Origin of the sequence: Marinobacterium ramblicola, from assembly GCF_019084545.1 — a bacterium.
In the GTDB taxonomy this organism is placed as follows: Bacteria; Pseudomonadota; Gammaproteobacteria; order Pseudomonadales; family Balneatricaceae; genus Marinobacterium_D; species Marinobacterium_D ramblicola.
In genome coordinates, this window is the sequence record NZ_JAHREP010000032.1 from 1 (window position 1) to 47,525 (window position 47,525).

The following is a 47,525-nucleotide window of genomic DNA, read 5'->3' on the forward strand; positions in this document are numbered from 1 at the left end:
TAAAGAGATGAAGTCGACCACGTGGCCATGGACGATCCGGTCATAGAGATTACCCAGCGCGCCGCCGAGCAGCAGCGCCAGACCCGCGCCCAACCACCAGGGGCTGACCGGGGTGCGTCGCATCCAGATCAGCAACAGCGCACTGACCCCGCAGGCGATCAGGATAAACAGCCAGCGCTGCCAGCCGCCGGCACCGGACAGAAAGCTGAATGCAGCACCCTTGTTATAGAGCAGCGTCAGGTCAAAGACCGGCAGAACAGGCACAGGCCTGGCGTACTCGAGCATCGTATCGGCCAGGTACTTACTGCCCAGGTCAAGCAGAATGACGAGCAGGGTGATCCAGAGCCAGCGCAGGGCGCTGGCTTTTGCAGGGATATGAGTCATCAGGCGTACTGGCGCTGCTCTCCGTTGCCGCTGACGTTCTCGATACAGCGACCACAGAGTTCGGGCTCTTCCGGATGCTGACCGACATCCTCACGGTGATGCCAGCAGCGCGCGCACTTGGCCTGTTCCGAGGCTTTCACCGCCACTTTCAGTCCGTCGACATCGGTTGCACGCGCATCGCCGGCTTCGCTCAGCGGCTTCAGTTGCGCCACGGAGGTGATCAGCACGAAGCGCAGCTCGTCGCCGAGACGGGCCAGATCAGACTCAAGCTTGTCATCGACATACAGGGTCACCTCGGCCGCCAATGAGGCCTTAACCAGCTTCTCGCTGCGGGCATCTTCCAGGCACTTGTTGACCGCATCCTTGACCGCCATCACCCGCTGCCAGAACGCCGGACCGAAGGCATCGCCATCGGCAAACGCCGCCAGCCCTTCGTACCAGCTGGTCAGCAGCACGCTGTCGCGGCGCTCGCCCGGCAGCACCTCGTAGATCTCCTCGGCGGTGAAGCTCAGGATCGGCGCGATCCAGCGGGTCAGCGCCTCGGCGATATGGAACAGCGCGCTCTGGCAGGAGCGGCGCGCCAGACTGTCCGGCTTGGTGGTGTACTGGCGATCCTTGATGATGTCGAGGTAGAAACCGCCCAGCTCACGCACGCAAAAGTTGTGCACCTGCTGGTAAACGTCGAGGAAGCGGTAGCTGTCGTAGGCATCGATCACCTTCTTCTGCAGTGCCGCCGTCGCGCCCACGGCCCAGCGATCCAGCGCCAGCATCTCCGACGGCGCCACCATATCGGTGGCCGGATCGAAGCCGTTCAGGTTGGCCAGCAGGAAGCGCGCGGTGTTGCGGATACGGCGGTAGGAGTCCGCGGTACGCTGCAGGATCTGCTGGGACACCGCCATCTCGCCGGCGTAGTCGGTGGACGCCACCCACAGGCGCAGGATGTCGGCACCCAGGGTATCGGTCACCTCCTGCGGTGCGATGACGTTGCCGAGCGACTTGGACATCTTGTAGCCCTTCTCGTCGACGGTAAAACCGTGGGTCAGCACCTGCTTGTAGGGCGCGCAGTCGTTGATCGCGATGGAGGTCTTCAGTGAGGACTGGAACCAGCCGCGATGCTGGTCCGAGCCCTCCAGGTAGATGTCCGCCGGGAAGCGCAGGCCGTCACGCTGTTCGAGTACGGAGTAGTGGGTCACGCCGGAGTCGAACCAGACATCCAGGGTATCGGTGACCTTGTCGTAGTCGGCCGCCTCGTCGCCGAGCAGCTCCGCCGCGTCGAGTTCGAACCAGGCGTCGATACCGCCCTGCTCGATCTTCTGCGCCACCTGTTCGATCAGCTCCCGGGTACGCGGGTGCAGTTCACCGCTCTGCTTATGGGTGAACAGGGTGATCGGCACACCCCAGGTGCGCTGCCGGGAGACACACCAGTCCGGGCTCTGTTCGACCATCGCCTCGATCCGGTTCTGGCCCCACTCCGGGAACCACTGCACCCCCTTGATCGCCGTCAGCGCGTGCGCCTTGAGTTTCTTCTCCTCCATGGAGATGAACCACTGCGGCGTGGCGCGATAGATCAACGGGGTTTTGGTGCGCCAGCAGTGCGGATAACTGTGTTCAAAGCGTTTCTTGTGTACCAGCTTGCCTTCGCGCCCCAGCGCGTCGCAGATCGGCTCATCCGCCTTGTAGACGTGCACGCCGGCAAATTCACCGGCGTCATCGGTGTAGGTACCGTTGGACTGCACCAGATTCAGGGTACCCAGGCCATACTGCTGGCCGACGACGAAATCCTCCATACCGTGATCCGGCGCGGTATGCACCGCACCGGTACCGGCATCGGTGGTGACGTGATCACCGAGGATCACCGGTACCTGACGGTCGTAGAACGGGTGCTGCAACTGCAGCAGTTCCAGCGCGCTGCCGTTGCAGGTCGCCAGCACCTGGTACTGCTGTACGCCCCAACGCGCCATGATGGCGTCGACCATCTCGGCGGCCAGCACCAGACGCTCAGGCCCCTGGTTGATCTGGGTTTCGACCAGGGCATAGTCGAGGTTGCCATTCAGGGATACCGCCTGGTTGGCCGGGATGGTCCAGGGCGTGGTGGTCCAGATCACCACGGAGACGGGCCCTTGACCCGCTTCGGTACCGAACAGTTTCAGCACCTTGTCCTGATCCACGGCAGTAAAGCGCACATCGATCGCGGTCGAGGTCTTCTCCTGATACTCCACCTCGGCCTCAGCCAGCGCAGACTGACCGACAACACTCCAGTACACCGGTTTGTAGCCTTTGACCAGGTGGCCGTTGTCGATGATCTTGCCGAGGGCGCGGACAATATTGGCCTCGGTTTCAAAGTTCATCGTCAGGTAGGGGTTGTCCCAGTCGCCGATCACGCCAAGGCGGATAAAGTCCGCCTTCTGCCCCTCCACCTGCTCATGGGCATACTCGCGGCATTTCTGACGGAATTCACGGTAGGGCACTTTCTCACCCGCCTTGCCGATCATCGTTTCGACCTTGTGCTCGATCGGCAGACCGTGGCAGTCCCAACCCGGCACGTAGGGTGCATCGAAGCCGCTCAGCGTCTTCGATTTGACGATCATATCCTTGATCACCTTGTTCACCGCATGACCGATATGGATGTTGCCGTTGGCGTAGGGGGGGCCATCGTGCAGGATGAACTGCGGACGCCCCTTACCCTCTTCGCGCAGCTTGGCGTAGAGATCGATCTGTGCCCAGCGCTCCAGGCGTGCAGGTTCGCGGGCGGGCAGATTGCCACGCATCGGGAAGGCCGTTTCCGGCAGGTTCAGTGTCGGTTTGTAATCGGTCATGTTGGATTGTTCCCAGCTTCAACTTTGCGTCGATGCCAAGGCCAGCCAGTCGCGAGCTGCCTCGATATCCGCGTTAATCTGTACCTTGAGCGCGTCCAGTCCGTCGAAGCGACGCTCCGCGCGCAGAAAATGTAAAAACTCCACCTGCATCAATTCGCCATACAGGTCGCCCTGAAAATCCAGCAGGTGCACTTCGAGTACCGGCTGACGGCCATGAATGGTCGGCCTGATCCCGACATTACAGACACCCGGATAGCGCTGGCCCTTGATCAGGCCGTGCACGACATACACGCCACGCAAAGGGCAGGCGAAGCGGTGCATACGCACATTGGCGGTCGGCGCGCCGAGCTGCCGCCCCAGTTTCTGGCCATGCATCACGCGTCCTACGACCCGGTATGGACGCCCCAGGAGTCGGCCGGCAAGGTCAAATTCATGTGCTTGCAGAGCCGCCCGAACCCTTGAGCTGCTGACCCGTTCGCCGTCGACCTCCAGCGTAGCGGTCTCCTCCACCGAGAAGCCGATGCGCTCGCCGGCGCTCTTGAGCAGCTCAAAATCTCCCCGCCTGTCGCAACCGAAACGGAAATCGTCACCGACAACCAGATGACGGATATCCAGCTTCTGCACCAGCAGCTGCTCGATAAACTGGTCCGCCGACATACTGCGCAGTCGAGTATTGAACATCAGGCAGAGCACGCGCTCGACACCCTTGAACTCGAGAAAGCGAACCTTTTCGCCGAAGCGCGTCAACCGCGGCGGCGCCTGATCCGGCGAGAAGAACTCACGCGGCTGAGGCTCAAAGATGATCACCACGCTGGGCAGGCCGAGCTCTGCCGCTTTTGCCTGCAGCTGCTCAAGCACACGCTGATGCCCAAGGTGCACGCCATCGAAGTTGCCGATGGTCGCGACACAGCCTCGATGGCGCTCACGCAGATTGTGTAAACCGCGGATCAATTCCATACGCGATCTGATCTTTTACCCCTAGAACCCGAGACCCATAGGTCGAGAAAAGCCACCGCGAATGCCGTGCCTGTCAAATGCGAACGCAGGAGTATAGCGCACATCGCCAGTATTGATTAAGTCCTGCACACCGGCAAACCCTGCTAACCGCGCAGATGACGCAACCTGAGTCCGCAGGCCACCAATACCAGCAGATAGATACCCAGTCCACCGGCAACCAGCACGGACATCCACTGCACACGCTGCCACAACCCCGCTGCCAGCCACTGCTCGGTGGGGGTATTCAGCCAGATCAGTAGCACACAGAGCGCGCCGCTTGCCGCTACCAGGCGCATCACGAAGATACGCCAACCAGGCTGCCAGGAGAACACGCCAGCCTGGAGCAGGCCGCGCAACAGCAGCACGGCGTTCATATACGCCGAAAGCGTGGTCGCCAGTGCCAGACCGGCATGGGCCAAGGGCCAGATCAGGATCAGGTTGAGCACCATATTGGCCGCCATCGCCTGCATCGCGATCTTGACCGGGGTTTTGGTATCCTGGCGTGAGAAAAAGCCGGTCGCCACCACCTTGATCAGCATGAACGCCACCAAGCCCAGGCCATAGGCGCGCAGGCTGCGCGCCGACATCTCGATATCCAGAGCACTCATCTCGCCATAGTGGAACAGCGTCACCAGCAGCGGCTCGGCCAGCACCACCAGCGCCAGTGCCGCCGGAACCCCGATCAGCAACACCATGCGCACGCCCCAATCCAGCGTCTGGCGAAAATGCTCGGACGACTGTTCGGCATGGCGACGGGACAGGCTGGGCAGGATCACGGTCGCAATAGCGATGCCGAACACCCCTAACGGCAGCTCGGAAAGTCGGTCGGAGTAGTACAGCCAGGAGACACTGCCGGTCTGCAGAAAGGAGGCCAGCACCGTATCCAGCAGCAGGTTGATCTGCGCCACCGACACGCCGAACAGCGCGGGCAGCATCAACCGCAAGATCCGCTGTACGCCTTCGTCCCTCCAGCCTCGCTGAGGTATCGGCAGCAGCTGCAACCTGGCCAAAAACGGCAACTGGAACAGCAACTGCAGAGCACCGGCCATAAACACACCCCAGGCCAGCGCCAGGATCGGTGGATCGAACAACGGACTGAGCAGCACCGCCGAACCGATCAGGGTCAGATTCAGCAGCACCGGGGTAAACGCCGGGATAGCGAAGCGGCCGTATGCATTGAGGATTGCACCGCAGAACGCGGTCAGCGAGATCAGCATCAGATAGGGGAAGGTGATCCGCAGCATCTGCGCCGCCAGCTCGAACTTATCCCCGCCAGCCAAGTAAAAGCCCGGGGCAAATAACGCCGCCAGCAACGGCGCGCCAATCACCCCGAGCAACGTGACCAACATCAGCACGGAACCCAGTGAACCCGCAACCCTGTGCACCAACTGCTGGACCGCGGCCAGGTCGCGCTGGCTGCGGTATTCGGACAGGACCGGAACAAATGCCTGAGAGAAGGCACCCTCGGCAAACAGGCGGCGCAGAAAGTTGGGTATCTTGAAGGCGACAAAAAAAGCGTCAGCACTTCCGCTGGCACCAAAATAGCCCGCGATCACAACATCGCGCACCAAGCCCAGTACGCGCGAGAGCATCGTCATCAGGCCGACGACACTGCTTGATCGGAGCAATCCGACTGAACGGGTTTTCTGTTCGGGCACTGGAGCTTCCATAGCCTGGTTAAGTCACCGAGGTTAATCGTTGATAATAAGCAGCGCAGATCATACAGCGGCCAGCGCCAGTGGCGAAGCGCCCATTAAAAAACAGACACGGGCTTGACACCCGGCGCCGTACCATGAATAATCTCGCGTCTAATTTTTCGACGCTCATACGTCGTATTCTGAATCACTACTAAGTTTTGAGGAGCCAGATCGTGGCGAATTCCGCAGGATCTCGTAAACGCGCTCGCCAGGCCGAAAAGCGTCGCCAGCACAACGCTAGCCTGCGCTCCATGGTGCGCACTTATTTCAAAAAAGTTCTGAAAGCCATCGCCAGCGGCGACCAGGCTGCCGCCCAGGACGCTTACAAGGTTGCCCAGCCGCTGCTGGACAGCTCTGTCAACAAGGGCATCTTCAAGAAGAACAAGATCGCTCGCACCAAGAGCCGTCTGAATGCACGGATCAAGGCGATGGCCGCGTAAGCAGCCCGCTGATCAACGCTCCAAAAAAACCGGCCGAAGCCGGTTTTTTTGTGCCTATAATTCACCCAACCAAGAAGCCCTGCACAACCCACACATTGCCGCTCGTGCGTATCCCTGCGCCCGCGGCATACCGTGCATCCTGCACATAAAAAGCCGGCAGCGAAGCCGGCTTGATCGAACAATATATCAGCACCTCAGGCCAGCACCAGATTGTCGCGGTGCACCAGCTCCGGCTCACCCATAAACCCCAGGCGCTCGACGATCTCACTACTGGCGAAGCCGATGATACGACGCGCATCCTCGACGCCATAATTGACCAGGCCACGCGCAACGATCGCGCCAGCCTCATCCAGCATCAACACCATCTCACCGCGCGAGAACTCACCGGATACCGACTTGACCCCCGCCGGCAGCAAGCTCTTACCACCCGAGACCAACGCCCTGACCGCACCGGCATCCAGCACCAGGGTACCCCTGGCCTGCAGATGACCAGCGATCCACTGCTTGCGCGCCGCCACCGGCTCTTTCTCCGGCACCAGCAACGTGCCCAGCTCTTCGCCGGCAAACAGACGCAACAGTACATCGGGCTCACGCCCACTGGCGATTACCGTCTGCGCACCGGAGCGCGCCGCCAGACGCGCCGCACGCACCTTGGTCGCCATTCCGCCGCGCCCCAGCTTGCCACCGCCGCCCGCCATGGCGATAAGACGATCATCTTCCGCACGCGCCTGATGCACAAAAGGCGCATCCGGCGTCGAGCGCGGATCCGCTTCATACAACCCCGACTGATCGGTCAACAGGATCAACGCATCCGCCTCGATCGCATTGGCGACCAACGCCCCGAGGGTATCGTTGTCGCCGAAGCGAATCTCACTGGTCACCACGGTGTCGTTCTCGTTGATCACCGGAATCACGCCCAGATCGATCAACGTACTCAATGCCGAGCGCGCATTCAGGTAACGCTTGCGATTGGACAGATCATCATGGGTCAGCAGTACCTGAGCGGTGTGCAAACCGTGGCGCGCAAAGCTGGATTCGTACGCCTGAACCAACCCCATCTGCCCCACTGCAGCCGCCGCCTGTTGACGATGCACCTCTTTCGGTCGCTCGCGCCAACCCAGGCGCTTCATCCCCTCGGCAATCGAGCCGGACGAGACCAGCACCACCTCCACGCCACGGGCGCGCAACTGCGCCACCTGATCGACCCAATGCCCGATCGCCGCGAGATCCAGCCCGCGACCATCATTGGTCAGCAACGCACTCCCGATCTTAACAACCCAGCGCCCACCGCGCGCCAAACCTTCGCGACCCGCCACCACCGTCTATCCTCTTTACATCCGCTGCCGTTAGCGCACCCACTCGACGTCGACATCGTAGTCGTCGTCATCAAAATCGTCATCATCCAAGCCGTCGGCGGCCGCCTGACGCCTTGCACGCGCCTCGGCCTTAAGCCGCTCGAGATTCTCGCGCGCCTCAGCATCGATAATCGCACGCGTTTCGCGCTCCTGCTCCAACAGCGAAGGATCTTCCGCCACGGCCGCTGCGCGGGCATCCAGAAAATCCTGAAGATCGCGCACCAGGCCCTGCAGCCCCTGCTTGTTCAGCGCCGACACCCGATAGACCGGCCCAGACCAGCCCAGCGCATCAACCACCGCCTGACAGGCAGCATCCTGCTCTTCGGCCGCCACCATATCCAGTTTGTTCAGCACCAGCCAGCGCGGCTGCTCGGCCAGTGTCGGACTGAACTTGGTCAGTTCAGCCACCGCGGTAACCGCCGCCTCTGCCGGCGTAACCTCATCCCAGGGCGCCATATCCACCAGATGCAGCAGCACGCGATTGCGCGCCAGATGCTTGAGGAAGCGAATCCCCAGACCGGCACCCTCGGCCGCCCCCTCGATAATGCCAGGGATATCAGCGACCACAAAGCTGCGATGCGCCTCGGTGCGCACTACGCCCAGGTTCGGCACCAGAGTGGTAAAGGGATAATCCGCCACCTTGGGCTTGGCCGCCGAGATGGAGCGGATCAGGGTCGACTTGCCCGCATTGGGCAGCCCCAACAAACCAACATCGGCGAGCACCTTCAGCTCGAGACGGACGTTACGCAGCTCGCCCGGCGTGCCATTGGTGGTCTGCCGCGGCGCCCGGTTTACACTGCTCTTGTAGCGGGTATTACCCAGGCCATGAAAACCACCCTGGGCGATTTTTTCGATCTGACCAACCTTCGTCAGATCCGCCAGCACCTCGTCGGTATCGATATCCACCACCGTGGTACCTACCGGCAGCTTCAACACCAGATCCTCACCCTTGGCGCCAGTACAGTTACCGCCGCGACCACCTTCACCATTGCGTGCGTTGTAGCGACGGGTGTAGCGATAGTCGATCAGCGTGTTCAACCCCTCATCCGCCTCGACGAATACGGAGCCGCCATCACCACCATCACCGCCATCCGGCCCCCCTTTCGGGATAAACTTCTCGCGCCGAAAGCTCATGCACCCGTTGCCGCCCTTGCCGGCCTCAACCGTAATGATCGCCTCATCGACAAATTTCATCTGCTTCCTCCCGAAAGATCAGGTACCGCCCCCGCAATCAAAGGGACACCGTAGCGGTTTAGCCCGCTCAATAACACCACTCCCGCACTTCCATGCGCCCGCAGCCCAGCGTACATCCTGCACATAAAAAAAGCCCCGCCTTGGCGGAGCTTTTTTTCTACTTCAGCGTGCCGCTCAGGCAGAAACCACGCTGACGTACTTGCGATTGTTCGGGCCTTTTACTTCGAACTTCACAACACCGTCCGCCTTGGCGTACAGGGTGAAATCCTTGCCCAGACCTACGTTCTCACCAGCGTGGAACTTGGTACCACGCTGACGGATCAGGATGTTGCCCGCGATGACGCTCTGACCACCGAAACGCTTTACACCCAGACGCTTCGCCTGTGAATCGCGACCGTTGCGCGTAGAACCACCAGCCTTCTTATGAGCCATTGTTCAATCTCCTGTCTGATTAGCCACTGATACCAGTGATTTTAACCTCAGTGAACCACTGACGGTGGCCCTGACGCTTCATGTGGTGCTTACGACGACGGAACTTGATAATGCTCACTTTGTCGCCACGGCCATGAGATACGACTTCAGCCGCAACCTTGGCACCATCAACAACCGGCGCACCGACTTTGACGTCGTCGCCATTGCCAACCAGCAGTACACGATCGAACTCGACGTTGGCACCCGGCTCTACCGCCAGCTTTTCCAGCTTCAGAGTCTGGCCTTCCTGAACGCGGTACTGCTTACCACCGCTCACAATAACTGCAAACATGTTTTTCTCCAGTGTAAGGCCTGCCCGGCTACTGAAATGGGTAACACCTACTTCTAAGGGTTTCAGGCACGACGGTCTCGCGACCGGCGGCACCCTATGATAGGGAGCTAAAGATGGACAGGCTCAGGGCGCGAAATTCTACACAAACCCAGCCACCGACTCAAGTACTTTAGCCTATGTATTGTCCAGCAGCAGCGCCCTTTTCTTGACACCCCGAGGCCTTGTCCCTAGCATGCGGCGAACCATTCTGTCGACCGACATCGTAACGCCATGCAGCCACACCAGCTCAACCCGCTGATTGAACCGCAGTTCGACGCGGTCACCGACTATATACTCAACCACCTCGGATCCAATGTCCCGCTGGTGGAGAGTATCGGCCACTACATAGTTGAAAGCGGAGGCAAGCGCCTGCGCCCACTGCTGGTGCTGCTTGCGGCCAACGCCTGCGGCTACTCGGGCCAGCAACATATCCCGCTGGCGGCGGTGATCGAGTTCATCCATACCGCCACCCTGCTGCATGACGACGTGGTCGACAACTCCGAACTGAGACGAGGCAACGCCACCGCCAACGCCAAATGGGGCAACGCCCCGAGCGTACTGGTCGGCGATTTTCTCTACTCCCGCTCCTTCCAGATCATGGTCGAGATCGGCGAAATGGCGATCATGCAGGTGATCTCCAACGCCACCACGGTGATCGCCGAGGGCGAAGTGCTGCAGCTGCTCAACCAGCGCAACCCGGACACCACCGAAGAGTCCTACATGAACGTGATTCTCGGCAAGACCGCGATGCTGTTCGAGGCCGCCACCGAATGTGGCGCGATTCTGGCCAACGCCAGCCCACAACAACGCGAAGCCCTGCGGTTGTACGGTCGCCACCTCGGCATCGCGTTTCAGCTGGTGGATGATGTCATGGATTACCTCTCCAGCAGCGAGGAGATGGGTAAAAACGTCGGCGACGATCTGGCAGAGGGCAAAGCAACCCTGCCGCTGATCTACGCCATGCGGGAAGGTTCGGACAGCGACCGCGCACAGGTTCGCGACGCGATCCGCAAGGGCGGCCTGGACGACCTGGGCCCGATCCTCGACATCGTGCAGCGTACCGGCGCGATCGAATACACCAAGGCTCAGGCTCAAGCCCAGATCGACAGCGCACTCGCCGCGCTTGCCTCGCTACCGCAGAACAGCTTCCGCGACACCCTGTCCCGCATCGCGCAGATGGCGGTCGCACGCACCAGCTGAGCCCTTTGCACCGCCTATTGGCGGTGCAGCAGGTACACCATCTCGCGCTCCAATCCTCGCGGCGTCTCGGTGCGTTCTCCGGCAGCCAGGCTAATCACGGTAAACGCCGGCTCGAACAGATCCCGCACCTCGTTCTCGAACACGGAGAATGGCGGCCCATCCGCTTCACTCACCGAGAACTGAGAGCGATCGTCGCCGACCAACTCCAGCGTCACCAGCAACATCTCGACACCGGGCTCGATACGCTGCGCCAACCGTTCCGCGTAGCGTCTCCGCATCGCCGGTGGCAACGCGATCAGCGCCGCCCGATCGTATACCGCGCCGATGCCGCGAAACACCTCCCAGGGCAGATCAAAGAGATCGCCAGTCACCAGTGTTATGCCGTCACGCTCGCGACGGTGGTAGTTGTCTATAGTGACCGCCTCGACCTCGACACCCTGCTCATGAAAAAAGTCCCGACAGGCAATATCACTGAGCTCTATACCCAGCACCTCATGCCCCTGCTCACGCAGCCAGAGCATATCGAGCGATTTGCCGCACAAGGGCACCAACACCTTGGCGCCGGGCTTGATAATCAGCTTTGACCAGTACTGCTGCAGCCAGGGATTGACGTCCGCCTGGTGAAACCCGATCCGCCCTTCCTGCCAGCGCTGATGCCAGAAGTTATGCTCCATAATCCCAATATCCCACCCAAGTCGATCGCTGAAAGCGTAAATTAACTGATGCAGCCCGTGCCTCGCGGACTGCTAATCGGTATAATAACCCGCTATTCTGAAAAAAACGGATGTGGATAAACAGTTTTCTCATGACCAGACCCTCTTCCTTTGAACGCGAAGACCTCCTTAAGTGCGGTCACGGCGAGATGTTTGGCCCGGGCAATGCCCAGCTGCCAGTCGACAATATGCTGATGATGGATCGCATCACCCGGATCAGTGCCGAAGGCGGTGAGTTCGGCAAAGGCGAGATTATCGCCGAGCTCGATATCCACCCCGACCTCTGGTTTTTCAACTGCCATTTCCCCGGCGATCCGGTCATGCCCGGCTGCCTGGGCCTGGACGCCATGTGGCAGCTGGTCGGCTTCTTCCTCGGCTGGCGCGGCAACAAGGGCCGCGGTCGCGCGTTGGGTTCCGGTGAGGTGAAGTTTACCGGTCAGGTACTGCCCAGCGCGAAGAAGGTCACCTACAACATCCAGCTGAAGCGCGTGATTGAGCGCAAACTGGTGATGGGAATCGCGGACGGCTCGCTGTCGGTTGACGGTCGTGAGATCTACACTGCAAAAGATCTGCGTGTCGGCCTGTTTACCCAAACCGACAACTTCTAACATTAGCGCAGCCCGCTGCATGATCCCTGTTCAGCTTAACTCAGGAACTTGATCGTGCGCTGCATATCCAACAACAAGAGTTCGAAAATAGAGAGAGGCTACACATGCGACGTGTCGTAGTGACCGGTATGGGGATTGTTTCTTGCCTTGGTAACGACAAGGAAACGGTTCTGGATTCTCTGCAACAGGGACGCTCCGGCATCAAGTACCAGCCGGAATATGCCGAGCTGGGCTTCCGCAGCCAGGTAGCCGGCAGTGTCGACCTGGATATCGATGCCTTGATCGATCGCAAGCTGCGCCGCTTCATGGGCAACGCGGCGGCCTATGCCTATATCGCGATGGACCAGGCGGTGAAAGATTCCGGCCTGACCGAAGATCAGGTCTCCAATGTCCGCACCGGTCTGATTGCCGGCTCTGGTGGCGCTTCTTCTGCCGACATCGTTGAGACCGCGGACATCCTGCGCGACAAGGGCGTTCGCCGCGTGGGCCCTTACCGCGTCACCCGCACCATGGGCTCCACGGTATCCGCCTGCCTGGCAACGCCGTTCAAGATCAAGGGCGTCAACTACTCCATCACCTCTGCCTGCGCCACCAGTGCCCACTGCATCGGTAACGCCATGGAGCAGATTCAGCTCGGCAAGCAGGACGTGGTGTTCGCCGGTGGCGGCGAAGAGCTGCACTGGTCCCTGACCGTGATGTTCGATGCCATGGGTGCACTGTCCAGCAAGTACAATGAGACCCCCGAGAAAGCCTCACGCGCCTATGACGCGGATCGCGACGGTTTCGTCATCGCCGGCGGCGCCGGCATGCTGGTGCTCGAGGAGCTGGAGCACGCCAAGGCGCGCGGTGCCAAGATCTATGCCGAGCTGGTCGGCTATGGCGCCACCTCTGACGGTTACGATATGGTCGCCCCCTCCGGCGAGGGTGCCGTTCGCTGCATGCTGCAGGCGATGAGCACCGTCGACGGCAAGATCGACTACATCAACTCCCACGGCACCTCGACCCCGGCTGGCGATATCCAGGAGCTGAAGGCGATGAAGACCACCTTCGGCGACCATATGCCACCGGTCAGCTCGACCAAGTCGCTGACCGGCCACTCCCTGGGCGCTACCGGCGTACAGGAGGCGATCTACTGTCTGCTGATGCAGCAGAATGACTTCATCTGCGCGTCCGCCAATATCGAGAACCTGGATCCGGAAGCGGAAGGCCTGCCGGTGGTGACCACCCGCCAGGACAACGTGAACCTGGAGCGGGTCATGTCCAACAGCTTCGGCTTCGGCGGCACCAACTCAACCTTGGTGTTCCAAAAGTACCACGGCTGATCGAGCAGTATCGACATAAAAAAACCCGTCCTATGACGGGTTTTTTATTACCTAGCGTTTATGGATAACTTACAGCACTCAGTCGATCGCGCCGATCTCCCGCATCGCCTGCTCCATCCACAGCGCCATCTCGGCATGAAGTTCATCGACGCTGCGGCCATCGGCCGGTATCGGCGGCCCTACCCGCACCTGCACCGTACCCGGATACTTGATAAACGATTTGCCGGGCCAGAACAGTCCGGCGTTATGCACCAAGGGCACGATCGGCACCTGAGCCTTCGCCGCCAACATCGCGCCGCCCTTGTTCATCCGTCCGATCTTGCCGGCGGGCACCCGCGTGCCCTGCGGGAAGATCAGCACCGGCAAGCCGCTTTTGAGCCGAGCCACGCCCTGCTCCAGCAGTTGACGCAATGCTCCCCGGCGATCGGAACGGTCCAGCGCGATCGGCCTCAGCAACGCCAACGCCCAGCCAAAGAACGGGATCTTCAACAACTCTCGTTTGAGCACCACCACCTGCGGCCGCACCAGCAACTGCAGGTAGAGCGTCTCCCACTCACTCTGGTGATTGGCGACCACAACGAACGCCCCTGACGTCGGCAGCAGCTCTCGCCCCTCAACCTCGACCCAGACGCCGCAACAGACACGCAGCCAGGCGATGTAGAAGTAATTGATGCTGCTGAGCACAGCAAAGCGCGGCCTGAACGGCAGCAGAGGCCCAATCAACAGGCATAGCGCGGCATATACGATAGTGACCGGGTAGAACCCGAGATAGTAGATGGCCGCTCTGATCCAGAGCAGAGGTGTCGATCGCTGAGCCAACTCAGCCTCCTGTTACCGGTGGAAAGAACGCGACCTCATCACTGTCATTCAATGCTGTCTGCAGGGTGGTCATCTCCTGATTGACGGCGCAGAGCAGGCGCTGATCGCGCAACGTCGCCGCCCAGGGGCCGCCCCGCTCAGCCGCCAACCAGGCGATCAGCTGTTCGACAGTACCGACCCCTGCCGGCAACGTCAGTGTCTCGCTATCGATACCCAGCTGCTCGCGCACACTGGCGAAATAGACCAGTCTCATTTTTCATCCTCACGTCGCCAGTGGCCGCTCTTGCCGCCCTGCTTTTCCAACAGCTGGATCGCCTCGATCACCATGCCGCGATCCACCGCCTTGCACATATCGTAGAGCGTCAGCGCCGCCACCGACGCGGCAGTGAGCGCTTCCATCTCAACACCGGTCTGGCCGCTGACCTTGCAGCTGGCCTCGATGTCGACACAGCTGTCCTGCTCGTTCGGCGTCAACTCCACCCTGATCCCGGTCAGCAGCAAAGGATGGCAGAGCGGAATCAACTCATGGGTACGTTTCGCCGCCTGGATACCGGCGATACGCGCCACCGCAAGGACATCGCCCTTCTTATGTCCACCTTCCAGAATCAGCTTCAGGGTTTGCGGCAGCATCCGCACTCGCCCCGTGGCCACCGCCTCTCGCGTGGTCACTGCCTTGTCTGATACATCGACCATCGTGGCACGTCCCTGTTCATCCAGGTGGGTCAAACGACTCATACTCCTGCCTCCGCACGCTTATGGTTGAACACCGGGTTGGCATACATCTGCTTCATGATCTCACGTGCCGGTCCCTCGACCTGAGCCAGATGAGCGTCAAACCGGCTCTGCGCCTCGGCATCCACCTGCTCACCTGCCGCCGCCAGGTTGGACGGGTGCAGGTAATAGTTCAGGTAGATCTGGCGGTCGATCTCCTGCGCCAGCTGTTCCGGCGTGTCGAACTGACCGCGAATCGGCTCACCAAATGCCACATGAACATGCCCCTTGTTGCCGGTGATGCCCTTGACGATGCTGTCGATATCCTCGAACTCGCCCTTCTGGTAGACACCGGCACTGGCCTTGGTGGCCAGCTCGTTGGCCTTACTGGCATCGCAGGGATCATACTCGTAGGAGATCGACACCGGCACGATATTGAGCCGCTCCACCGCCTCGCTGAAGCTGCGCTCCTTGCGCTGCGACATGTAGAACATCTTCAGCAGCGCCGGATCGGTGCGATCGTTGCCATCCTTCGCACGGCCTTCCCGCTGCGCAATCCAGATCGAATGACCGCTCTGGATGCTGTGATCGATATAGCTGGACAGTTGATTCAGCGCCGTCATCATCTCCCGACCGCGCGCCGAGCGATTGACGATAAAACTCTTGTTCAGGCGCATCAGATCGGAGATGTAGGGCTTGCGCAGCAGGTTGTCGCCAATGGCGATGCGCACCGTGCTCATCCCGTACTGGTACCTGACCCAGTTGACGAACGCCGGATCCATGGCGATATCGCGATGGTTGGAGACAAACAGATACGCCTCATCTTCGTCCAGCCGCTCCAGCCCGGAGCAGGTCATTCGCGTGGTGGTACGCGCGATCATCTTGGCCATGTAGCCGGCGACCATCGCCTGGAAGCCTTTCACATCTTCGACATCGCCGATGCGCGCCGCCAGCAGGATCCGCACGATCGGCCGCAGCATCCAACCCATCCATTCGGAGATACGCGGGAACTGATAATGCGTGATGGCGCGAATAAACTCATCGTTGTGAATCAAACCGTGGAGGACATCGCCGACCTCGTCATCCCGGTAGGGCCGGATCGCCCGATACGGATCGTTAATCAGATCTTGTTCACTCATGTGCAACTGGCACCCTCGAGCATCGCGTCAAAAAGGCGCATATTTTAGCTAATTATTCGATATGTTTCATATTCACGGGCGCAGCAGCATCGCCAACGGGAAGAACTCCAGCACCTGCCCCTGTTCAACGACCGTCCCGGCCGGGACACGCAGCAGGCCGTTGGTGTTCAGCAGCGAACTGAGCATACCGGAGCTCTGATTACCCCAGGGGGTGGCATAGCCGTCGGAGGAGCAGCTGGCGCGCAGGTATTCATCGCGACTCTGCACCCGGGCGCGGCTGAATGCCGCCCGGACCGGCAGCGAAAACGGCTCGCTGACGGTCATCCCCTGCGCCTTCAACAGGCAGGGCTGGGCCAATAGCGCAAAGGTGATCAGCGCAGAACCGGGATTCCCCGGCAGGGCATAGAGCGGTACCTCCGCCACCCAACCCGCGGCAAATGGCTTACCCGGTTTGAGATTGACCTTCCACAGATCGATCCGGCCGAGTTTTTCGATCGCCGCCTTGACGTGATCCTCCTCACCCACCGATACACCACCGGTGGTCAGAATCAGATCGGCGGTGTCGGCGGCCTGCCGCAGCGCGGATTCCGTCGCCTGCGCCGTATCGGCGATGACACCGAGTTCCACCACCTGCATCCCCAATGACTGCAGCAGGCCGCGGATCAGGTAAGCGTTGGAGTTATAGATCTGCCCGGCGGCGAGGGGCGCCCCCGGCTCCACCAACTCATCGCCAGTGGCTAGTATCGCCACCCGCAGCGGTTTATAGACCTCCACCTCGGCAACACCGATCGAGGCCAACACGCCCAGCGCCACCGGCGTCAACCGGGCGCCCGCGGCCAACACCAGGGTGCCGACGGCCAGGTCCTGACCGCGGGGACGGATATTCTGCTGTGCACGCACATCAGCCGGAATCACCACCTGGCCCCCTTCGACCCGCACCTGCTCCTGCATCACCACCGCATCGGCACCGGCGGGGATCTCGGCACCGGTAAAGATCCGTGCCACGCTTGCCGCCGCCAGGGGCAGGGGCGCCGCACCGGCCGGAATACGCTGACTGACCGGCAAGCGAGTCTCTGCGTTCGGCGCGAGGTCGGACAGGCGTACGGCATAGCCATCCATCGCACTGTTGTCGGCCGGCGGTACATCCACCTGGGCATAGATATCGCTGGCCAGAATACGATCGGTCGCTGCGCTCAGCGAACAACGCTCTCGCGCCGCCCGGCACTCGGCCTGTGCCAGCAGCTGTTGACGCGCCTGTGCCAGGGGCATCAATCCAGGCTGGCCGCAGCCCGGCTGATCACATCCACTCATGGCAAGGTCCGGCGCTGATCGCGTGCGCGGATCAGGGTGTCGACGAAATTACAGGGGCGGTGGCGGCTATCCAGCTGCTCGGCGATCACCTTGTCCCAGCCGGTACGGCAGGCACCGGTGGAGCCCGGCAGGCAGAAGATCAGGGTACCGTTGGCCAACCCGGCCAGCGCCCGCGACTGAACCGTGGAGCTGCCGATCTCCTGGTAGGAGATCTGACGGAACAGCTCGCCAAAGCCCTCGACCTGCTTGTCCAGCAGTGGTGCGATCGCCTCAGGCGTAGAGTCGCGATGCGAGAAGCCGGTGCCACCGGTCACCACGACGACCTGCACCTCAGGATCCGCGATCCACCGGGAAACCTGCGCGCGCAGACGGTAGACATCGTCGATCACCAGAGCGCGATCGGCCAGGCGATGCCCCGCCTCCTGCACACGCTCCGCCAGCAGGTCGCCGGAGGTATCGTTTTCACTGGTACGAGTATCGGAAACGGTCAATACCGCAATATCGAGGGGGATAAAGGCTTTTTCGGCTTGGTGTGCCATAGGGGTTCCTACGAAGAACGGAGTGTTAAAGGCGACAGAGAGTACAGGGGTTCAGGACCAACCGCTCGATCTAGCCACCGGTCATATTCATGAAGCGCAGGATCTGCGGCTCTTCATCGAGGCGAAACTCGTGCTTTTCGGGCTTGATCGCCATCGCATCGACCAGCGTCTGCTGCAAGCGCTCGAGGTCACCGGGGTACTGGCGCACCACCTCTCTGAGATCCACCGAGTGCTCATTGCCGAGACAGAGCAACAGCCGCCCTTCGACCGTAACCCGGACCCGGTTGCACTCGCTGCAGAAGTTGTGACTGTGGGGAGAAATGAAACCGATCCGCGATGCCGAATCGGCCATGCCGTAATAGCGTGAGGGGCCGCCGGTATTATCGGTCGTGGCCTGCAGCGGATAGCGTGCGTCGATCAGCTCGCGCAGCTCATCGCTGGAGCAGTATGACTCCGCCCTGCCATGTTCGGTGATCTGCCCCAGCGGCATCTCCTCGATAAAACTGATATCCAGCCCGGAATCGCGGGCGAACTCGACCAGATCGAGCACCTCGTCATCATTGCGCCCCTTGAGTACCACGGCGTTGAGTTTGATCCGCTTGAACCCGGCACTGCGCGCCGCTTCGATCCCGGACAACACCTGTTCAAGCCGCCCGGTACGGGTCAATACGCGAAAACGCTCAGGCTGCAGCGAGTCGAGACTGATATTGAGGCGCCGCACGCCGGCACGTGCGAGGTCCTGGGCCATATGCGGCAACTGGGAGCCATTGGTGGTCAATACCAGTTCGATCGGCAACTGACCCAGGCGCTCGATCAGGCTCAGGATGTCGCGCCGGACCAGCGGCTCGCCGCCGGTAAGGCGGATCTTGCGCACTCCCAGGCCGACAAACGCTGCCGCCACGTCGTACAACTCCTCCAGCGACAGCACTTCGGCACGGGGCAGAAACTCCATCTTCTCCGACATGCAATAGACGCAGCGGAAGTCACAGCGATCGGTTACCGACAGGCGCACGTAATCAACGCGACGACCGAAACGGTCGATCAATTGCGAGGGAGTTGAAGTGCTCATACTGCTGTCTCCAGTGCTGCAGGCGCGATGCGATGATGAATTGACTCGACCGGCACGATCACGCATTGTCTGCACCCAGGTCGAATCCACTCGTCGCAAGAGGCATAGACATGCTCTACATCACGCTCAAGCATATACATTTAACGACCGTTGCGTTGACGATCTCTCTGTTTCTGTTTCGCGCAGCCCTTATGCTCTGGCGCCCTAAGGCGCTGAACTGGCGCTGGCTGCGCATATTGCCCCATATCGTCGATACCGTCTTACTCGCCAGCGCCATTGGGCTGATGCTGGTGATCCACCAGTATCCACTCGTCAATCACTGGCTCACCGCCAAGGTCGTCGGAGTGCTGCTCTATATAGTGTTCGGCAGCATTGCGCTCAAGCGAGGACGCAGTAAGACCGTACGCGTTCAGGCGCTGTTTTTTGCGCTACTGAGCCTTGGCTACCTGATCGCCGTCGCCCGTACCCACTCGCCGACCCTGGGTCTCTTCTAGCAAGTGCCCGGCGTAGAGCTCACGCACCAGGCGCTGCAGTTCCGAGCGCCAGGGGCGTTGGCGTATACCGAAAGTATTAAGCAACTTACTGCATTTGAGTACCGAAGACGCGGGACGTTCCGCCGCCTCCGGCATATCGCGCGATGACACCGGCACCAGCTCGGTGACGGCAAGCTCTTCATATTGCCTGGCCGCGGCCAGGATAGCCTCACTGAAGCCATAGCGGGTGGTCACTTCGGCGCCACAGTAGTGGTAGGTACCCCAGGCTTCGGCGCCGTTGGCCAGCTGTTTCAGAATCGCCTGCAGCACCCGCGCCACATCATCGGCCGATGTGGGGCAGCCACGACGATCATCAACCGCCTTGATACTGCGTTCATGGCGCGCCTGCTCCAGGGTACGCAGCAGGAAATTATTACCGCTTTCACTGAAGATCCAGCTGACCCGCAGGATGATATGACGTGGCAGCAGGCGCCGAATATGCTCTTCGCCCTGCCACTTGCTATCGCCGTAGATCCCGAGTGGCGCCGCATCATCCGACTCGTTGTAGCCACTGGCATAATGCCCATCGAACACATAGTCCGATGACAGGTGCAGCAGCGGGATCGACAGTTCGCCACAGAGCGCCGCCAGTTCCGCGGCACCTTGCGAGTTGAGTGCGTAGGCCTGCTGAGGATCTTTCTCAGCGGGATCCACCCGGTTAAACCCGGCGCAGTTGACCACGTAATCCGGTAGCAACTCGGCCAGCTTCTCGCCGATCTGCTTTCGATTGGTGATATCGAGCTGACGTCTTGAGCAGGCCTGGATATCAAAGTCCGGATCACGCGCAAGCAGCCTCACCAGCGCTCGGCCGATCTGGCCTTGAGCACCGGTAATCAGGATACGGCTGGGCTCTGCGAAGGGTGTCGCACTCATCGATCGGATCGGTCTTGAAAATATGCCGTCGACAACATTCCCCATGCGGTCATACAAGGTGTTGGCAAATGAGGAGTCCTCTCGACTAAATATGTCAGCGCACAATCCTTCATTATACATAGGCATCTAGGCAGTTAAAGCACCGTTATAGACCCCCAAAACGATCGCCGGATACTGATCCTGGCGCTCGAAAATTAATCGGCCAAACTTAACCGGCGTCAATTCGATCTCGCCTGTGCGCTGGATATACTGCATTCAACATACATCAATTTGCCGCTGGCCTTGAACACGCCATGTCCAACAGGGTCAGCGGTCGCAGCAAGGGTAACTCGCCATGGGACTGGGTGGTATTAGCGTCTGGCAACTGCTGATCGTACTCATCATCGTTGTGCTGCTGTTCGGCACTCGCAAACTCAGCGGCTTCGGCAGTGACCTTGGCGGCGCGGTGAGGGATTTCAAAAACGCGCTGTCGAACGATCACCGCTCGGCGGGAGATAAATCCTAGGTACCACAGATGGGCAGGGTGTCTGTCTTACCCTCACGCCCCGATAGGGCGGCCGCATCTGTTGTGCCGGTACAGCTTCCTTAAGCAACCTGAAAGACTGTCGTTATGAAGAAACTGATCATCGCTGCAAGCCTCTGTCTTGCTTCCTTCGCCCAGGCCGACGACGGCGAGGCGATCTACAACAGCGCCTGTGTCGCCTGCCATGGTACCGGTATCGGGCCCATGGTCCATATGAAGGGAGCCTGGCAAGCGCGTCTGGAGGCCAAGGGCGGTGTCGACGGCCTTCTGGAGAGCGCCAAACAGGGCCTCAACGCCATGCCGCCCATGGGCGGTTGCAACGACTGCAGCGACGAACAGCTGCGTGCCGCCATCACCTATATGACCACCTTCCAATAATATCGCCGCTCCTGCGCATGAGCGCCAGGGATGACGGAGGGCCGCCCCACGGGAATCCTGTCGTTGCAGGAGCAAACGACAGGGACCCTACATCCTGGCTACCGGAACTCCCCGCCGGTAGCCTTTTTCCCTCCCTGCCTACATCGCCATCGGCGACATCGATGAGATCAGATCCAGATCGATCTGGTCGAAGCGGTAGAGCCGGCCACCGAACTCTTCGATAAAGAGCTCGGCCACGGCTCGGTCGGCAAAACTTGCCAGCGTCGGCCCCATCCCGCCCTCGCGCTTACTGCCCACCACATACCAGGCCTGACGGGCATCGATATAGGTCTGATCGTCGGGATGATCCCAGGGTGTCACCGCCATATCATGGACGAAAACACTCTCGATCCGGTGCTTGTGCTCAGGATCCAGCAGGTAAGCGAACAGATCCCGGGTCGAGCAGAACTTGTGCGGTGTAGCCACCTCCCGTTCATACAGCTGCCCCTTGGGGCCTGGCTGATTTTCGATGATCATGCCGCACAGGTGGCACTCTTCGCCGTGCTCTATGGCCATCGCCCGCCGTACTGTGGCCACAGTGTCGGCGTTATCGCTGCAGCCGGACAGCAGCAAGGGTGCCAACAGCAGCGCAAACGCCAATACCCGACGAGCCGGCAACTGAGGTTTTGACATCAGATTTTTCTCCTGTTGAAGCGCCACAGCGCCAGCAGTACCGGCACCACCAGCCAGAACACCAGCGCGGCGAACAGCGCTACCGTACCCAGCCGGACATGCTGGGCGATCGCCATCAGGCCGCTGAGCTGCTCTTCGGCGAAATAGCTGATATGGATGAGACGGAAAATATCGGTGGGGTTGAGCAGCAGCAGATAGGGAAACAGCTGCGCATCCAGGTCACCCTCGGTGGCCACCAGCAACCCGAGCAGCCCCAGGTCGAATGCCAGTACGAACAGGAACCAGAGCACCAGCGCCAACCCCGCCGCCTTGGACTTCTCCTGCACCGAAGTACTGATCAGGTAGGAGAAGGCGATGAAGATCCAGCCCAGCAGTATCGCCGACAGAATAAACAGGCCGAAGGCGGGCAGCAGCTCCGCCCAACTGACGCTGTCGTTCAACAGACCGAGGATAACGGCCGCCGCGCCGAACCCCAGCAGTGTCGCCAGCGCCAGCAGCGTACCGTGCCCCATCAGCTTGCCCAGCAGCAGTTGCCAGCGCGCCAGCGGGTAGCTCAGCAGCAGCAGCAGGGTGCCGTTCTCCTCCTCCCCGACCAGACTGTCATAAGCCAGCATCAGCGCAATCAGCGGGATAATGAACACCGCCAGGCTGGCCAGGCTGACTACCGTCGTCGACAGAGAGGTAAAACCCACGCGCCCGGAGGCCGCGGCACCGAAGTAGGCCAGACCCACCGCCAGCAGTGCGAATATCAGGCTAACGCCTAACAGCCAGCGGTTGCGCAGGCCATCCTTGAGCTCTTTCTGGCATACAGCAAGGATGATCGACATCAGTGCACCTCCCCAATGAAGTGTCGGTATAACGCCTCCAGAGCGGGCGGCTGGATCTCCAGGTCCTCCAGCCCCGGCAGGCTCATCAGTTGTCGAAGGCAGGCCATTTTCTGCTCCAGCGGTATCTGCAGTCGGGTGACATTGTCACTGCCCGGGCTGGCATATTCGCCCCAAGGGGCCGGCAACGGGCCGGATGCCCCGCGCAGACTTAGGCTCAACGGTAGCGCCGCCTGCTGCCGCAGCTGCTCCAGACTGCCCTGAGCCAATACCCGCCCCTTGCCCAGTATCAGCGCCCGGTCGATATACTTCTCCACCCCCGGCAACACGTGGGAACAGAGGATCACCGTGCAGCCCTGCTGCTTGAGCAGGGCAAGATGCTGATAGAAATCACCGGTCGCGATCGGATCCAGACCCACGGTGGGTTCATCCAGCAGCAGCAGACGAGGCTGACCCAACAGGGCCTGGGCCAGCCCCAGGCGTTGACGCATCCCTTTGGAGTAACCCTTGACCCGGCGCCGACGGGCGTGGTCCAGTCCTACCTGCTCGAGCAGCGCCCGGCTCTGCTGCCGCGACGCCCCCTTGAGCCGGGCAAAGTAGTTGAGCACCTCTTCACCGGTCAGTTGGTCGTAGAAGCTAACGTTCTCCTGCAGGAATCCGATATGGCGGCGCAGCTCCCGTGCCCCGGCCGTACCCGGTGTTTTACCAAACACCCGCACCTGACCGGCACTGGGCTCGATCAGGCCGAGGATCAGCTTGATGGTGGTGGTCTTGCCGGCACCGTTATGGCCGAACAGCCCCAGTACCTCGCCCGCTTGCAGACGCAGGTCCACGCCGCGCAGGGCCTCAACGTCGCGATAACGTTTTTCGATCCGGTCTAGCTCTACAATATGCATGATTACATCCTTCCGGCATCTGCCGTCGACGAAGTCAGCTGCGGTGGCCGCATCAATGGATGGCTATCGGCCACCCCTGGCGGCTGCAGCACCGGGAACTGACGCTGCACCCAACGCAACACCTCGACCGCCGGGCTGTTGAGCAGCACCTTGGCGTTGGGGTATTGCCACAGCAGCTTGTCGACGCCGTCGTTGGGCTGATAGGGCTGGTCACCGATACCGTCTCCATCCAGGTCCCAGCCCAGATAGTCGCTCCAGTAGTTGCCACGACCGCCATCGGACCACTCCTGCAACCGGTTGGCGACGTATTTGACCTGCTCCTTGTTGCCGATGAAGGCGTTGCCGACGAAGCGGTTGTCTTCGGAACCGGCGGTGAGGTGGATACCCAGATCGCTGGCGGACAGGCGGTTGCCGCGGATCTCGTTGAACAGTGAGTTGTAGATGAACAGCGCCTTGCCCTCGGCGCCGGCGACACTGCCCCCGGTGTCGGCAAACTTGGAGCTGCGACCGCTCTGAACCCCCTCCACCCAGTTGTCGGTGATCGCGGAGTGGGTGATGTAGTTCATCAGGATGCCGTAGTTGCGGTCGTTCTCGGAACGGTTGTGGGTCACGGTCAGGTACTTGGACTGCATCAGCGCGTAACCGGTACGGGTGTTCCGGGTATGGTTGTAGCTGACATCGTTGTTATAGGCATACATGTAGTGCACGCCGTAGCGCAGATCGTGCAGGTAGTTGCCGACCAGGCGGTTGTGGTTGCTCGATTCGATGTAGAGGCCGTCGCGGGTATGCCAAACCTCGTTATCCTTGATCAGCGATCCGCTGACACTGGACAGGTGGATGCCGTTGCCGCGGTCGGCGGAGCGCAACTTGGTGTTGCCCTCGATACGGTTGCCGATCACCCGGGCATCGGCGGCGCCGTCGAGCCAGATGCCGAAGCCGTCGCCCTGCAGGCGGTTGTCGCGGATCTCGACGCCGGTGGCCGCGGGCTCGACAAACACTCCAGCATCCAACGTGGAAAGGTCGCTACCCCAGTGGCGTATCTCGAGGCCACGAATACGTACTCCAGGCGCCTGGATCCGTAGAGCATACCCTGTTCCACCGCCATCGATCACCGCTATCCCCTGCCCGTCCAGCTCAATGGGTCGGGTGATGCGGAAATTGCCGTGATAGGTGCCGGGGGCCAGCAGTAGCCGGTCACCGGCGGTCGCGTTCTCCAGCACTTGTTGCAGATCGTCGGACGGCAGCACCTGTATCTCGTCCGCCCAGACAGCATCGGTCGGCAGCCCGCACAGCAGCAATCCTATCAGGCAAGCGATCAACGACCTCATAGACGGATTTCAAACCTCAGTTTATTGAGTCGCGGCATGTGCCACGACCTGGAAATAATGCCGTTGTGGGGGGGCTGATCGGAGGCCGCGAAGCGGCCATCCGGCAGCCCGTCGGATCAGGCCTTTTCCACCAGCATGCGGCCGCGCATCTCCATATGCAGAGCATGGCAGAACCAGGTGCAGTAGTACCAGTGCACCCCTGCCTCCTTGGCGATGAAGGTCGCCGAGGCTGTGGCCTGGGGGCCGATCTCGAACTGCACACCGTGGTTGACCATGGCAAATCCGTGCGTCACATCCTCGACGTTATCCAGGTTGGTGATGACGATGGTGACCTCGTCACCCTGTTTGACCCGGAAGCTGTCCATACCGTAGTTGGGCGCCACCGAGGTCATGTACACCCGCACCTTGTTGCCGTCGCGAATCACCTTATTGTCCTTCTCCAGCACCACGCCATCGGCCTTGGCCTGGGCCACGGTGGTGGCGAAGAAGGGGTCGTCTCGCTTCCACAGTTTGTCGGTCTTGACCTTGCTACGGTGCACGATCATGCAGTCGTGGGGCTCCGCGTAGGTGGGGCCGTCGTGTACCAGCTTCATCTCATCACCGGAGATGTCGATCAACTGGTCGTTCTCCGGATGCAGCGGCCCTACCGGCAGGAAGCGGTCCTTTGAGAACTTGCACAGGGATATCAAGTACTTACCGTCAGCGTCGCGGGTCTCGCCCATGGTGGTGTGGTTGTGGCCCGGCTGGTACTGGACGTCCAGCTTCTGCACGATGTAATCCACCTCCTCGCCGTTGTAGGCGCGTACCGCTTTTTCGACATCCCACTTACAGATCTGGCTGTCGATAAACAGCGTGGTATAGGCGTAGCCGCGGTTATCGAAGGCGGTGTGCAGCGGCCCCAGGCCGAGTTCCACTTCAGCGGCGATCACATCGCGCGGCTCGATCTTACCGGCGAACAGATCATCGAACTTGTGCAGGTCGAGCATGGTGATGGTGGGCGACAGCTTGCCGTTGGCTACTGCATAACGTCCGCCCGGCGCGGTGTTCATACCGTGCGGACTCTTCGGTACCGGCACGTAGGCGGTCAGTTTTGAGCCCTTGCGTCCGTCCAGTACCGGCACCTTGTCAGCCCCGGGCAGGGTCTTGTAGTCACCGGCCTTGATTGCCGCCTCGATACGTTCGATGTTGAACACCACCACGTGGTCGCGCTCGTTACGGATGGAGCCGGCCAGCGTCACCGCATTTTCCGAGTTGTAGCAGGTGGAGAAAGCATACTTGCCGGTGTAGTCAGCATCGGTGTTGTCCAGGTTACCGTCGACGATGACCTGGAACGCCATCTCCATGGTCTCGGCATCCACCGCGTTGAACATGGTGTAATACGCCTCGATATCGTCCAGCCCGGTACCGTCGTTGGGGTGCGGAATGCGAAACTCGGCGTTGCAGAACACGTATTTGGTGTACGGTACCTTCTGCACCCGCAGGCCGTGGATCGCCTGCACATTGGGAATGGTGATGATCTTGTCGGTTTTCATTACATCGCAGCGAATACGCGCCACGCGGCTGTTGGCCTTGTCGTTGATGAAGACATACTTACTGTCGTACTTGCCGTCGGTCATGCTCATGTGGGGATGGTGGGAATCACCGGCCAGGAACTCGGAGTGACCAAGCACCTCCTTGCTCTCGTTGGTGATACCCCAGCCGGTGGCGCTGTCGAGGTTGAACACCGGAATGCGCATCAGCTCGCGCATGGAGGGTAGGCCTAGAATCCTCACTTCTCCGGAGTGTCCACCACTCCAGAAGCCGTAATACTCATCCAGTTCACCGGGTTTCACCTCTATTGACGGGCCGTCATGGCTGGCGGCATGCGCGCTTGGCGACAGCAGGCCGGCACCGAGGCCGGTTCCGGCGGCGCCCACCAGGGCGGCGGAGGAGCCGAGGAACAGGCGGCGGCTCATGCGCACGTGTTCGCTGACGCTGGCGTCATCCGCATCGATCTCCACGGATTGAGGGTGTTGTCCTTTCTGTTCTCTCATCTTCAGTTCTCCTGTTTGCTATTCGTCCATTGGCGATCGGTTCGTCAATAGCGAGGTGACGACGAGGTGTTCAGGTCTGGGCCTATCTAACCTCGACGGCGGGGATGCGGTCCGTATCATCGGTGCCGGCCTGCTTGCGTCTTTTCCGGGCCTTGGCGACCAGCGGCGGGCACTTCTGTTCGTTGAAGTAGGTCATCTGGCAATCGAGGCAGTAATGGCACTCGTTGGCATTGATGTGACCATCAGGCTCGATCGCCTGGATCTCGCACTCATTCGCACACACCTTGCACGGATTGCCGCACTCCTTGCGCCGCCGTAGCCAGTCGAAGATGCGGAACTTGGACGGAATCACCAATGCAGCGCCCAACGGACAAACGTAACGGCAGTAGACCTTGCGCGTGAACAACGAGATGAACAGCAACAGTCCGGCGTAGAGCACGTAACCCCACTCTCGTTGGAACTTGAGCATGATGGCGGTCTTGAACGGTTCCACCTCGGCGTAGCGCTCCGCCTCGCTGAGCGACTCCAGCGAGATCGCGAACAGCACCAGCAGGATGATGTATTTCAGCGCCCAGAGCCGCTGATGCACGGCAAAGGGTGGTTCGAACTGGCGAATCTTGAGCTTGCGTGCCAGCTGGTTGAGCAACTCCTGCAGCGCACCGAAGGGGCAGAGCCAACCGCAGAAGATACCCCGGCCCCAGAGGATCAGCGTCATCGCGGTATAGGCCCAGAGGATGAAGATCACCGGGTCGAGCAGGAACAGCTGCCAATGGAAATCACTCATCACGGCATGCACGAAGGTAAACACGTTGACCACCGACAGCTGACCCAGGGCATACCAACCGATGAACACCACGGTGTAGGCCAGGAACAGGTGACGCAGGTTGTGCAACAGACGCGGGTAGCGCACCAGGGCGTCCTGCAGAAAGATGATCGTGGTCAGCAGTACCAGGCTGACACTCAACACGCCGATCTGGAACGCTTTTTCCCGCCAGATCGACACCCAGAGCGGCTCCGACTCAGGCGCCTCCACCACCGGCGGTGCCGGCCGATCGATATAGACTTCCGGGATCTGGTAGTCGCCGTAGAAGCTGGTAAACACGCTGTCCAGCGCCCCGATCTGGCGCCGCACCACCAGCTCCAGCTGCCAGGGAGCGCCGGGATCGAACTGGTAGTGGTCGCGGATGATGAAGATCATCATCTCGTCGAAGCCGGGAAAGCCGTCGATATAGACATCACTCAGGCGGTGGTAGTCGCTGTCGTGGAAGAGGATGGTCTTGCCGTCCTGTTGCAGTTGGGTGCGATCGAAGATGCCACCGCGGACATAGCCGTTGCCCTTGAACGAGTAACGCCCCTTGCCAAATACCGCAATCGCCTGGTCGCCCGGCTGCAGATCGGCCATCAGCCAGTCGTACTGATCATCGCCCAGCAGGTTGCGACCGATCGTCGGCACATTGAGTGGCGCGTAGTACAGGTCGATGAAGAGTTCATCCTTGTGCTGACCCCGACCCTCTCCTTGCCCCTTGGCCGCGCGGGTACCGGCAAAGGCCTCATCAACCTGACCGCGGCTGAGGCGCAGCCGACGGATGGAACCGTCACCGGTCAGCGTTGGCCAGTCGGCCTCAGTGAATAGCTCGCGCTTGATGGTCGCCGGCGGTGCCTGGTCGGCGGCGCTCAATCCGGCCAGCCCCAGCGCCTGGCCCACCTTCAGCGCCGAACGCATCAGCGTCTCGTTGACCACCATCACGGTCACCGTGGCACCGGTGATGGCATCGACATTGTGTACGTCAGTGCCGCCGGTACCGACGCGAACACGGTCGCCTACCCTCAGCCCGCGGTACTGATCGGTAAAGTCAAAAAGCTTCTGTTCCGGTATGCCGACCAGCAGGATCGGCTCATGGTGCTCCAGCACCTGAATGTCGACAAACCGACCCTCGGGATCCAGCGCGACCAGCATGTTGACCGGCTCACCGGAGTAGGCCGGAACGGCAAGCACATCAGCGGTCTCATAGGCGTAACCCAGTACCTGGTCGACCCGGTAGACGGTGCGGACCTGTGGTCCCTCGTCGCCGCCGATCGGGGTCTTGTCACCAATACGACTGGCCTCGGGAAATGCGGCATCGATAGCCGGCAGGGCTGGACGGGCAGCACTGATCGTCAACGCCTGTGCCGCCGGTACTACCAGCAACAGCAGCAGCCAACCAGCCGTCAAGCTAAGGTTGAGAAAACGCATGAAACACACCTCACTCACCAACATCCGAGTAACGCAGTCGGTTTTTGAGGTGCCACGATATACCCTCGCAGAAAAATCCTGCTTGACGGGTATCAAGTTGGCTCATCCACGACCAAGCACCAAGATCTAGGTCAATAGATTCGTAATTGAGTGCAGACGATCAGTTGAGACTGGCATATGGAATGCCGGTCGGCTGGTAGATTTGAATGCTAGAGGGACAAACTGCAGCAGCATCGGCTGGACGCCGAGCTGAAAAATCCGCAATCCGGGAGTGGAATGCGGATCTTGTGCGAGGCTCATGGGCTGGCCGCCGCCGGAGCGAACGGCATGCGACCCCTAGAAGGAAGGGCCGCCGGTCACACGGATATCAGAACGGGATATCGTCATCAAAGGGGTCCATATCCGGTGCTGGCGCTGCCGGTGCCTGCTGCGGCTGTGCCGCCGGACGCTGCTGCTGACGAGGCTGCCCCTGAGGCTGGGACTGGGGCTGACCGTAACCCATCGGGTCGGGCTGCGCATAACCGCCGCTTTCACCGCCACGACCATCCAGCATCTGCAGTTCGCTGGCGACGATCTCTGTGGTGTAGCGGTCCTGGCCATCCTGCCCCTGCCATTTACGCGTGCGCAGAGAGCCCTCGACATAGACCTTGGAGCCCTTGCGCAGGTATTCGCCGGCAATCTCGGCCAGGCGATTGAAAAATACGACGCGATGCCACTCGGTACGCTCTTGCTGCTGACCGGATTGCTTGTCTTTCCAGGATTCACTGGTCGCCAGGGTTACGTTGGTAACGGCATTGCCCGAGGGCATGTAACGCACTTCCGGGTCGCCCCCCAGGTTACCGATCAGAATCACTTTGTTGATGCCGCGCGCCATCTTTCTCTCCAGTTGGTTTTACTTGCAAGTTACACGTCCGGCCACCTCCTGTGTCCGGCACTTTGATCTACTGCGAGAATAACACAGCAAGGCGGTTTTAGGCGCCCCCGCTGTACGCCTATAATAGCGCTTTTGCCTTGGAAAATTGCCTGCAGCCCGTGACGCATAGCCGTGGGTATATTCGCAGCCCCCTTTTCTGCCGGAGAGTTCATGGACAAGATTCTGGTACGTGGCGCCCGTACCCACAACCTGAAGAATATCGATCTCGATATACCGCGCGACAAGCTCATCGTGATTACCGGACTTTCCGGTTCCGGCAAATCCTCGCTGGCGTTCGATACCCTGTACGCCGAGGGCCAGCGCCGCTATGTGGAATCGCTGTCCACCTATGCCCGCCAGTTCCTGTCGATGATGGAGAAGCCCGACGTCGATCACATCGAGGGGCTGTCACCGGCGATCTCCATCGAACAGAAATCCACCTCGCACAATCCGCGCTCCACGGTCGGCACGATCACCGAGATCTACGACTACCTGCGCCTGCTGTTTGCCCGCGCCGGCGAACCTCGCTGCCCGGATCACGACCTGCCTCTGGCAGCACAGACCATCAGCCAGATGGTCGATCAGGTACTGGCACTGCCGGAGGGCAGCAAGCTGATGCTGTTGGCTCCGGTGGTGCAGGATCGCAAGGGAGAGCATCTGCACACCTTTGCCGATCTGCGCTCCCAGGGTTTTGTTCGTGCCCGCATCGATGGCATCGTGGTCGATCTGGACGAAGCACCTGCGCTGGATAAAAACCGCAAACACAACATCGAGGTCGTGGTGGACCGCTTCAAGGTCCGGGACGATCTGCAGACCCGACTGGCCGAGTCGTTCGAGACCGCCCTTGCGCTAACCGACGGCGTCGCCCGCGTGGCCTGGATGGATGAAGAGCGCGAAGAGCTGGTGTTCTCCTCCCGCTTCGCCTGCCCCACATGTGGCCACAGCATCCAGGAGCTGGAGCCCCGCCTGTTCTCGTTCAACAACCCACACGGCGCCTGCCCCAGTTGCGACGGCCTGGGGGTACGCCAGTACTTCGACCCGGTCAAAGTGGTTCACGACCCCAGCCTGACCCTGTCCGAAGGCGCCATTCGCGGCTGGGACCGGCGCACGCTGTATTACTACCAGCAACTTAAATCGGTGGCCGGGCACTTCGGCTTCGACATGGACACCCCCTTCCAGGAGCTGGACAGCCAGCACCAAAAGGTGATCCTCAATGGCAGCGGCAAGGTAGAAGTCCCCTTCCAGTACGTCAACGACCGCGGCACCGTGGTGACCAAGTCCCACCCGTTTGAAGGCGTACTGAACAACCTGGAGCGCCGCTACCGCGAAACCGAATCCGAAATGGTGCGCGAGGATCTGGCCAAATACCTGAACATGCAGCCCTGCCCCAGCTGCCAGGGCACCCGACTGCGCCGTGATGCCCGCCACGTCTATATCGATCAACGTACCCTGCCCGATCTGGTTCGCCTGCCCATCGGCGGCGCCCGGGACTACTTCGAAGGGCTCAAGTTGAGCGGCAAGCAGGGCGAGATCGCCGAGAAGATCCTCAAGGAGATCCGCGAGCGGCTATCCTTCCTGGTCAACGTCGGTCTCGATTACCTGTCGCTGGAGCGCAGCGCGGAGACCCTTTCCGGTGGCGAGGCCCAGCGAATCCGCCTGGCCAGCCAGATCGGTGCCGGCCTGGTCGGCGTGATGTACATCCTCGACGAGCCCTCTATTGGCCTGCATCAGCGCGATAACGAACGTCTTCTCAGGACCCTCGAACATCTGCGCGACCTCGGCAATACCGTGATCGTGGTGGAACATGATGAGGATGCGATCCGCCTGGCCGACTGGGTAATCGATATCGGGCCGGGGGCCGGCGTGCACGGCGGCCGCGTGATCGCCGACGGCCGTCCCGAGGAGGTGATGGCGTGCGCGGAGTCGATGACCGGCCAATACCTCAGCGGCACCCGCAAGATAGAAGTACCCAAGCAGCGCCACGCCTGCGATCCCAAGCGGATGCTGAAACTTCACGGCGCCAGCGGCAATAACCTAAGGAACGTCAGCCTGGAGATACCGGTTGGACTGTTAACCTGCGTCACCGGTGTGTCGGGATCGGGCAAATCCACGCTGATCAACAACACCCTGTTCCCGGTCGCGGCCACCGCGCTGAACCACGCCACGACACTGGAGGCAGCCCCCTACGCCAAGATCGAGGGCCTGGATCATTTCGACAAGGTGATCGATATCGACCAGAGCCCGATCGGACGTACACCACGTTCCAACCCCGCCACCTATACCGGCATCTTCACCCAGATCCGGGAACTGTTTTCCGGTACCCAGGAGGCGCGCTCCCGCGGTTACAAGCCCGGACGTTTCAGCTTCAACGTCAAGGGCGGCCGCTGTGAAGCCTGCCAGGGCGACGGTGTAATCAAGGTGGAGATGCACTTTCTGCCCGATATCTACGTGCCCTGCGATGTCTGCAAGGGCAAGCGTTACAACCGGGAGACCCTCGAAGTCAAATACAAGGGCAAGAGCATCCATGAGGTGCTCGATCTGACCGTAGAAGATGCGCGCGAGTTCTTCGACGCCATCCCCGCCCTCGCCCGACGTCTGCAGACGCTGATCGATGTAGGACTGAGCTATATTCGCCTGGGCCAGGCCGCCACCACGCTATCCGGCGGTGAAGCGCAGCGCGTAAAGCTGGCACGCGAGTTATCGAAGCGGGACACCGGCAAAACGCTTTATATCCTCGATGAGCCGACCACCGGTCTGCACTTCTACGATATCCAGCAGTTGCTGAGCGTGCTCAACCGCCTGCGAGACCATGGCAACACAATCGTGGTGATCGAACACAACCTGGACGTCATCAAGACCGCAGACTGGATCGTCGACCTGGGTCCCGAGGGCGGCAGCGGCGGCGGCGAGATCATCGCTACCGGCACACCGGAAGAGGTGGCGCAGAATCCTGCGTCCCATACCGGCCGCTTTCTCAAACCGATGCTCTAAAATCTCCGCCAAGGATGGCGAACCCTGTCATATCCCGCTCCTGCGCCACGGGATACCGTACATCCTGTACATAATAAAAAACCCGATCCTCACGGATCGGGTTTTTCAATTCGGCTTATCGCGATTGCTTAGTCTTCAGCGGACTCTTCAACCACAACAGCCTGGCCAGCGGCACGATCAACCAGTTCAACATAAGCCATCGGCGCATTGTCGCCGGCGCGGTAACCGCACTTGAGAATGCGGATATAACCACCCGGGCGAGTCGCGTAACGCGGGCCCAGTTCGTTGAACAGCTTACCAACAGCTTCACTGCTGCGGGTACGTGAGAATGCCAGACGACGGTTAGCAACCGAGTCGGTTTTGGCCAGAGTGATCAGCGGCTCAGCAAAGCGGCGCAGTTCTTTAGCTTTAGGCAGAGTGGTCTTGATCAGTTCATGTTCGAACAGAGACACTGCCATGTTTTTGAACATCGCTTTGCGGTGCGCACTTGTACGATTAAAGTGACGACCAGATTTACGATGACGCATTTTCTAAATCCTTCACAACTCAGGGTTAGAAGTCAGACTTCAGGAAGCGGCCTTGTCGTCGCCCTTGAGGCTGGCCGGCGGCCAGTTCTCAAGACGCATACCGAGCGACAGACCTTTGGACGCCAGCACGTCCTTGATCTCAGTCAGCGACTTCTTACCCAGGTTAGGAGTCTTCAGCAGCTCTACTTCGGTGCGCTGGATCAGATCGCCGATATAGTAGATCTGCTCTGCTTTCAGACAGTTAGCGGAACGTACAGTCAGCTCAAGATCGTCGACCGGACGCAGCAGAACCGGATCGATCTCCGGCTCGGCCGGCTCGGACCGGGTCTGTTCGCTGGCGTCTTCGAGGTCAACGAATACTGCGAGCTGTTGCTGCAGGATAGTTGCCGCGCGACGGATGCACTCTTCCGGATCGATGGTACCGTTGGACTCGATATCGATAACGAGTTTATCCAGGTCGGTACGCTGCTCGACACGTGCGCTCTCTACGGCGTAGGAGACACGCAGAACCGGGCTGTAGCTGGCATCCAGCTGCAGACGGCCAATAGCACGAGTTTCGTCATCCTCGCTGATACGGGCATCTGCAGGCACATAGCCGCGACCGCGCGTAACCGTCAGGTGCATATTCAGGTTTGCGCCACTGTTGAGGTGCGCAATCACGTGATCCGGATTGGCGATCTCAACATCCTGGTTCAACTGGATATCGCCAGCTGTCACAGGACCGGGCTCAGACTTGCTAAGCGTCAGCACCGCTTCATCGGAATTGTGCATGGCGATAGCAACACCCTTGAGGTTCAGCAGGATCTCGATGACATCCTCCTGTACCCCTTCGATGCTGCTGTATTCGTGCAGCACTCCATCAATCTCAACTTCCGTGATGGCACAGCCAGGCATGGAAGAGAGCAGAATACGGCGCAGCGCATTGCCCAGGGTATGACCGAATCCACGCTCCAAAGGCTCCAGAGTCACCTTGGCGCGTGTCTTGCTGATCTCCTGTACGTCGATATGACGTGGGCTAAGAAACTCGTTTACTGAACGCTGCATAGTTCCACCAGTCAAGAGTTCAAGAATTACTTCGAGTAGAGCTCAACGATCAGGTGCTCGTTGATATCGGCAGACAGGTCGCTGCGCTCCGGACGGGTCTTGAAAACACCTTCCATCTTCGCAGTATCTACCTCGATCCACTCGACCGGTGCACGCTGTGCGGCCAGTTCCAGTGCGTGCTTGATACGCAGCTGGTTCTTGGCTTTTTCACGTACAGCGACCACATCACCTTCCTGCACCTGGTAAGAGGGTACATTCACAGACTGACCGTTAACGGTGATCTGACGGTGAGAGACGATCTGACGAGCTTCCGCGCGGGTTGAACCGTAACCCATGCGGTAGACGACGTTGTCCAGACGGCTTTCCAGCAGCTGCAGCAGGACTTCGCCTGTTGCACCTTTCTGACGTGCCGCTTCTTTGTAGTAGCTACGGAACTGGCGTTCCAGGATGCCGTAGGTACGACGTACTTTCTGTTTTTCACGCAGCTGAAGACCGTAGTCGGACAGACGTCCACGACGAGCGCCGTGTACACCCGGTACTGTTTCAGCTTTGCACTTGCTGTCGAGTGCGCGCACACCGCTCTTCAGGAAGAGATCGGTGCCTTCGCGACGAGACAGCTTGCACTTAGGTCCAAGATAACGAGCCATATTACCGTCTCCAGATTAAACGCGACGCTTTTTCGGCGGACGACAGCCGTTGTGCGGAATCGGGGTTACGTCCGTGATGTTTGTGATCTTGTAGCCGCAGGCATTCAGCGCGCGGACTGCAGATTCACGACCCGGTCCCGGGCCCTTCACAAACACGTCCAGGTTCTTCAAACCGTATTCCAGTGCAGCGTTACCGGCACGCTCTGCAGCAACCTGCGCAGCGAACGGAGTGCTCTTACGGGAACCACGAAAACCTGAACCACCGGATGTAGCCCAGGACAGTGCGTTACCCTGGCGATCGGTGATGGTGATGATGGTATTGTTAAAAGAGGCGTGGATGTGCGCGAGGCCATCCGCTACCTGCTTTTTAACCTTTTTACGTGTGCGATTACCTGGCTTTGCCATATTCGGAAATTCCTATCGCTTACTTACGGATCGGCTTGCGCGGGCCCTTGCGGGTGCGAGCATTGGTCTTGCTGCGCTGACCGCGAACCGGCAGGTTGCGACGATGACGCAGGCCACGGAAACAACCCAGGTCCATAAGACGCTTAATGTTCATGTTGACTTCACGACGCAGGTCGCCTTCAACAGTCAACTTGGCAATTTCACCACGAACATTATCGAGCTGCTCTTCAGACAGATCACCAACCTTGGTGCTCGGCTCGATGCCGGTTGCTGCGCAGATCTGCTGAGCAGTCGTGCGGCCAATACCGTAAATGTAAGTCAGAGAAATTACCGCATGCTTATTGTCAGGAATATTGACGCCAGCTATACGGGCCATTCAATGTACTCCATATTTCTGTTCCCGATTGACTGATACGGGAACCGTTGTAATCAATTAGTTCGTGGAAGGCGCGCAATACTACACCTTGATCATTTTTAAATCAAGGCAGCAGCGACAACCTTCCTACGACCAGCCTTGTGTGGATTAACCCTGACGCTGCTTGTGTCGGGGTTCCACTTTGCAGATCACGCGCACGGAACCGTTGCGACGTACGATCTTGCAGTTGCGGCAAATCTTTTTAACAGATGCGCGTACTTTCATGATCCACCTCATGAGGCTTAGCGCAGGAGACCCGCGCCGCCTTTAAGATTCGATTTCTTCATCAGCGATTCGTACTGATGTGACATCAGATGCGACTGCACCTGCGCCATAAAGTCCATCACCACCACCACGACGATCAGCAGAGAGGTACCCCCAAAGTAGAAGGGTACGTTCCAGGCAACGACGAGGAACTGGGGCATCAGCGATACGGCCGTGATATACAGCGCGCCGAACAGAGTCAGGCGGCTCAACACCGTATCGATGTAGCGTGCGGACTGTTCACCAGGACGGATCCCCGGGATAAAGGCACCCGATTTTTTCAGGTTGTCTGCGACATCTCGCGGATTGAAGACAATCGCGGTGTAGAAGTAGCAGAAGAACACGATCGCAATAGCAAACAGCAGAATGTACAGCGGCTGTCCCGGCCCGAGAGCCAGAGCCACATCCTGCAGCCAGCCCATACCTTCACCCTGACCGAACCACTGTCCGACGGAAGCCGGGAACAGCAGGATACTGGAGGCAAAGATCGGCGGGATAACCCCGGCCATATTCACCTTCAGCGGCAGGTGGCTGGACTGGGCAGCGTAGACGCGCCGCCCCTGCTGACGTTTGGCGTAGTTAATGGTGATGCGGCGCTGGCCGCGCTCCATGAATACGACAAAGCCCACAGTGGCGACCGCCATCACAGCGATAGCCAGCAGCGCGAGGATATTGAGATCTCCCTGGCGCGCTGCTTCAAAGGACTGACCGATCGCACTGGGCAGACCGGCCACAATACCTGCGAAGATCAGAATCGAGATACCGTTACCGATACCCTTCTCGGTCACCTGCTCGCCAAGCCACATCAGGAAGACTGCGCCTGAAACCAGCGTTACCACTGCCACGAAGTAGAAGCTTATGTCGGCAACGAAGGCAACGCCCTGGTTAGCCAAACCAACTGCCATACCAAGCGACTGAACGGTGGCCAGAACCACAGTACCATAGCGGGTATACTGGTTTATCTTACGACGACCGGCCTCTCCCTCCTTCTTCAACTGCTCGAGGGTCGGGCTCACAATCGTCATCAACTGCATAATGATCGATGCAGAGATGTACGGCATGATACCCAGCGCCAGGATCGACATTCGCTCCAACGCACCACCCGAGAACATGTTGAACAGGCTCAGGATGGTGCCCTGATTCTGATCAAACAGCGCAGCGAGACGATCAGGGTTAATGCCCGGAACCGGGATGTGAGCCCCGATCCGGTACACGATAACCGCTATCAATACGAAGCGCAGACGAGCCCAAAGCTCACCCAAACCGCTCTGCATTCCCGCTGGTATTTGTCCTTTCTTAGCCATTTACGCCTCGACTTTACCGCCAGCAGCTTCGATCGCAGCCTGAGCACCCTTGGTCACTTTCAGACCTTTAACGGTGACTGCCTTATTGATCTCTCCAGACAGGATCACACGCGCAGACTTGATCTCTTCGCGGATGATGTCAGCCTGTTTCAGCGCAGCCAGATCGACCACGTCCACACCAGCTGCTACCAGCTCGTTCAGACGGATCTCAGCGACATAACGCGCCTGACGGGAGTTGAAGCCAAACTTCGGCAGACGACGGTGAATCGGCATCTGACCGCCTTCAAAACCCGGATTTACACTACCGCCTGAGCGGGATTTCAAACCCTTGTGACCACGGCCACAAGTTTTACCCAGACCGGAGCCGATACCACGACCGACACGCTTAGGTGCCTGTTTAGAGCCGGCGCCCGGGCGCAGAGAATTCAAACGCATTGGGTCACTCCTCTTACTCGCCTACTACCTTAACCATGTAGTAGACCTTGTTGATCATGCCACGAACCGCCGGAGTGTCTTCCACTTCAACGACGTGACCGATACGGCGCAGGCCCAGACCTTTGACGCACTCTTTGTGCTTCGGCAGTTTGCCGATCGGGCTGCGAACCAGCGTTACCTTGATCTTGTCAGCCATTGTTAGCTCCCCAGGATCTCGTCAACAGACTTGCCGCGCTTGGCAGCAATATCTTCCGGTGAGTGCATGGAGGCCAGACCCTTAACGGTCGCACGAACGACGTTTACCGGGTTGGTTGAGCCATAGCACTTGGCCAGTACGTTGTGTACACCGGCGAGCTCAAGCACTGCACGCATAGCGCCACCAGCGATGATACCGGTACCTTCAGATGCAGGCTGCATGTAGATCTTGGCAGAACCGTGGTTTGCTTTAACCGGGTACTGCAGAGTGCCACCGTTCAGCTGCACGCTAACCATGTTACGGCGAGCCTGCTCCATTGCCTTCTGGATAGCGACCGGCACTTCACGTGCCTTACCGCGACCGAAGCCAACGCGACCATTGCCATCACCGACTACGGTCAGGGCGGTGAAACCGAAGATACGGCCGCCCTTAACCACTTTGGCGACGCGGTTTACCTGAACCAGCTTCTCCTGCAGTTCACCGTCTTTCTGTTCGTGATTTGCCATATTCGAAACCTTTAGAATTCCAGGCCGCCTTCGCGAGCAGCATCAGCGAGAGCCGCTACGCGACCGTGGTATTTGAAACCGGAACGGTCAAATGCGACTTCAGTAACGCCTGCATCTTTAGCACGCGCGGCGATCAGAGAACCGACTTTCTTAGCCGCTTCGATGTTACCGGTTGCGCCTTCACGCAGATCCTTTTCAACGGTAGAGGCGCTAGCCAGTACAGTGCTGCCGTCGGCAGAGATGATCTGTGCGTAGATGTGGCGCGGGGTGCGGTTGACGCAGAGACGTACGCTACCCAGTTCGCGCATTTTTGCGCGGGAACGGCGCGCACGACGGATACGAGCTTCTTTCTTAACGTTCATGACCCTGCCTTACTTCTTCTTAGCCTCTTTGCGGCGTACATATTCGTCAACATAACGAACACCCTTGCCCTTGTAAGGCTCAGGCGGACGGAATGCGCGAACTTCTGCAGCAGCCTGACCTACTACCTGCTTGTCAGCACCGCTGAGCACGATAGTGGTCGGGTTCGGAGTTTCTGCGGAAACACCTTCAGGCAGTTCGTAATCGATCGGGTGAGAGAAGCCCAGCGTCAGGTTCAGCACCTTACCCTTGGCGGCAGCGCGGTAACCAACACCCTGCAGAGCCAGGGTCTTGTTAAAGCCTTCGCTTACACCGATCACCATGTTATTGACCAGCGCACGGGTGGTACCAGCCAGGGCGTTTGCCTGCTTGGAGCCGTCGCGCGGCGCAAATTTCAACTGACCGTCGGCCTGCTCAACAGCAACAGACGGGTGAACATCCAGGCTCAGCTGACCGTTCTTGCCTTTAGCGACAAGACCCTGGCCATCAAGCTTGATCTCAACACCTGACGGTAGTACTACGGGTTTCTTCGCAACTCGTGACATGAGAAATCCTCTTAGAATACCGTGCAGACTACTTCACCACCGACACCCGCTTGGCGAGCGGCGCGGTCAGTCATGACACCTTTACTGGTAGAGATAATCGCGATACCCAGGCCATCAGCAACCTTCGGCAGCTCAGATGCGCTTTTGTAGATACGCAGACTGGGACGGCTTACGCGCTTGATCTCTTCGATTACCGGCTTGCCTTCGAAGTATTTCAGTTCGATGGTCAGAACCGGCTTCACATCACCTTCAACTGCATAGTCGGCGATGTAACCTTCCTCTTTCAGAACCTTGGCAACTGCCAGCTTCTGCTTGGAGGACGGCAGGGACACAGCCTTCTTCTCAGCCATGTGTCCGTTACGGATACGGGTGAACATATCCGCGAGTGTGTCTTGCATACTCATGCTTTTAACATCCTCTTAGTGCAGCGCGACGCGGTAGCGAAGCCTTCGCAGGCTTCGCCCTGACCGCCGTGCTTACCGTTTGGCGTGCTGTTACCAGCTCGCCTTCTTCAGGCCCGGGACATCGCCACGCATGGCAGCTTCGCGCAGTTTATTACGGCACAGTCCGAATTTACGGTATACACCGTGCGGACGGCCGGTAACCTGACAGCGACGCTGCTTGCGTACCGGGCTGGCGTCACGCGGCAATTTCTGCAGCGCGATCTGTGCATCCCAAACTTCCTCTTCAGAGCTGTTCGGGCTTACAACAATTGCTTTGAGCGCAGCGCGCTTAGCGGCATATTTATCAGCCAGCTTCTCGCGCTTGAGCTCACGATTGATCATAGAAACTTTAGCCATGGTTCAATCCCTGTCTTATTTCTTGAACGGGAACTGCAGCGCAGCCAGAAGAGCACGACCTTCGTCGTTGTTCTTCGCCGTAGTAGTGATAGTGATATCGAGACCACGCAGCTTATCGACCTTGTCGTAGTCGATTTCCGGGAAGATGATCTGCTCTTTCACACCCATGCTGTAGTTACCGCGGCCGTCGAAAGACTTGGCGTTGAGACCACGGAAGTCGCGGATACGCGGAATGGAAATATCGACCAGACGGTCGAGGAATTCCCACATACGCTCGCCACGCAGCGTTACCTTGCAGCCAATCGGCCAGCCTTCACGCACCTTGAAGCCCGCGATAGATTTGCGTGCCTTGGTAACGATCGGCTTCTGGCCAGCGATGGCGATCATGTCGGCCATGGCGTTATCAAGCTGTTTCTTGTCACCCAGCGCTTCGCCAACACCCATGTTCAGGGTGATCTTGGTGATGCGGGGAACCGCCATAACGTTAGGAGACTGGAGCTCCTCTTTCAGCTGCTGCTTAACTTCGTTTTCGTAAAGCGCTTTCAATCTGGACATTGCACCAACCCCTCTTACTTATCTCCGGCGACGAGCTCGCCGGTGGACTTGAAGAAACGTACTTTGGTGCCGTCTTCAAGCAGCTTGAAGCCAACACGATCGCCCTTGCCGGTCTGCGCGTTGAAGATAGCAACGTTGGAGGTCGCAATCGGTGCTTCCTTCTCAACGATGCCACCCTGACGCTGCAGCATCGGGTTCGGCTTCTGGTGCTTCTTGATCATGTTGATGCCAGACACGATCAGGTGATCGTTTTCGAGCACGCGCATCACCTTGCCACGCTTGCCCTTGTCTTTACCTGCGATCACGATGACTTCATCGTCGCGACGAATCTTACGCATTTAATTTACCTTGTCGTTTCCTACTACCTTCCTCATGCTCAAAAACGCCAAGCCCTTTCGGGATTGGCGTTTTCAGCAAGAACCCTCTGTGTAAGCAGGGGTCTTAGAGCACTTCAGGCGCCAGGGAAATGATCTTCATGAACTTTTCGTTACGAAGCTCACGCGTTACTGGCCCGAAGATACGAGTACCGATCGGTGCGTCGTTGTTGTTCAGCAGAACCGCAGAGTTAGTATCAAAGCGGATCAGTGAACCATCGGGACGACGAACACCTTTACGGGTACGCACTACGACAGCCTTAAGAACCTGGCCTTTTTTCACCTTGCCGCGCGGAATCGCTTCTTTAACGGTGACTTTGATAATGTCGCCGACAGAAGCGTAGCGGCGGTGAGAACCGCCCAGGACCTTAATACACATCACGCGCTTGGCGCCGCTGTTGTCAGCCACATCAAGCATCGTTTCAGTCTGAATCATGGTCTACTCCAAAACTGTAAATGCAGTCGCCCACCTCTCTAGCAGGCGAACCGGCAATTGGAGCAGCAAAGGCGCAATATATTACACCTTAGCTGCGCGCTCTTCAATGCGAACCAGAGACCAAGTTTTGGTCTTGGACAGCGGGCGGCTCTCGGCGATGGTCACCAGATCACCCATCTGACACTCATTCTTCTCATCGTGAGCGTGCAGTTTGGTAGAGCGCTTGATGTACTTACCGTACACCGGATGCTTCTCTTTACGCTCAACCAGAACTGTGATGGTCTTATCCATCTTGTCACTGACGACCTTGCCGGTCACAGTACGAGTACGTTTTTCCGCGCTCATTTAGTCACCTGCTTTTCGTTGAGTACTGTCTTAACGCGAGCGATGTCGCGACGAACCTGACCCAGCAGATGGGTCTGTGCCAGCTGGCCTGTGGCCTTCTGCATACGCAGGTTGAACTGGTCCTTCAGAAGACCCAGCAGAGACTGCTGCAGCTCTTCTACGGACTTGTCACGCAGTTCTTGTGCTTTCATCACATCACCGTCCGCTTAACAATAGTGGTAGGAACCGGCAGCTTGGCCGCTGCCAGCGCAAAGGCTTCAGCCGCGAGCTCTTCCGGAACACCGCTCATTTCGAACAGAACCTTACCCGGCTGGATCTGAGCGACCCAGTACTCGACGTTACCCTTACCCTTACCCATACGAACTTCAAGCGGCTTGGTGGTGATCGGCTTGTCCGGGAATACACGGATCCAGATCTTACCACCACGCTTGACGTGACGAGTCATGGTACGACGGGCCGCTTCGATCTGACGCGCAGTGATACGACCACGCTCGGTCGCTTTCAGTGCGAATTCACCGAAGCTAACCTTGCTGCCGCGCTGAGCCAGGCCGCGGTTGCGACCCTTCATGACCTTGCGGAATTTGAGACGTTTCGGTTGCAGCATTGACGTCTACCTCACTTAGCTTTCTTCGCGGGCGCTTTCTTCTCGGCGCGAACCTGTTCCAGGCCACCGAGGATCTCGCCCTTGAAGATCCATACTTTGACGCCGATCACACCGTAAGTGGTGTGCGCTTCGTAAGTCGCGTAGTCGATATCGGCACGCAGGGTGTGCAGCGGCACACGACCTTCGCGGTACCATTCGGTACGCGCGATTTCAGCACCACCGAGACGACCGCTGACCTGAATCTTGATGCCCTTGGCACCGATACGCATAGCGTTCTGTACCGCGCGCTTCATGGCACGACGGAACATCACACGGCGCTCGAGCTGGCTGGCAACGCCCTGGGCGACCAGCTTGGCATCCAGATCAGGCTTACGCACTTCTTCGATGTTGATGTGCACAGGCACACCCATCATCTCGGAAACAGCTGAGCGCAGCTTCTCGACATCCTCACCCTTCTTACCGATAACGATACCCGGGCGAGCGGTATGGATAGTGATCTTGGCATTCTGCGCCGGACGCTCGATCTCGATACGGCTAACAGACGCATTCTTCAGCTGATCTTCCAGGTAGCTACGTACCTTGAGGTCGTTCAGCAGTTTGTTGGCATAGTCGGCTTTGTCCGCGTACCACACAGAAGTGTGATCCTTGATGACACCAAGCCGGATGCCGGTCGGGTTTACTTTCTGACCCATAATGAACTCTCCTAGCACTCAGCTCTTAGTCAGCGACCTTGACAGTGATGTGTGAGGTACGCTTCAGGATGCGATCAGCACGGCCCTTGGCACGCGGCATGATGCGCTTCATGGTCATACCCTCATCAACGAACACCGCAGATACGCGCAGCTCGTCAACGTCGGCACCTTCGTTATGCTCTGCGTTGGCAATAGCAGACTCCAGCACCTTCTTGACCAGATCAGCACCTTTCTTGTTGCTGAACGCCAGGATATTCAGAGCTTCGCCCACAGACTTACCACGGATCTGATCTGCGACCAGACGAGCCTTCTGAGCGGAGATGCGGGCGCCTTTATGTTTGGCGATAACTTCCATCATCTACTTACCTCTTCTTGGCTTTCTTGTCGGCTGCATGACCGCGGAAAGTACGCGTTGCAGCGAACTCACCCAGTTTGTGACCGACCATATCTTCGGTGATGAACACCGGGACATGCTGACGGCCATTGTGTACTGCAATCGTCAACCCGACAAAGTTCGGGAAAACAGTAGAACGACGCGACCAGGTTTTGATCGGACGACGTTCGTTAGCTTCGATTGCAGCCTCTACCTTTTTCAGCAGGTGAAGGTCGATAAATGGACCTTTCTTCAGTGAACGTGGCACAGCTGATTCCTCTTATTTAGCCTGACGACGGCGTACGATCAGTTTATCGGTACGCTTGTTCTTACGAGTCTTGTAACCCTTGGTCGGAACGCCCCACGGAGTAACCGGATGACGACCACCAGAAGTACGACCCTCACCACCACCGTGCGGGTGATCAACCGGGTTCATGACCACACCACGAACGGTGGGGCGAACACCACGCCAGCGCTTGGCACCGGCTTTACCCAGCTGACGCAGGCTGTGCTCAGAGTTACTTACTTCACCCAGGGTTGCGCGACATTCGATCAGAACCTTACGCATCTCACCTGAACGCAGACGCAGAGTCGCGTACGCGCCTTCACGGGCCACCAGCTGCGCAGAAGCGCCGGCAGAACGCGCCAGCTGCGCACCCTTGCCCGGCTTCAGCTCGACACAGTGCACGGTGCTACCCAGCGGGATGTTACGCAGCGGCATGGTGTTGCCCGGCTTGATATCGACGATTTCGCCAGACTGTACAGAAGCACCAGCCTGCAGTCCTTTCGGAGCGATGATGTAGCGACGTTCGCCGTCAGCATACTTCAGCAGTGCGATGTGAGCTGAACGGTTAGGATCGTATTCAACGCGCTCGATTACAGCGTTGATGCCGTCTTTGTTACGACGGAAATCGATTACGCGGTAATTCTGCTTGTGACCACCACCAATGTGGCGAGTGGTAATACGACCGTTGTTGTTGCGACCACCGGACTTCGATTTCTTCTCGACCAGCGCAGCGAAAGGCTTACCCTTGTGCAGGTCAGCGTTAACTACCTTGACGAGGTGACGACGCCCAGCAGAGGTCGGCTTAGTCTTAACAAGTGCCATTATTTAAACCTCTCTTATTCGCCAGCCAGGAAATCGATCTCGGAACCATCGGCCAGTCGAACATACGCCTTGCGAACATCGCTGCGCTTACCCATGCCACGTGCAGTGCGCTTGGTCTTGCCCTTGATGTTCAGAACGTTGACGCCTTCAACTTTAACGTTGAACAGCTCTTCGACAGCCTGCTTGATTTCCGGCTTGGTCGCGTCTGAAGCTACGCGGAACACTACCTGCTGGGTACCTTCAGCAACGATAGTGGCCTTCTCGGAGATGTGCGGCCCGAGCAGCACTTTGTAGATGCGTTCCGGGTTCATGCGTACACCTCCTCGATCTTCTTCAGAGCAGGAACGGTAATCAGCACCTTTTCGTAGCCGATCAGGGAGACCGGATCGATACCTGCCGCGTCACGTACACCGATGTGCGGAACGTTACGCGCAGCCAGGTACAGGTTCTGCTCTACGTCTTCAGTAATCAGCAACGCGTTGTCCAGGCTCAGCTCTTTGAGCTTGGCAACAAACTGCTTGGTCTTGGGAGTCTCGATGGCAAACTCTTCCACCACAACGAGACGATCCTGGCGTACCAGCTCGGACAGGATGCAGCGCATCGCAGCGCGGTACATCTTTCTGTTCACTTTCTGAGCGTAGTCACGCGGCTGCGCTGCGAAGGTCACACCACCGGTGCGCCAGATCGGCGAACGGGTAGTACCCTGACGCGCACGACCGGTACCCTTCTGACGGAACGGCTTAGCGCCACCGCCGGATACCTGTGAACGTGTTTTCTGGGCTTTGGTACCCTGACGGCCGGCTGCCATGTAAGCAGTTACAACCTGGTGTACCAGCGCCTCATTGAACTCTTTACCAAAAGCCAGTTCGGATACTTCAACCGAACCGTTGGCTCCAGTCAGATTCAGATTCATGGAAACCTCCCTTAGGCGCGTGCTTTGACAGCAGGTTTAACGATGACGTCGCCGCCCATAGCGCCGGGAACGGCACCCTTGACGATCAGCAGATTACGCTCGGCATCGATGCGCACAATTTCCAGAGTCTGGACTGTGCAACGCTCGGCACCCATGTGACCGGCCATCTTTTTACCTTTGAAGACACGACCCGGGGTCTGGCACTGACCAATGGAACCCGGAGCACGGTGAGAAAGCGAGTTACCGTGAGTCATATCCTGGGTGCGGAAGTTCCAGCGCTTAACGCCGCCCTGGAAGCCCTTACCTTTAGACTGACCTGTTACGTCAACCTTCTGACCCGCTTCGAAGCGCTCAACAGTCAGCGCGTCGCCGACGTTGATTCCCTCATCACCATTCACGCGGAACTCCCACAAACCGCGACCGGCTTCAACACCAGCCTTGGCAAAGTGACCTGCTTCCGGCTTGGACAGGCGATTAGCCTTCTTCCCACCGGTAGTCACCTGCACTGCAGCGTAGCCGTCGGTTTCAACGGTCTTGACGCTGGTTACACGGTTCGGTTCCACCTCGATGACGGTGACTGGCACGGACACGCCCTCATCTGTGAAGATGCGAGTCATACCCGCTTTACGTCCGATAAGTCCTACAGACATTTTGTTACCTCTTGCCAGTTGTGTACGGGGCTGTCACCCACTATGGCTGCCCTTTTCAGGCGCATTCCACAAATAGCGCTTCATTAAGTTAATAATTTCGCGCAGTGCGATTAGCCGAGGCTGATCTGCACTTCTACACCCGCAGCGAGGTCCAGCTTCATCAGCGCGTCGACAGTTTTTTCTGTCGGCTCAACGATGTCCAGAACACGCTTGTGCGTACGAATTTCATACTGATCACGCGCATCTTTGTTGACGTGCGGAGAGATCAGGACGGTGTAACGCTCTTTACGGGTAGGAAGTGGGATCGGACCACACACCTGAGCACCTGTCCGCTTGGCAGTCTCAACGATTTCCTGAGCGGATGAGTCGATCAGGCGATGATCAAAAGCCTTCAGACGAATTCTGATTTTTTGGTTCTGCATTCTGATCACGCATTTCCTGTAAGTTTCGTTACGGCAATAGCCGACCTCCCCTTGGGTAAAGGGGACGCAAATTTTACTCAGTAGGGGTATGAGCGTCAACTGGAAAGGTACAAATTTTAACCAGTTGCGGATAGTCGGAATATTGAAGAGGAGTAGAACGAAAAAGGCCCTCACTCGAGGGCCTTTTCAGATCAGCTAATCAGCGATTAGGCGATGATCTTGGATACAACACCCGCACCAACGGTACGGCCGCCTTCGCGGATCGCGAAGCGCAGACCTTCTTCCATGGCGAT

At 59.0% G+C, this 47,525-nt stretch carries 61 protein-coding genes; 8 read left to right on the top strand and 53 right to left on the bottom strand.

Annotated features, from left to right (window positions below; genetic code table 11):
* The 4 genes from lspA to murJ all read right to left on the bottom strand — a co-directional run.
* Positions 1–384 (bottom strand): signal peptidase II (gene lspA, locus KQ940_RS19760; protein ID WP_217415842.1); only part of this gene is annotated, 384 nt, incomplete at its 3' end.
* Positions 384–3,200, bottom strand: coding sequence for an isoleucine--tRNA ligase (gene ileS, locus KQ940_RS19765; protein ID WP_217415844.1), 2,817 nt, complete (start codon positions 3,198–3,200; stop codon positions 384–386). The genes ileS and lspA, both read right to left, overlap by 1 nt.
* 18 nt (positions 3,201–3,218) lie before the next feature.
* Positions 3,219–4,157, bottom strand: a complete 939-nt coding sequence (gene ribF, locus KQ940_RS19770) for a bifunctional riboflavin kinase/FAD synthetase (protein WP_217415847.1) — start codon at positions 4,155–4,157, stop codon at positions 3,219–3,221.
* Positions 4,158–4,300: 143 nt separating this feature from the next.
* Positions 4,301–5,866 (bottom strand): murein biosynthesis integral membrane protein MurJ, encoded by a 1,566-nt coding sequence (gene murJ, locus KQ940_RS19775; protein WP_217415860.1) that lies wholly within the window; start codon positions 5,864–5,866, stop codon positions 4,301–4,303.
* A gap of 200 nt (positions 5,867–6,066) precedes the next feature.
* Here murJ and rpsT point away from each other — a divergent pair, with 200 nt between their 5' ends.
* Positions 6,067–6,333, top strand: a complete 267-nt coding sequence (gene rpsT, locus KQ940_RS19780) for a 30S ribosomal protein S20 (protein WP_217415862.1) — start codon at positions 6,067–6,069, stop codon at positions 6,331–6,333.
* A 194-nt stretch (positions 6,334–6,527) separates the two neighbouring features.
* On the opposite strand, the gene proB is transcribed toward rpsT, so the two are convergent.
* From proB to rplU, 4 genes are all read right to left on the bottom strand, one after another.
* Positions 6,528–7,652, bottom strand: a complete 1,125-nt coding sequence (gene proB, locus KQ940_RS19785) for a glutamate 5-kinase (RefSeq protein WP_217415864.1) — start codon at positions 7,650–7,652, stop codon at positions 6,528–6,530.
* 27 nt (positions 7,653–7,679) lie between these two features.
* Positions 7,680–8,882: an Obg family GTPase CgtA gene (gene cgtA / locus KQ940_RS19790; RefSeq protein ID WP_217415884.1), complete on the bottom strand. Its 1,203-nt coding sequence runs from the start codon at positions 8,880–8,882 to the stop codon at positions 7,680–7,682.
* A gap of 174 nt (positions 8,883–9,056) precedes the next feature.
* A complete protein-coding gene (gene rpmA, locus KQ940_RS19795) occupies positions 9,057–9,314 on the bottom strand; it encodes a 50S ribosomal protein L27 (RefSeq protein ID WP_217415886.1) in 258 nt (85 codons plus the stop codon).
* Between the two features lie 19 nt (positions 9,315–9,333).
* The gene (rplU, locus tag KQ940_RS19800) at positions 9,334–9,645 is read right to left on the bottom strand and encodes a 50S ribosomal protein L21 (RefSeq protein WP_188750215.1); all 312 of its coding nucleotides are present in this window, start codon (positions 9,643–9,645) and stop codon (positions 9,334–9,336) included.
* A gap of 270 nt (positions 9,646–9,915) precedes the next feature.
* On the opposite strand from rplU, the gene KQ940_RS19805 reads away from it, so the two are divergent.
* Complete coding sequence (locus KQ940_RS19805; protein WP_217415888.1) at positions 9,916–10,884, top strand: polyprenyl synthetase family protein; 969 nt, start codon at positions 9,916–9,918, stop codon at positions 10,882–10,884.
* Positions 10,885–10,898: 14 nt separating this feature from the next.
* Here KQ940_RS19805 and KQ940_RS19810 read toward each other — a convergent pair whose 3' ends face one another.
* Positions 10,899–11,558: a thiopurine S-methyltransferase gene (locus KQ940_RS19810; RefSeq protein WP_217415890.1), complete on the bottom strand. Its 660-nt coding sequence runs from the start codon at positions 11,556–11,558 to the stop codon at positions 10,899–10,901.
* Positions 11,559–11,689: 131 nt separating this feature from the next.
* Here KQ940_RS19810 and fabA point away from each other — a divergent pair, with 131 nt between their 5' ends.
* Entirely contained in the window at positions 11,690–12,205 is a 516-nt protein-coding gene (gene fabA / locus KQ940_RS19815) for a 3-hydroxyacyl-[acyl-carrier-protein] dehydratase FabA (protein ID WP_217415892.1), read from the top strand.
* A gap of 104 nt (positions 12,206–12,309) precedes the next feature.
* Complete coding sequence (fabB, locus tag KQ940_RS19820) at positions 12,310–13,527, top strand: beta-ketoacyl-ACP synthase I (protein ID WP_217415898.1); 1,218 nt, start codon at positions 12,310–12,312, stop codon at positions 13,525–13,527.
* Positions 13,528–13,605: 78 nt separating this feature from the next.
* Here the strand turns inward: fabB and KQ940_RS19825 are convergent, their stop codons facing one another.
* The 7 genes from KQ940_RS19825 to moaA form a co-directional block, all read right to left on the bottom strand.
* Complete coding sequence (locus tag KQ940_RS19825) at positions 13,606–14,346, bottom strand: lysophospholipid acyltransferase family protein (RefSeq protein WP_217415900.1); 741 nt, start codon at positions 14,344–14,346, stop codon at positions 13,606–13,608.
* Position 14,347: 1 nt separating this feature from the next.
* Positions 14,348–14,599: a molybdopterin converting factor subunit 1 gene (moaD, locus tag KQ940_RS19830; RefSeq protein WP_217415907.1), complete on the bottom strand. Its 252-nt coding sequence runs from the start codon at positions 14,597–14,599 to the stop codon at positions 14,348–14,350.
* Positions 14,596–15,081 carry a cyclic pyranopterin monophosphate synthase MoaC gene (gene moaC, locus KQ940_RS19835; protein WP_217415915.1) on the bottom strand — a complete coding sequence of 162 codons (486 nt, stop codon included), beginning with the start codon at positions 15,079–15,081 and terminating at the stop codon, positions 14,596–14,598. The genes moaD and moaC overlap by 4 nt, the downstream gene beginning before the upstream one ends.
* The gene (locus tag KQ940_RS19840; protein ID WP_217415917.1) at positions 15,078–16,196 is read right to left on the bottom strand and encodes a 1-acyl-sn-glycerol-3-phosphate acyltransferase; all 1,119 of its coding nucleotides are present in this window, start codon (positions 16,194–16,196) and stop codon (positions 15,078–15,080) included. Before KQ940_RS19840 ends, moaC begins: the two co-directional genes overlap by 4 nt.
* Positions 16,197–16,268: 72 nt before the next feature.
* On the bottom strand, positions 16,269–17,507 hold the full coding sequence (locus KQ940_RS19845; RefSeq protein WP_217415925.1) for a molybdopterin molybdotransferase MoeA: 1,239 nt from the start codon (positions 17,505–17,507) through the stop codon (positions 16,269–16,271).
* Positions 17,504–18,046 carry a molybdenum cofactor biosynthesis protein B gene (gene moaB, locus KQ940_RS19850; RefSeq protein ID WP_217415927.1) on the bottom strand — a complete coding sequence of 181 codons (543 nt, stop codon included), beginning with the start codon at positions 18,044–18,046 and terminating at the stop codon, positions 17,504–17,506. Before moaB ends, KQ940_RS19845 begins: the two co-directional genes overlap by 4 nt.
* A 70-nt stretch (positions 18,047–18,116) precedes the next feature.
* Positions 18,117–19,115 (bottom strand): GTP 3',8-cyclase MoaA, encoded by a 999-nt coding sequence (gene moaA / locus KQ940_RS19855; protein ID WP_217415934.1) that lies wholly within the window; start codon positions 19,113–19,115, stop codon positions 18,117–18,119.
* 155 nt (positions 19,116–19,270) lie between these two features.
* Here moaA and KQ940_RS19860 point away from each other — a divergent pair, with 155 nt between their 5' ends.
* Complete coding sequence (locus KQ940_RS19860; RefSeq protein WP_246590216.1) at positions 19,271–19,609, top strand: SirB2 family protein; 339 nt, start codon at positions 19,271–19,273, stop codon at positions 19,607–19,609.
* On the opposite strand, the gene rfbD is transcribed toward KQ940_RS19860, so the two are convergent.
* Positions 19,544–20,521: a dTDP-4-dehydrorhamnose reductase gene (gene rfbD / locus KQ940_RS19865; RefSeq protein ID WP_217415938.1), complete on the bottom strand. Its 978-nt coding sequence runs from the start codon at positions 20,519–20,521 to the stop codon at positions 19,544–19,546. The genes KQ940_RS19860 and rfbD overlap by 66 nt on opposite strands.
* Positions 20,522–20,855: 334 nt before the next feature.
* On the opposite strand from rfbD, the gene tatA reads away from it, so the two are divergent.
* Together tatA and KQ940_RS19875 are read left to right on the top strand one after the other, a co-directional pair.
* Entirely contained in the window at positions 20,856–21,026 is a 171-nt protein-coding gene (gene tatA, locus KQ940_RS19870; protein WP_217415940.1) for a twin-arginine translocase TatA/TatE family subunit, read from the top strand.
* Between the two features lie 105 nt (positions 21,027–21,131).
* Positions 21,132–21,422 carry a c-type cytochrome gene (locus tag KQ940_RS19875; RefSeq protein WP_217415947.1) on the top strand — a complete coding sequence of 97 codons (291 nt, stop codon included), beginning with the start codon at positions 21,132–21,134 and terminating at the stop codon, positions 21,420–21,422.
* A gap of 138 nt (positions 21,423–21,560) precedes the next feature.
* On the opposite strand, the gene KQ940_RS19880 is transcribed toward KQ940_RS19875, so the two are convergent.
* From KQ940_RS19880 to ssb, 7 genes are all read right to left on the bottom strand, one after another.
* The gene (locus tag KQ940_RS19880) at positions 21,561–22,094 is read right to left on the bottom strand and encodes a nitrous oxide reductase accessory protein NosL (protein ID WP_217415952.1); all 534 of its coding nucleotides are present in this window, start codon (positions 22,092–22,094) and stop codon (positions 21,561–21,563) included.
* Positions 22,094–22,921 (bottom strand): ABC transporter permease subunit, encoded by an 828-nt coding sequence (locus tag KQ940_RS19885; RefSeq protein ID WP_217415954.1) that lies wholly within the window; start codon positions 22,919–22,921, stop codon positions 22,094–22,096. Before KQ940_RS19885 ends, KQ940_RS19880 begins: the two co-directional genes overlap by 1 nt.
* Complete coding sequence (locus tag KQ940_RS19890) at positions 22,921–23,814, bottom strand: ABC transporter ATP-binding protein (protein ID WP_217415956.1); 894 nt, start codon at positions 23,812–23,814, stop codon at positions 22,921–22,923. Before KQ940_RS19890 ends, KQ940_RS19885 begins: the two co-directional genes overlap by 1 nt.
* A 2-nt stretch (positions 23,815–23,816) precedes the next feature.
* Positions 23,817–25,142, bottom strand: coding sequence for a nitrous oxide reductase family maturation protein NosD (locus tag KQ940_RS19895; RefSeq protein ID WP_217415962.1), 1,326 nt, complete (start codon positions 25,140–25,142; stop codon positions 23,817–23,819).
* Between the two features lie 116 nt (positions 25,143–25,258).
* Positions 25,259–27,175 carry a TAT-dependent nitrous-oxide reductase gene (nosZ, locus tag KQ940_RS19900; RefSeq protein ID WP_217415965.1) on the bottom strand — a complete coding sequence of 639 codons (1,917 nt, stop codon included), beginning with the start codon at positions 27,173–27,175 and terminating at the stop codon, positions 25,259–25,261.
* Positions 27,176–27,257: 82 nt separating this feature from the next.
* Positions 27,258–29,408, bottom strand: coding sequence for a transcriptional regulator NosR (nosR, locus tag KQ940_RS19905; RefSeq protein ID WP_217415967.1), 2,151 nt, complete (start codon positions 29,406–29,408; stop codon positions 27,258–27,260).
* Between the two features lie 367 nt (positions 29,409–29,775).
* Positions 29,776–30,282, bottom strand: coding sequence for a single-stranded DNA-binding protein (gene ssb, locus KQ940_RS19910; protein WP_217415969.1), 507 nt, complete (start codon positions 30,280–30,282; stop codon positions 29,776–29,778).
* 210 nt (positions 30,283–30,492) lie between these two features.
* Here ssb and uvrA point away from each other — a divergent pair, with 210 nt between their 5' ends.
* Positions 30,493–33,312, top strand: a complete 2,820-nt coding sequence (uvrA, locus tag KQ940_RS19915; protein WP_217415974.1) for an excinuclease ABC subunit UvrA — start codon at positions 30,493–30,495, stop codon at positions 33,310–33,312.
* A 128-nt stretch (positions 33,313–33,440) separates the two neighbouring features.
* On the opposite strand, the gene rplQ is transcribed toward uvrA, so the two are convergent.
* The 29 genes from rplQ to KQ940_RS20060 form a co-directional block, all read right to left on the bottom strand.
* Positions 33,441–33,839, bottom strand: a complete 399-nt coding sequence (gene rplQ, locus KQ940_RS19920; protein ID WP_217415976.1) for a 50S ribosomal protein L17 — start codon at positions 33,837–33,839, stop codon at positions 33,441–33,443.
* A gap of 39 nt (positions 33,840–33,878) precedes the next feature.
* Positions 33,879–34,883 carry a DNA-directed RNA polymerase subunit alpha gene (locus tag KQ940_RS19925; protein ID WP_217415982.1) on the bottom strand — a complete coding sequence of 335 codons (1,005 nt, stop codon included), beginning with the start codon at positions 34,881–34,883 and terminating at the stop codon, positions 33,879–33,881.
* A 26-nt stretch (positions 34,884–34,909) separates the two neighbouring features.
* Positions 34,910–35,530 carry a 30S ribosomal protein S4 gene (gene rpsD, locus KQ940_RS19930; protein WP_217416000.1) on the bottom strand — a complete coding sequence of 207 codons (621 nt, stop codon included), beginning with the start codon at positions 35,528–35,530 and terminating at the stop codon, positions 34,910–34,912.
* A gap of 15 nt (positions 35,531–35,545) precedes the next feature.
* Complete coding sequence (gene rpsK / locus KQ940_RS19935) at positions 35,546–35,935, bottom strand: 30S ribosomal protein S11 (protein WP_036184377.1); 390 nt, start codon at positions 35,933–35,935, stop codon at positions 35,546–35,548.
* Between the two features lie 19 nt (positions 35,936–35,954).
* Positions 35,955–36,311 (bottom strand): 30S ribosomal protein S13, encoded by a 357-nt coding sequence (gene rpsM, locus KQ940_RS19940; RefSeq protein ID WP_036184374.1) that lies wholly within the window; start codon positions 36,309–36,311, stop codon positions 35,955–35,957.
* A 147-nt stretch (positions 36,312–36,458) separates the two neighbouring features.
* On the bottom strand, positions 36,459–36,575 hold the full coding sequence (gene rpmJ / locus KQ940_RS19945; RefSeq protein ID WP_007021200.1) for a 50S ribosomal protein L36: 117 nt from the start codon (positions 36,573–36,575) through the stop codon (positions 36,459–36,461).
* Between the two features lie 17 nt (positions 36,576–36,592).
* Positions 36,593–37,918 (bottom strand): preprotein translocase subunit SecY, encoded by a 1,326-nt coding sequence (gene secY / locus KQ940_RS19950; protein WP_188750177.1) that lies wholly within the window; start codon positions 37,916–37,918, stop codon positions 36,593–36,595.
* Positions 37,919–38,353 (bottom strand): 50S ribosomal protein L15, encoded by a 435-nt coding sequence (gene rplO / locus KQ940_RS19955; RefSeq protein WP_217416002.1) that lies wholly within the window; start codon positions 38,351–38,353, stop codon positions 37,919–37,921.
* A 13-nt stretch (positions 38,354–38,366) separates the two neighbouring features.
* On the bottom strand, positions 38,367–38,549 hold the full coding sequence (rpmD, locus tag KQ940_RS19960) for a 50S ribosomal protein L30 (protein ID WP_036184360.1): 183 nt from the start codon (positions 38,547–38,549) through the stop codon (positions 38,367–38,369).
* Positions 38,550–38,551: 2 nt separating this feature from the next.
* Entirely contained in the window at positions 38,552–39,055 is a 504-nt protein-coding gene (gene rpsE, locus KQ940_RS19965) for a 30S ribosomal protein S5 (RefSeq protein ID WP_217416004.1), read from the bottom strand.
* A gap of 11 nt (positions 39,056–39,066) precedes the next feature.
* Entirely contained in the window at positions 39,067–39,417 is a 351-nt protein-coding gene (rplR, locus tag KQ940_RS19970) for a 50S ribosomal protein L18 (RefSeq protein WP_188750171.1), read from the bottom strand.
* Between the two features lie 9 nt (positions 39,418–39,426).
* Complete coding sequence (gene rplF / locus KQ940_RS19975; RefSeq protein WP_217416006.1) at positions 39,427–39,960, bottom strand: 50S ribosomal protein L6; 534 nt, start codon at positions 39,958–39,960, stop codon at positions 39,427–39,429.
* Positions 39,961–39,971: 11 nt separating this feature from the next.
* Positions 39,972–40,364: a 30S ribosomal protein S8 gene (gene rpsH / locus KQ940_RS19980; RefSeq protein ID WP_217416008.1), complete on the bottom strand. Its 393-nt coding sequence runs from the start codon at positions 40,362–40,364 to the stop codon at positions 39,972–39,974.
* A 90-nt stretch (positions 40,365–40,454) separates the two neighbouring features.
* The gene (gene rpsN, locus KQ940_RS19985) at positions 40,455–40,760 is read right to left on the bottom strand and encodes a 30S ribosomal protein S14 (RefSeq protein WP_217416017.1); all 306 of its coding nucleotides are present in this window, start codon (positions 40,758–40,760) and stop codon (positions 40,455–40,457) included.
* 15 nt (positions 40,761–40,775) lie between these two features.
* Entirely contained in the window at positions 40,776–41,315 is a 540-nt protein-coding gene (gene rplE / locus KQ940_RS19990; protein ID WP_217416019.1) for a 50S ribosomal protein L5, read from the bottom strand.
* A gap of 14 nt (positions 41,316–41,329) precedes the next feature.
* Positions 41,330–41,653, bottom strand: coding sequence for a 50S ribosomal protein L24 (gene rplX / locus KQ940_RS19995; RefSeq protein WP_217416031.1), 324 nt, complete (start codon positions 41,651–41,653; stop codon positions 41,330–41,332).
* 103 nt (positions 41,654–41,756) lie between these two features.
* Positions 41,757–42,125: a 50S ribosomal protein L14 gene (rplN, locus tag KQ940_RS20000; protein WP_188750161.1), complete on the bottom strand. Its 369-nt coding sequence runs from the start codon at positions 42,123–42,125 to the stop codon at positions 41,757–41,759.
* An 81-nt stretch (positions 42,126–42,206) separates the two neighbouring features.
* Positions 42,207–42,470, bottom strand: a complete 264-nt coding sequence (gene rpsQ / locus KQ940_RS20005; protein WP_217416039.1) for a 30S ribosomal protein S17 — start codon at positions 42,468–42,470, stop codon at positions 42,207–42,209.
* Positions 42,467–42,661 carry a 50S ribosomal protein L29 gene (rpmC, locus tag KQ940_RS20010; RefSeq protein WP_027853968.1) on the bottom strand — a complete coding sequence of 65 codons (195 nt, stop codon included), beginning with the start codon at positions 42,659–42,661 and terminating at the stop codon, positions 42,467–42,469. Before rpmC ends, rpsQ begins: the two co-directional genes overlap by 4 nt.
* On the bottom strand, positions 42,661–43,074 hold the full coding sequence (rplP, locus tag KQ940_RS20015) for a 50S ribosomal protein L16 (protein WP_217416058.1): 414 nt from the start codon (positions 43,072–43,074) through the stop codon (positions 42,661–42,663). Before rplP ends, rpmC begins: the two co-directional genes overlap by 1 nt.
* 11 nt (positions 43,075–43,085) lie before the next feature.
* The gene (rpsC, locus tag KQ940_RS20020; protein WP_188750155.1) at positions 43,086–43,766 is read right to left on the bottom strand and encodes a 30S ribosomal protein S3; all 681 of its coding nucleotides are present in this window, start codon (positions 43,764–43,766) and stop codon (positions 43,086–43,088) included.
* A gap of 25 nt (positions 43,767–43,791) precedes the next feature.
* Positions 43,792–44,124, bottom strand: coding sequence for a 50S ribosomal protein L22 (gene rplV / locus KQ940_RS20025; protein ID WP_425515648.1), 333 nt, complete (start codon positions 44,122–44,124; stop codon positions 43,792–43,794).
* Positions 44,125–44,128: 4 nt separating this feature from the next.
* The gene (gene rpsS, locus KQ940_RS20030; protein ID WP_217416061.1) at positions 44,129–44,407 is read right to left on the bottom strand and encodes a 30S ribosomal protein S19; all 279 of its coding nucleotides are present in this window, start codon (positions 44,405–44,407) and stop codon (positions 44,129–44,131) included.
* Between the two features lie 12 nt (positions 44,408–44,419).
* Positions 44,420–45,247, bottom strand: coding sequence for a 50S ribosomal protein L2 (rplB, locus tag KQ940_RS20035; protein WP_217416068.1), 828 nt, complete (start codon positions 45,245–45,247; stop codon positions 44,420–44,422).
* A 14-nt stretch (positions 45,248–45,261) separates the two neighbouring features.
* Complete coding sequence (rplW, locus tag KQ940_RS20040; RefSeq protein WP_217416069.1) at positions 45,262–45,558, bottom strand: 50S ribosomal protein L23; 297 nt, start codon at positions 45,556–45,558, stop codon at positions 45,262–45,264.
* Positions 45,555–46,160 (bottom strand): 50S ribosomal protein L4, encoded by a 606-nt coding sequence (rplD, locus tag KQ940_RS20045; RefSeq protein ID WP_217416077.1) that lies wholly within the window; start codon positions 46,158–46,160, stop codon positions 45,555–45,557. The genes rplW and rplD overlap by 4 nt, the downstream gene beginning before the upstream one ends.
* A gap of 11 nt (positions 46,161–46,171) precedes the next feature.
* Positions 46,172–46,810: a 50S ribosomal protein L3 gene (gene rplC, locus KQ940_RS20050; protein ID WP_036184294.1), complete on the bottom strand. Its 639-nt coding sequence runs from the start codon at positions 46,808–46,810 to the stop codon at positions 46,172–46,174.
* A gap of 110 nt (positions 46,811–46,920) precedes the next feature.
* Positions 46,921–47,232 (bottom strand): 30S ribosomal protein S10, encoded by a 312-nt coding sequence (rpsJ, locus tag KQ940_RS20055; protein WP_036184292.1) that lies wholly within the window; start codon positions 47,230–47,232, stop codon positions 46,921–46,923.
* 206 nt (positions 47,233–47,438) lie between these two features.
* On the bottom strand, positions 47,439–47,525 hold an 87-nt coding region (locus KQ940_RS20060), incomplete at its 5' end, for an EF-Tu C-terminal domain-related protein (protein ID WP_485020582.1).

Coding starts and splice junctions, on each gene's coding strand:
- ileS (WP_217415844.1), bottom strand. CDS start 3,200: ATGACCGATTACAAACCGACACTGAACCTGCCGGAAACGGCCTTCCCG.
- ribF (WP_217415847.1), bottom strand. CDS start 4,157: ATGGAATTGATCCGCGGTTTACACAATCTGCGTGAGCGCCATCGAGGC.
- murJ (WP_217415860.1), bottom strand. CDS start 5,866: ATGGAAGCTCCAGTGCCCGAACAGAAAACCCGTTCAGTCGGATTGCTC.
- cgtA (WP_217415884.1), bottom strand. CDS start 8,882: ATGAAATTTGTCGATGAGGCGATCATTACGGTTGAGGCCGGCAAGGGC.
- rpmA (WP_217415886.1), bottom strand. CDS start 9,314: ATGGCTCATAAGAAGGCTGGTGGTTCTACGCGCAACGGTCGCGATTCA.
- rplU (WP_188750215.1), bottom strand. CDS start 9,645: ATGTTTGCAGTTATTGTGAGCGGTGGTAAGCAGTACCGCGTTCAGGAA.
- KQ940_RS19805 (WP_217415888.1), top strand. CDS start 9,916: ATGCAGCCACACCAGCTCAACCCGCTGATTGAACCGCAGTTCGACGCG.
- KQ940_RS19810 (WP_217415890.1), bottom strand. CDS start 11,558: ATGGAGCATAACTTCTGGCATCAGCGCTGGCAGGAAGGGCGGATCGGG.
- fabA (WP_217415892.1), top strand. CDS start 11,690: ATGACCAGACCCTCTTCCTTTGAACGCGAAGACCTCCTTAAGTGCGGT.
- fabB (WP_217415898.1), top strand. CDS start 12,310: ATGCGACGTGTCGTAGTGACCGGTATGGGGATTGTTTCTTGCCTTGGT.
- moaD (WP_217415907.1), bottom strand. CDS start 14,599: ATGAGACTGGTCTATTTCGCCAGTGTGCGCGAGCAGCTGGGTATCGAT.
- moaC (WP_217415915.1), bottom strand. CDS start 15,081: ATGAGTCGTTTGACCCACCTGGATGAACAGGGACGTGCCACGATGGTC.
- KQ940_RS19840 (WP_217415917.1), bottom strand. CDS start 16,196: ATGAGTGAACAAGATCTGATTAACGATCCGTATCGGGCGATCCGGCCC.
- KQ940_RS19845 (WP_217415925.1), bottom strand. CDS start 17,507: ATGAGTGGATGTGATCAGCCGGGCTGCGGCCAGCCTGGATTGATGCCC.
- moaB (WP_217415927.1), bottom strand. CDS start 18,046: ATGGCACACCAAGCCGAAAAAGCCTTTATCCCCCTCGATATTGCGGTA.
- moaA (WP_217415934.1), bottom strand. CDS start 19,115: ATGAGCACTTCAACTCCCTCGCAATTGATCGACCGTTTCGGTCGTCGC.
- rfbD (WP_217415938.1), bottom strand. CDS start 20,521: ATGAGTGCGACACCCTTCGCAGAGCCCAGCCGTATCCTGATTACCGGT.
- tatA (WP_217415940.1), top strand. CDS start 20,856: ATGGGACTGGGTGGTATTAGCGTCTGGCAACTGCTGATCGTACTCATC.
- KQ940_RS19875 (WP_217415947.1), top strand. CDS start 21,132: ATGAAGAAACTGATCATCGCTGCAAGCCTCTGTCTTGCTTCCTTCGCC.
- KQ940_RS19880 (WP_217415952.1), bottom strand. CDS start 22,094: ATGTCAAAACCTCAGTTGCCGGCTCGTCGGGTATTGGCGTTTGCGCTG.
- KQ940_RS19885 (WP_217415954.1), bottom strand. CDS start 22,921: ATGTCGATCATCCTTGCTGTATGCCAGAAAGAGCTCAAGGATGGCCTG.
- KQ940_RS19890 (WP_217415956.1), bottom strand. CDS start 23,814: ATGCATATTGTAGAGCTAGACCGGATCGAAAAACGTTATCGCGACGTT.
- KQ940_RS19895 (WP_217415962.1), bottom strand. CDS start 25,142: ATGAGGTCGTTGATCGCTTGCCTGATAGGATTGCTGCTGTGCGGGCTG.
- nosZ (WP_217415965.1), bottom strand. CDS start 27,175: ATGAGAGAACAGAAAGGACAACACCCTCAATCCGTGGAGATCGATGCG.
- nosR (WP_217415967.1), bottom strand. CDS start 29,408: ATGCGTTTTCTCAACCTTAGCTTGACGGCTGGTTGGCTGCTGCTGTTG.
- ssb (WP_217415969.1), bottom strand. CDS start 30,282: ATGGCGCGCGGCATCAACAAAGTGATTCTGATCGGTAACCTGGGGGGC.
- uvrA (WP_217415974.1), top strand. CDS start 30,493: ATGGACAAGATTCTGGTACGTGGCGCCCGTACCCACAACCTGAAGAAT.
- rplQ (WP_217415976.1), bottom strand. CDS start 33,839: ATGCGTCATCGTAAATCTGGTCGTCACTTTAATCGTACAAGTGCGCAC.
- KQ940_RS19925 (WP_217415982.1), bottom strand. CDS start 34,883: ATGCAGCGTTCAGTAAACGAGTTTCTTAGCCCACGTCATATCGACGTA.
- rpsD (WP_217416000.1), bottom strand. CDS start 35,530: ATGGCTCGTTATCTTGGACCTAAGTGCAAGCTGTCTCGTCGCGAAGGC.
- rpsK (WP_036184377.1), bottom strand. CDS start 35,935: ATGGCAAAGCCAGGTAATCGCACACGTAAAAAGGTTAAAAAGCAGGTA.
- rpsM (WP_036184374.1), bottom strand. CDS start 36,311: ATGGCCCGTATAGCTGGCGTCAATATTCCTGACAATAAGCATGCGGTA.
- rpmJ (WP_007021200.1), bottom strand. CDS start 36,575: ATGAAAGTACGCGCATCTGTTAAAAAGATTTGCCGCAACTGCAAGATC.
- secY (WP_188750177.1), bottom strand. CDS start 37,918: ATGGCTAAGAAAGGACAAATACCAGCGGGAATGCAGAGCGGTTTGGGT.
- rplO (WP_217416002.1), bottom strand. CDS start 38,353: ATGCGTTTGAATTCTCTGCGCCCGGGCGCCGGCTCTAAACAGGCACCT.
- rpmD (WP_036184360.1), bottom strand. CDS start 38,549: ATGGCTGACAAGATCAAGGTAACGCTGGTTCGCAGCCCGATCGGCAAA.
- rpsE (WP_217416004.1), bottom strand. CDS start 39,055: ATGGCAAATCACGAACAGAAAGACGGTGAACTGCAGGAGAAGCTGGTT.
- rplR (WP_188750171.1), bottom strand. CDS start 39,417: ATGAACGTTAAGAAAGAAGCTCGTATCCGTCGTGCGCGCCGTTCCCGC.
- rplF (WP_217416006.1), bottom strand. CDS start 39,960: ATGTCACGAGTTGCGAAGAAACCCGTAGTACTACCGTCAGGTGTTGAG.
- rpsH (WP_217416008.1), bottom strand. CDS start 40,364: ATGAGTATGCAAGACACACTCGCGGATATGTTCACCCGTATCCGTAAC.
- rpsN (WP_217416017.1), bottom strand. CDS start 40,760: ATGGCTAAAGTTTCTATGATCAATCGTGAGCTCAAGCGCGAGAAGCTG.
- rplE (WP_217416019.1), bottom strand. CDS start 41,315: ATGTCCAGATTGAAAGCGCTTTACGAAAACGAAGTTAAGCAGCAGCTG.
- rplX (WP_217416031.1), bottom strand. CDS start 41,653: ATGCGTAAGATTCGTCGCGACGATGAAGTCATCGTGATCGCAGGTAAA.
- rplN (WP_188750161.1), bottom strand. CDS start 42,125: ATGATTCAGACTGAAACGATGCTTGATGTGGCTGACAACAGCGGCGCC.
- rpsQ (WP_217416039.1), bottom strand. CDS start 42,470: ATGAGCGCGGAAAAACGTACTCGTACTGTGACCGGCAAGGTCGTCAGT.
- rpmC (WP_027853968.1), bottom strand. CDS start 42,661: ATGAAAGCACAAGAACTGCGTGACAAGTCCGTAGAAGAGCTGCAGCAG.
- rplP (WP_217416058.1), bottom strand. CDS start 43,074: ATGCTGCAACCGAAACGTCTCAAATTCCGCAAGGTCATGAAGGGTCGC.
- rpsC (WP_188750155.1), bottom strand. CDS start 43,766: ATGGGTCAGAAAGTAAACCCGACCGGCATCCGGCTTGGTGTCATCAAG.
- rplV (WP_425515648.1), bottom strand. CDS start 44,124: ATGATGGAAGTTATCGCCAAACATAAAGGCGCCCGCATCTCCGCTCAG.
- rplB (WP_217416068.1), bottom strand. CDS start 45,247: ATGGCACTTGTTAAGACTAAGCCGACCTCTGCTGGGCGTCGTCACCTC.
- rplW (WP_217416069.1), bottom strand. CDS start 45,558: ATGAACCCGGAACGCATCTACAAAGTGCTGCTCGGGCCGCACATCTCC.
- rplD (WP_217416077.1), bottom strand. CDS start 46,160: ATGAATCTGAATCTGACTGGAGCCAACGGTTCGGTTGAAGTATCCGAA.
- rplC (WP_036184294.1), bottom strand. CDS start 46,810: ATGTCTGTAGGACTTATCGGACGTAAAGCGGGTATGACTCGCATCTTC.
- rpsJ (WP_036184292.1), bottom strand. CDS start 47,232: ATGCAGAACCAAAAAATCAGAATTCGTCTGAAGGCTTTTGATCATCGC.